We start from the raw sequence: 42,284 nt of genomic DNA on the forward strand, positions 1-42,284 counted from the left end.
CAACTCCAATGCTTCGCGCACCACCTTGGGCGGTATCAAGCGCGCGGCGGACATCATGAACTTCCTCGACAGTTCGATCGAAGGTCAATTGATGGACTCGATCCGCGAAGTCGACGAAGACCTGTCCGGTCAGATCGAAGACCTCATGTTCGTGTTCAACAACCTGGCCGATGTCGACGATCGTGGCATCCAGGCACTGTTGCGCGAAGTGTCCTCCGATGTCCTGGTCCTGGCCCTCAAGGGTTCGGACGAAGGCGTCAAGGAGAAAATCTTCAAGAACATGTCCAAACGGGCGGCCGAACTGTTGCGCGACGACCTCGAGGCCAAGGGCCCGGTGCGCGTCAGCGACGTGGAAACCGCACAGAAGGAAATCCTCACCATCGCCCGCCGTATGGCCGAAGCCGGAGAAATCGTGCTCGGTGGCAAGGGCGGCGAAGAGATGATCTAAGGTCGTTATGTCTGCCAAGAGTGATGATGCACCCAGCGACCTGATCCGCGCCCGGGACGTCGGAGGTTTCGACGTCTGGTCGCTGCCCAGTTTCGACCCCTTTGTGCCCGAGCCTGAGCCGGAACCGGTGGAAGAACTGCCGGAGATGGAGGAAGTGCCGCTGGAGGAAGTCCAGCCACTGACCCTGGAGGAAGTCGAAAGCATTCGCCAGGAGGCCTACAACGAAGGCTTCGCCATTGGCGAAAAAGAAGGCTTCCACAGCACCACGATCAAGGTCCGCCAAGAAGCCGACGTGGCGCTCACGGCGAAGCTGCGCGCATTGGAATCGCTGATGCTCAACCTGTTCGAGCCCATTGCCGAGCAGGACACCCAGATCGAGAAATCACTGGTCGGGCTGGTGCAGCACATCACCCGCCAGGTGATCCAGCGCGAGCTGGCCATTGATTCAAGCCAGATCGAACACGTCATGCGCGAAGCCCTCAAGCTCCTGCCGCTGGGCGTGGGCAACGTGCGGTTGTACATCAACCCGCAGGACTTCGAGCTGGTCAAGGCCTTGCGCGAGCGCCACGAGGAAACCTGGCGCATCGTCGAGGACGAATCCCTGCTGCCGGGCGGTTGCCGCGTAGAAACCGAGCACAGTCGCATCGACGCGACCATCGAGACACGCATCAGCCAGATCATGGCAAAACTTTTTGACCAACTGCATGAACAGGCCCTGCATCCGGCCCCGGCCGACCTGAGCCTGGATTTGCCGGACGAACCCAAGGCCGCCGCTATCGTCGATCCGGAGAGTGCCGAGCCGCTTATTCCTGTTACGGACGACCGCGATGCGCCTTGAACGAACCAGCTTCGGCAAGCGCCTGGGCAGTTACGCCGAGGCCACCGAACTGGCCGGCCAGCCGATCCTGGAAGGTCGCCTGTTGCGCATGGTCGGCCTGACCCTTGAAGCGGAAGGCTTGCGTGCCGCCATGGGTAGCCGTTGCCTGGTGATCAACGATGACAGCTATCACCCGGTGCAGGTCGAAGCCGAGGTCATGGGTTTCTCCGGCAGTAAAGTATTCCTGATGCCGGTGGGCAGTGTCGCCGGCATCGCCCCGGGTGCCCGAGTCGTGCCGCTGGCCGACACTGGCCGCCTGCCCATGGGCATGAGCATGCTTGGCCGCGTTCTGGACGGCGCCGGACGGGCCCTGGATGGCAAGGGCGGTATGAAGGCCGAGGATTGGGTGCCGATGGACGGCCCGACCATCAACCCGCTCAAGCGTGACCCCATCAGCGTACCGCTGGACGTGGGCATTCGTTGCATCAACGGTTTGTTGACGGTCGGGCGTGGCCAGCGCCTGGGCCTGTTTGCCGGTACCGGGGTGGGCAAGAGTGTGCTGCTGGGCATGATGACTCGCTTTACCGAAGCCGACATCATCGTGGTCGGGCTGATCGGCGAGCGGGGTCGCGAGGTGAAGGAGTTCATCGAGCACATCCTCGGCGAAGAAGGGCTCAAGCGTTCCGTCGTCGTGGCTTCGCCGGCGGATGACGCGCCATTGATGCGCCTGCGTGCCGCCATGTACTGCACGCGCATCGCTGAATATTTCCGCGACAAGGGCAAGAACGTCCTGTTGCTGATGGATTCGCTGACCCGTTTCGCCCAGGCCCAGCGGGAAATCGCCCTCGCCATTGGCGAGCCGCCGGCCACCAAGGGTTATCCACCTTCCGTCTTTGCCAAGCTGCCAAAGCTGGTGGAGCGTGCCGGTAACGCGGAGAAGGGCGGCGGTTCCATCACCGCGTTCTACACCGTGCTGTCCGAGGGGGACGACCAGCAAGACCCCATCGCCGACTCGGCCCGTGGCGTGCTCGACGGCCATATCGTTTTGTCCCGGCGCCTGGCGGAGGAGGGGCATTACCCGGCCATCGACATCGAAGCGTCGATCAGCCGGGTCATGCCATCGGTCATCAGTGCCGAGCACATGAAGCGTGCACAACAGTTCAAACAGTACTGGTCCCGTTACCAGCAAAGCCGCGACCTCATCAGCGTCGGTGCCTATGTGCCCGGTGGTGATCGTGAGACCGACACGGCCATCAGCCTCTATCCGTCCATGGCGGTGTATCTGCGCCAGGCGCTGAACGACAGCATTGGCATGGGCGCCAGCGAAGCGCACCTGCAAACCATTTTCGCCCCAGTCTCCGGCACGTAACCGATCATGGCCACGAGTCGTGCGGCGCGCCTGGCGCCAGTGGTGGACATGGCGGAAAAGGCCGAGAAGACCGCCGTCCAGCGGTTGGCGTATTTCCAGGGGCAAGTGGCGGTTGCCGAAAGCAAGTTGGCGGACCTTGAGAATTTCCGGCTCGAATACCAGGAGCAGTGGATCGCCCGTGGCAGCCACGGGGTTTCCGGCCAGTGGCTGTTGGGTTACCAAGGGTTCCTGGCGCAGTTGGGCACCGCCATCGACCAACAGCGTCAAAGCCTGGTCTGGCATCAGAACAATCTGGAAAAAGCTCGCCAGAGTTGGCAGGAAGCGTTCGCCCGCGTCGAAGGGTTGCGCAAGCTTGTACAGCGTTACATCGACGAGGCGCGGCAATTGGAGGATAAGCGCGAGCAGAAACTGCTGGATGAATTGTCCCAGCGCCTGCCGCGCCAGGATCCGTATTGATAGAGGCGGTAGAGTTTTGTCGGGTTGGCGATTTCAAACCTTGCTCAGACCTCTACCAGGTGCTAAACCTTGTACACGTATGTCCACGACAAGGAAGTGAATATGTCTGTCGTTACCGAAGTGTCTCCTGATGGGCAAAAACTGACGATCTCGATCAAGGGTCGCTTCGATTTTGGCCGTCACCAGGAGTTTCGTGAGTCTTATGAAAAGCTCAATATGAAACCCGAGTCGATCGTGGTGGATTTGAAAGAAGCCACGTACCTCGACAGCTCCGCCTTGGGCATGCTCCTGCTGTTGCGTGATCATGCCGGCGGCGATGAATCGGATATCCGCGTCGTCAACAGCAGCAGCGACGTCAAGAAGATCCTTGCGATTTCGAATTTCGACAAGCTGTTCGATATCAGTTGATCGCCATGCAATCGTCACCGGAGCCGCTGACGATCCTGATTGCCGAAGACAGTGCCGCTGACCGACTGCTGTTGTCGACCATTGTCCGTCGACAGGGGCACCAGGTGCTCACGGCGGCCAATGGCGCCGAGGCGGTCGAGGTCTATTCGCAACAACGTCCGCACCTCGTGCTGATGGACGCGATGATGCCCGTCATGGATGGCTTCGAAGCGGCCCAGAAGATCAAGCAATTGGCCGGGGACCAACTGGTCCCGATCATTTTTCTCACCTCGTTGACCGAAAGCGAAGGGCTGGCCCGTTGCCTGGAGGCCGGGGGCGATGATTTCCTGGCCAAACCCTATAACCAAGTCATCCTGGCTGCGAAAATCAAAGCGATGGACCGCTTGCGTCGGTTACAGGCGACGGTGGTCGAGCAGCGAGACCAGATCGCCCGGCACCACGACTACCTGCTCAACGAACAGCGCGTCGCCAAGGCCGTGTTCGACAAGATCGCCCACTCTGGTTGCCTGAGCGCGCCAAATATCCGTTACCTGCAGTCGCCCTATGCCTTGTTCAATGGCGACTTGCTGCTGGCTGCGTTCAACCCGGCCGGCGACATGCATATCCTGCTCGGCGATTTCACCGGGCACGGCTTGCCGGCGGCGGTCGGGGCGATGCCGCTGGCTGAGGTGTTCTACGGGATGACGGCCAAGGGCTACGGCCTGGCGCAAATCCTGCGGGAGATGAACGCCAAGCTCAAGCGCATCCTGCCGGTGGACATGTTCTGTTGTGCGACGCTGCTGAGCATGAGTTTCCAGCGCTGCACCGTGGAAGTCTGGAATGGCGGCATGCCCGACGGCTATCTGCACGACAGCCTAAGCGGTGTACGTACGCCGCTGCCGGCGCGGCATTTGCCGCTGGGTGTGCTGACGCCCCAGTTGTTCGACGATCGCACCGAAGTCCATCCGCTATCGGTGGGCGATCGGGTGTTCCTGCTGTCCGACGGAGTGATCGAGACCAGCGATCGCGACGACCAGCCGTTTGGCGTGGAGCGGTTGCAGCAGGTGTTCTCGGCCAACCGCGAACCTGACCGTCTCTTCGAGGATATTCAGCAGGCCCTGCGGGATTTTCGCGGTGAGGCGCGTGACGACTTCAGCATGGTCGAGGTGCGATTGGTCGCGCCGACGCAACTCAACCCGCCACCGCCGGTCTATTCCGATAGCGGCCAGTCCAGCCCACTGGATTGGTCGGTGAGCTTCGAGTTTCGCGCACAGACGCTCAAGCGCTTCAATCCGATGCCGTACCTGCTGCAATTATTGCTGGAGGTCCATGGGCTGAGGGCGCAAAGCGGTGCGTTGTACAATGTGTTGTCGGAGCTTTATTCCAACGCCCTGGAACACGGGGTGCTGGGGCTCGATTCAAGCCTGAAGCGTGATGCGACGGGTTTTGCTCGTTATTACCAAGAGCGCAATGCGCGCCTGGACGAGCTGGGTGACGGTCACGTTCGGGTGCATCTGCACGTCACGCCTCAGGGCGATGGTGGCCGGTTGGTCATCGAAGTCGAAGACAGCGGCAAAGGTTTTGATGTCGCCAAGGTGCTGGCACGGCCGCTGGACCGGGACCGATTGTCAGGGCGCGGCGTAAGTCTGGTGCGCCAACTCTGCCATCAGGCCTCCTGGTCAGACGATGGTCGCAATGCGCGCGTGGAGTTTTTCTGGGAGGCTCTGTCATAATCGGGGCCATTCTTGATCAGGGAGCGAACAAGTGAGCGAAATTCATCTGGATCTCGACGTGCTCAGTACGTTGAAGGAAGTCATGGAGGACGGATATCCGGAACTGCTGGATACCTTTCTCAAGGATTCCGAGGCGCGCCTTCGTGTATTGCACGAGGCGAGGGATGCCGAAATGCTGAGTGCCACTGCCCATAGCTTCAAAGGCAGCAGCAGCAATATGGGCGCCATCCGCCTCGCCGAGCTGTGCGGTGAGCTGGAGCAGCGTGCCAAGCAGCCGTCGTTGCGCGGTATCGAAAGCCTGGTCAACGAAATCGATAGTGAGTTCGCACACGTGCGCACCCTTTGCCGGGAGGAGCGCGAGGGCTTTCACTGCTGAAATCGTGCCGCCCGGCGCGTTGGCCCGTCCCTTGCATTGTCATGTCCGACTGCATCTATGATTCCAGTGCAGCGGAGACCATTTTATGCCCGTTACGCCAAATACACTGCTCCAGGCCACTGCCCAGGCCAAGCCGCAGGCCGCCGTCAATCCACTGGCAGCAGGCCCGGACGCCGGGAATAAAGCCTCCAGCTTCGCGCAGGTCTTCGCCAAGCAGGCACCTGTCAAATCACCGACGGTGCCTGAGCCCTCGGCAAAACCGGTGCGCGACAAGACGTCCGATAACACCGTCAAGAAGGACGCCGACAGTGATACGGCTGCCGCTCCGGAGCCGGCGGTTGCCGATAGCGGCAAACCCTTGCCCGCCGACAAACCGGCTACCGCTGATGGCAAGACGACGGATGACGCCAATGGCGAGACGCCTGAAACGCCTGTCGCGGACGCCGCGCCTGTGGATCCGACGCTCGACCCAGCGTTGTTACCAGGCGCTGTGGTTACTGATGTCATCGCTGAGGTACAGCCGGCCCCCGTGGCCATCGCGACCGAAGCTCAAGTCACCGCGGCGGTGGCGACTCCCGTTGTTCCGAGCGTGGTAGCCAATGCCTCGGCGCCCGTGACTGATCCGGAGTTCGACCCACAGGCCGATCCGCTCGATGCATTGCCGGCGTTGCGGTTGGCGATGGAGCAGAGTGGTCATGTGTCCGCTTCCAGCCAGGCACAGCCGAAGGCCGCTGCTCCCGCGTCTCTCGATGGCGAGCCAACGTCGGCCCAGACTTTTGCCGCCGGTATGGCGAACATGCTCACCGTGCAGGCCGACCAGGACAGCACCGGTGCTGGCAGCCAGGGTGGTGACAAGGCGTTCAGTGGCCTGATCAGCGAAGGCCTCAAGGATTTGACGGCCGCTTCCAGCGATACCCGCGTGGACGACTTTGCCAATCGCCTGGCGGCACTGACCCAGGCCGCCACGCCGAAAACCGCCAACGCGGTACCGGTCAACCAGCCCATCGCCATGAACCAGAGCGGCTGGACCGAGGAAGTGGTCAACCGGGTGATGTACTTGTCGAGCGCCAATCTAAAGGCGGCCGATATCCAGTTGCAACCGGCCGAACTCGGGCGCCTGGATATCCGGGTGAACATGATTCCGGACCAACAGACCCAGGTCACCTTCATGAGCGCCCACTCAGGCGTGCGCGAAGCCCTCGAAGGCCAGATGCATCGCCTGCGCGATAGCTTCGCCCAGCAGGGCATGGGGCAGGTCGATGTGAGCGTCTCGGATCAATCCCGTGGCTCGCAGAACCAGGACCAGCAAGCCCAGCAGCAGGCACAGGCTGGGCGCACCACGTCCTCCGGCGGGCGAGTGGATTCGGTGGATGAAGACGTGCCGGCCAGCGTTGCCGACGTGGCGGCCAGCACCACCAGCGTGATTGGCACCAGCGCGGTCGACTTCTACGCCTGATTCAACGCAACAAACCCTGTGGGAGCGGGCTTGCTCGCGAAGGCAGTGTGTCAGTTAACATTAATTTGACTGACACACCGCGTTCGCGAGCAGGCCCGCTCCCACACTGGTTTCTGCGGTCCTGAAGATTGCGTCACCTCGCTATTCCAGGCTCGGACACTTCTGGCATAACACTTGCTCCTGCCTAGCCATGCAACAGTGAACCCCCCGATTAGTGACGGATTATTGGCATGGCGAAGAGCGAAGCAGCAGCTGTAAAAGACCCCGCAACCAAAGGCAAACTCAAGATGATCATTCTGATCGTGGTGGGCTTGCTCCTGGCAGTGGGTGTGTCTGTGGGGGCGACCTGGTATTTCATGCACAGCGCCCAAAGCAAGCCGGCAGAAGTGGTGGAAGCGGCCCCGGTGGGTAAGCAGCCCGCGATTTTCGAACCCATGGCGCCTGCCTTCGTCGCCAACTACACCGTGAACGGTCGTCAACGCTACATGCAGGTCAGCATTACTTTGCAGGGCCGCAACCAAGCAGATCTGGAAGCGCTGCGCGTGCACATGCCGCTGATTCGCAATAATCTGGTCATGCTCTTTTCTGGACAGAATTTCGACACCCTGGCCACTCCGGTCGGCCAGGAAATGCTGCGTCAGAAAGCCACGGCCAGCGTGCAGGAAGTGGCCCAGAAAGAACTCGGCAAAGTGGTGATCGAACAGTTGCTCTTCACTAACTTCGTATTGCAGTAGGAACACGACATGGCCGTGCAGGACTTGTTGTCCCAGGACGAAATCGACGCGCTGTTGCATGGTGTCGACGACGGCCTGGTGCAGACCGAAAACGCTGCTGAACCGGGCAGCGTCAAAAGCTACGACCTGACCAGCCAGGATCGCATCGTTCGCGGACGCATGCCGACCCTGGAAATGATCAACGAGCGTTTTGCCCGATACACCCGTATCAGCATGTTCAACATGCTGCGCCGCTCGGCCGACGTGGCCGTCGGTGGCGTGCAGGTGATGAAGTTTGGTGAATACGTTCACTCTCTGTACGTGCCCACCAGTCTCAACCTGGTGAAGATCAAGCCGCTGCGCGGCACGGCGCTGTTCATCCTCGACGCCAAGCTGGTGTTCAAGTTGGTGGACAACTTCTTCGGCGGTGACGGTCGCCACGCCAAGATCGAGGGGCGCGAATTCACACCGACCGAACTGCGTGTGGTGCGCATGGTGCTGGAGCAGGCCTTCGTCGATTTGAAGGAAGCCTGGCAGGCGATCATGGAAGTGAACTTCGAGTACATCAACTCGGAGGTGAACCCGGCGATGGCCAACATCGTCGGCCCGAGCGAAGCCATTGTCGTCTCGACGTTCCATATCGAGCTGGACGGTGGCGGCGGCGACCTCCACGTGACCATGCCGTATTCGATGATCGAGCCGGTGCGCGAAATGCTCGACGCCGGTTTCCAGTCGGACCTCGACGATCAGGACGAACGCTGGATCAACGCCTTGCGCCAGGACGTGCTGGATGTCGACGTGCCAATCGGTGCGACGGTCGCCCGGCGCCAGCTGCGACTGCGGGACATCCTGCACATGCAGCCAGGGGACATCATCCCCGTCGAGATGCCGGAAGACATGATCATGCGCGCCAATGGCGTGCCGGCCTTCAAGGTCAAGATGGGCTCTCACAAAGGCAACCTGGCGTTGCAGGTGATCGAGCCGATCGAACGCCGCTGAGCGGTGTCAACTTCTTAAGTTTTGGTTTTTAACTGATTTTTGCCCGCCGAGGAAACATGATGGCTGACGATATGAATACCCAGGATGACCAGGCGCTGGCCGATGAATGGGCTGCGGCCCTGGAAGAAACCGGCGATGCCGGGCAGGCTGACATCGATGCATTGCTGGCGGCCGACACTGGTAATCACGCTTCCAACCGTCTGCAGATGGAAGAGTTCGGCAGCGTGCCGAAAAGCAACGAACAAGTGACCCTCGATGGTCCCAACCTTGACGTGATCCTCGACATCCCGGTGTCGATTTCCATGGAAGTTGGCAGCACCGATATCAACATCCGCAACCTGCTGCAGCTCAACCAGGGCTCGGTGATCGAGCTGGATCGCCTCGCCGGTGAGCCGCTGGATGTGCTGGTCAACGGCACCCTGATCGCCCATGGCGAAGTGGTGGTGGTCAACGAGAAGTTCGGCATTCGCCTGACGGACGTGATCAGCCCGAGCGAACGCATCAAGAAGCTGCGCTGAATGAAAGGCTTTATCGCCGCAGCCTTGATGCTGCCGTTCAGCGTGTTGGCTGCCGAGCCGGTGGCCACTGCGGCCGTTGCGCCGGCGAGTGGCAGCGGCGTGGCCGGGCAGTTGGCGCAACTGGTGCTGGGCCTGCTGGTCGTGCTCGGGTTGATTTTTTTCCTGGCGTGGATGCTGCGGCGGGTGCAGCAGGCGGGGCCTGCCGGTAAAGGGCAGGTCATCGACATCGTCGGTTCACGCGCGCTGGGCCCGCGTGATCGGCTGGTGCTGGTGCAGGTCGGCAACGAGCAGATCCTGCTTGGCCTGAGCCCTGGCAGCATCACTGCATTGCATGTCCTCAAGGAGCCGGTGCAGGTGCCCACCACCGAGCAGGCCACGCCCGAGTTTGCCCAACGGCTCATGGAACTGCTGGGAAAAGACCAAAAGGATAAAAAGTAATGCCGTTGCGCATTCTGTTGGCGTTGGCCCTGATGCTGGCCGCGCCGCTGGCGTTCTCCGCCGACCCGCTGTCGATCCCCGCGATTACCTTGGGCACCAACGCCGAAGGCGCACAGGAATACTCGGTCAGCTTGCAGATCCTGCTGATCATGACCGCGCTGAGCTTCATCCCGGCGTTCGTCATGCTGATGACCAGTTTCACTCGGATCATCATCGTCTTCTCGATCCTGCGCCAGGCCCTCGGCCTGCAACAGACGCCATCGAACCAGATCCTCACCGGCATGGCACTGTTCCTGACCCTGTTCATCATGGCGCCGGTGTTCGACCGGGTGAACCAGGATGCGCTGCAACCCTATCTGGCGGAAACCCTCAGCGCCCAGGATGCGGTAGCGAGGGCCCAGGTGCCGATCAAGGATTTCATGCTCGCCCAGACTCGCAGCAGCGACCTGGAGCTGTTCATGCGCCTGTCCAAGCGCACCGACATCGCCAGCCCCGACCAGGCGCCGTTGACTATCCTGGTACCGGCGTTCGTGACCTCTGAACTCAAGACCGCGTTCCAGATCGGTTTCATGATTTTCATCCCGTTCCTGATCATCGACCTGGTGGTCGCCAGTATCCTCATGGCCATGGGTATGATGATGCTGTCGCCGCTGATCATTTCCTTGCCGTTCAAGATCATGTTGTTCGTTTTGGTGGATGGCTGGGCGTTGATCATCGGCACCCTGGCGGGCAGTTTCGGCGGTGTTTAGACCACTTGCGCGGGTAGCACGATATGACGCCTGAAGTAGCGGTAGACCTGTTCCGCGAGGCCCTGTGGCTGACCACCGTGATGGTGGCCATCCTGGTGATCCCGAGCCTGCTGGTGGGCTTGCTGGTAGCGATGTTCCAGGCCGCCACGCAGATCAACGAACAGACCTTGAGTTTCCTGCCGCGCCTGCTGGTGATGCTGGTGACGCTGATTGTTGCCGGTCCCTGGCTGGTGCAAACCTTCATGGAATACATCCTGCAGTTGTACGGCAGTATTCCGCAGTTGATCGGTTGACCTGATGTCGATGCTGGCGCTGACGGACACCCAGATCAGTACTTGGGTGGCGTCGTTCATCCTGCCGTTGTTTCGTGTCACCGCGGTGCTGATGAGCATGCCGGTCTTCGGCACGACCCTGGTGCCGGGGCGCGTGCGTTTGTATCTGGCCCTGGCAATCACCGTGGTCATCGCTCCCGGGCTGCCGCCGATGCCGCCGGTCAACGCCCTTGACCTCAGCGCGCTGATGCTAGTGGCCGAGCAGATTCTCATCGGTGCCCTGATGGGGTTTTCGTTGCAGCTGTTCTTCCAGGCATTCGTGGTGGCCGGGCAGATCATTTCGATTCAGATGGGCATGGCCTTCGCCTCCATGATCGATCCTACCAACGGCGTCAACACTGCTGTCATCGGGCAATTCCTGACGATGTTGGTGACGTTGTTGTTCTTGGCCATGAATGGGCATTTGGTGGTGTTCGAGGTGCTGACCGAGAGCTTCACGACCATGCCGGTGGGCAGTGCGATGCTGATCAATCACTTCTGGGACATTGCCGGCAAGCTCGGCTGGGTCCTGGGGGCGGCGATGCTGCTGGTACTGCCAGCGATCACGGCCCTGTTGGTGGTCAACATTGCGTTTGGCGTGATGACTCGGGCGGCACCGCAACTGAACATCTTCTCCATCGGCTTCCCGCTGACCCTGGTGCTGGGCATGGTGATTTTCTGGATCACCATGGGGGATATTCTTAACCAGTACCAGCCGTTGGCCACCCAGGCCTTGCAGCTGTTGCGCGACATGGCACAGGCACGCTGAACCATGGCCGAGAGCGAGAGTGGTCAGGACAAGACAGAAGATCCCACGGAGAAACGCAAGAAGGAATCCCGGGACAAGGGGGAAATTGCGCGCTCCAAGGAGCTCAATACCCTTGCAATCATGCTGGCGGGCGCTGGCGGGCTGCTGATCTATGGCGGCGGGCTGGCGTTGGATCTGCTGGAAATCATGCGCCTGAATTTTTCGCTGCCGCGCGAAGTGCTGCTGAGTCCTGGCGCCATGGCTCAGTACCTGCTGCATTCCGGCAAGATCGCAATTATTTCAATGCAGCCGATACTGATATTTTTGCTGCTGGCTGCTTTCCTCGGGCCAATTTCCTTGGGGGGATGGTTGTTCTCCGGCAAGACCATGGCTCCGAAATTCAGTCGAATGAATCCTGCGGCTGGCCTCAAGCGGATGTTCTCCACCACTGCGGTGATGGAGCTGCTGAAGGCGCTGGGGAAGTTCCTGCTGGTGCTGTTCGTCGCGCTGACGGTGCTGCAAGCCGATATCGACGACCTGCTGCGCATCGCCCACGAGCCGCTTGAGCAAGCCATTGTCCACAGCGTGCAGCTGGTGGGCTGGAGTACCTTGTGGATGGCGTGCGGGCTGATTCTCATCGCCGCCATCGACGTGCCGATCCAGCTCTATCAGAGCAAGCAGAAGCTGATGATGACCAAACAGGAAGTGCGCGATGAGTACAAGGACTCGGAGGGCAAGCCGGAGGTCAAGCAGCGGATCCGCCAGTTGCAGCGCGAGGTCTCCCAGCGGCGGATGATGGCGGCGATTCCCGACGCCGACGTGGTCATCACCAACCCGACGCACTATGCCGTCGCGCTCAAGTACGATCCCGACAAAGGCAACGCACCGGTCCTGCTGGCCAAGGGCAGCGATTTCCTGGCGCTGAAGATTCGCGAGATCGCCGTCGCCAACGAAGTGATGCTGCTCGAATCCCCGGCCTTGGCGCGGTCGATCTACTACTCCACCGAACTGGACCAGGAAATCCCGGGTGGCCTGTACCTGGCCGTGGCCCAGGTGCTGGCCTACGTCTACCAGATCCGCCAGCACCGCGCGGGCAAGGGCAAGCGTCCGGAGCCGCTCAAGGATCTGCCGATCCCGCCGGATCTGCGCCGCGATTCCTGATTCCTGATTCCTGCTGGCACAAAGACCGAGGTGGGAGCGAGCGGGCTCGCCCCCACAGGATGGATGTGCGCCAAGGCGCTCTGTTCAAGTCTTCCGCAAAAGTTGGAAAGCTTCTTGCAATACCCCGTCTGCGCCCCTTCTGGGCGTCAAAAGTTTGCTTCACAGGAACGGGGAATATTGGTGGATCGCTCTCAGTTACTCAGCACCGCGCGCAGCAACGTAGCAGACCTCAGCCGGGGTAACGTGGGCGTGCCGCTGTTGCTGCTGGTCATGCTCGCCATGATGATGCTGCCGGTGCCGCCGTTCCTGCTGGACGTGTTCTTCACGTTCAACCTCGCCCTGTCGATCGTGGTGCTGCTGGTGTGCGTATATGCCTTGCGCCCACTGGATTTCGCCGTCTTCCCAACCATATTGCTGGTGGCGACGCTGTTGCGCCTGGCGCTGAACGTGGCATCCACCCGGGTGGTGATGATTCATGGCCACGAGGGCCACGCCGCCGCCGGTAAGGTGATCCAGGCCTTCGGTGAGGTGGTGATCGGCGGCAACTACGTGGTCGGTATCGTGGTCTTCGCGATTTTGATGATCATCAACTTCGTCGTGGTGACCAAGGGCGCCGGACGTATTTCCGAGGTGAGCGCGCGTTTCACTCTCGATGCGATGCCCGGTAAGCAGATGGCGATCGACGCCGACCTCAACGCTGGCCTGATCGACCAGGGCCAAGCCAAGCTGCGCCGTCTGGAAGTCGCCCAGGAAGCCGAGTTCTACGGGTCCATGGACGGTGCCAGTAAATTTGTCCGCGGCGACGCCATCGCCGGCCTGCTGATTCTCTTCATCAACCTGATTGGCGGCATGGCAGTCGGTATCTTCCAGCACGGCATGACCTTCGGCGACGCCGGCAAGGTCTACGCCTTGCTGACCATTGGTGACGGTTTGGTGGCGCAATTGCCATCACTGTTGTTATCCACAGCTGCGGCGATCATGGTCACCCGAGCTTCGGGCTCCGAAGACATGGGCAAGCAGATCAACCGTCAGATGTTCGCCTCGCCCAAAGCCCTTGCCGTGGCGGCTGGCCTGATGGCAGTGATGGGCCTGGTGCCGGGGATGCCGCACTTTTCTTTCCTGAGCATGGCGGCCTTGGCTGCAGGTGCCGCCTACCTGTTCTGGAAAAAGCAGAATGTGCAGAAGGTCCAGGCGCTGGAAGAGGTCAAGCGTCAACAGGAACTGCTGCCGTCGCCGGCCCGCGCCATGGAAACCAAGGAGCTGGGCTGGGATGACGTAACCCCGATCGACATGATCGGCCTGGAAGTCGGCTATCGCCTGATTCCCTTGGTCGACCGCAACCAGGGTGGTCAATTGCTGGCACGGATCAAGGGCGTGCGCAAGAAGCTGTCCCAGGACCTGGGCTTCCTGATGCCCACCGTTCATATTCGCGACAACCTCGACCTGGCACCGAGCGCCTATCGCTTGACGCTCATGGGCGTGATCCTGGCCGAAGCCGAGATCTACCCGGACCGCGAGCTGGCGATCAATCCCGGGCAGGTCTACGGTTCGCTCAATGGTATTACCGCCAAGGATCCGGCTTTCGGCCTGGAAGCGGTGTGGATCGAAATCAGCCAGCGGGCCCAGGCCCAGTCCCTCGGTTATACCGTGGTGGACGCCAGCACGGTCGTGGCGACCCACTTGAACCAGATTCTGTACAAGCATTCCAGCGAGCTGATTGGTCACGAAGAAGTCCAGCAACTGCTGCAAGTACTGGCCAAGGGCTCGCCGAAGCTCGCCGAAGAGCTGGTGCCAGGCGTGGTTTCGCTGTCGCAATTGCTCAAGGTATTGCAGGCGCTGCTGGCCGAACAGGTGCCGGTGCGCGATATCCGCAGCATTGCCGAAGCGATCGCCAACAACGCTTCGAAGAGTCAAGATACCGCCGCTCTGGTGGCTGCGGTGCGGGTCGGCGTATCCCGCGCAATCGTCCAAAGCATTGTAGGCACTGAGTCTGAGCTGCCTGTGATCACTCTGGAACCAAGGTTGGAACAGATATTGCTCAATAGTCTGCAGAAGGCAGGACAAGGCTCGGAAGAGGGTGTTCTGCTGGAGCCAAGCATGGCCGAGAAGCTGCAGCGTTCGCTGATCGACGCAGCCCAGCGGCAAGAAATGCAAGGCCAACCGGTGATCCTGCTGGTGGCCGGTCCGATTCGCGCGATGCTCTCGCGATTCGGGCGCCTCGCGGTCCCGGGGCTGCATGTGCTGGCTTACCAGGAAATACCGGACAACAAGCAAGTGACCATCGTTGCGACAGTAGGGCCCAACGGCTGAGGTAGTGGTTTATGCAAGTGAAGCGTTTTTTCGCCGCCGATATGCGTCAGGCCATGAAACTGGTTCGTGACGAGCTGGGCGCTGAAGCAGCCATCATCGGCAACCGTCGTATCGCCGGCGGTGTCGAGCTGACGGCGGCCCTGGATTACAAATTGTCGGCGCTGGCCCCACGCGTTCCGAACATGGAACTCGAGGACGAGCTGCGCAAGACCCAGTCGCGCATCGCCAGCGCCCAGGCCGAACTGAGCCTGCGCGCCAGCGAAGGCACCGGCAGCGCGGGCACCAATCGTCAATTGTTCGCCGGCCAGCCCTTGACCGCAGGCCTGCCGCTGACCGCTGCCGAACCGCTGATCGAGCCGACGCCGGCCGAGCCGCGTCGTCCGGCACCCGCGCCAGCCGCCCCGGCCTCAGGCGTTGATCCGCGTGCCCTGGACTCGATGCGCTTCGAACTCAACAGCCTGCGCGAGTTGATGGAAGTCCAGCTCGGTTCGCTGGCCTGGAACCAACTGCAAGGCAGCCGTCCGGCCCAGGCCAACCTGTGGCGTCGCCTGCAACGCATTGGCCTGTCCGGCCCGTTGGCGCGCGACCTGCTGGCCCTGATCAACGACATCGACGAGCCTCGCCAGGCCTGGCGCATGTTGCTGGCCCACCTGGCGCGGATGATCGCAACGCCGGAAGTCGAGCCACTGGAGGAGGGCGGAGTGATTGCCATGGTCGGCCCGGCCGGCATGGGCAAGACCACGACCCTGGCCAAGCTCGCGGCCCGTTATGTACTCAAGTATGGCGCCCAGAGCATCGCCCTGGTGAGCATGGACAGTTTCCGCATCGGCGCCCAGGAGCAACTCAAGACCCTGGGCCGGATCCTCAATGTGTCGGTGACCCATGTGGATCCGGGTCAATCCCTGGCCCAGGCGCTGGAGCCGCTGATGCGCAAGCGTGTCGTGCTGATCGACACCGCCGGCCTGCAAGCCAGCGATCCGGCCCTGCGCATGCAGCTGGAAAGCCTGGCCGGGCGTGGCATCAAGTCAAAAAATTATCTCGTGTTGGCAACCACCAGCCAGAAACAGGTTCTAACCGCCGCATACCACAGCTACAAACGCTGCGGGCTGGCCGGCTGCATCCTGACTAAGCTGGACGAAACGGCAAGCCTGGGCGAGGTGTTGAGCCTGGCGATCGGTCATGAACTACCGGTGGCCTACCTGACCGACGGGCCGCGGATCCCGGATGATTTGCATCTGCCGCGCCGTCATCAATTGGTCAGTCGTGCCGTGAGTGTGCAAATGCAGGAAGAACCCAGCGAAGAAGCCATGGCTGATATGTTCGCTGACATCTACCACAGCCCGACCAAGCAGGTTGGCTGAGGTAATCATGAATATTTTTTGTACCTACATCGATGGTCTGCCATGCATTGTTCCGAGTGAACGCGCAGCCAGTAATGTGGCCTCCGTCTAAGTAAGACAAGGTAAAGAACGAACATGGGCAGCATGCATCCCGTACAGGTGATCGCGGTGACCGGCGGCAAAGGTGGCGTCGGCAAGACTAACGTGTCAGTGAACTTGTCCCTGGCTCTGGCAGAGCTTGGCCGACGGGTCATGCTGCTGGACGCCGACCTGGGCCTGGCGAACGTCGACGTGCTGCTGGGGCTCACGCCCAAGCGCACGCTGGCGGACGTGATCGAAGGGCGCTGTGAATTGCGCGACGTGCTGTTGCAAGGCCCCGGCGGGATTCGCATCGTGCCGGCCGCCTCCGGCACCCAGAGCATGGTGCACCTGACGCCTGCGCAGCACGCCGGCCTGATCCAGGCGTTCAGCGACATCGGTGACAACCTCGATGTGCTGGTGATCGACACGGCTGCCGGTATCGGTGACTCGGTGGTCAGTTTCGTGCGCGCCGCCCAGGAAGTCTTGCTGGTGGTCTGCGACGAGCCGACGTCGATCACCGACGCCTACGCCCTGATCAAATTGCTTAACCGCGACTATGGCATGAACCGCTTCCGCGTCCTGGCCAACATGGCCCAGAGCCCACAGGAAGGACGCAACCTGTTCGCCAAGTTGACAAAGGTCACGGATCGCTTCCTGGACGTCGCCCTACAATACGTCGGCGCAGTGCCTTACGACGAAAGTGTACGCAAGGCAGTCCAGAAGCAACGTGCCGTTTATGAAGCTTTTCCACGTTCCAAATGCGCGCTGGCGTTCAAGGCGATCGCCCAGAAGGTCGATACCTGGCCCCTGCCGGCCAACCCACGCGGGCATCTGGAATTTTTCGTCGAGCGTCTCGTGCAACAAACAGCAGGGCCCGTGTTATGACAGCCAGCGGTTACAACCATCTCTACAAAAAATCGGCACGGGACGCCCAGTACGAATTGATCGAGCGTTACGCGCCCCTGGTCAAGCGCATCGCCTATCACTTGCTGGCGCGCTTGCCGGCCAGTGTGCAGGTCGAGGACTTGATCCAGGCGGGCATGATCGGCCTGCTCGAAGTGTCGAACAAATACGACGCGAGCAAGGGCGCCAGTTTCGAGACGTATGCCGGTATCCGCATCCGCGGGGCGATGCTCGATGAAGTCCGCAAGGGCGACTGGGCGCCGCGTTCGGTGCATCGCAATACGCGCATGGTCAGTGATGCGATTCGCGCGATTGAAGCGAAAACCGGACGAGACGCTAAAGATCACGAGGTTGCGGCCGAACTCCAGTTGAGTCTCGATGATTATTACGGGATTTTGAACGATACCTTGGGCAGTCGCCTGTTCAGTTTCGACGACCTGTTGCAGGACGGCGAACACGAAGGGCTGCACGAGGATGGCGCGAGTGCTCACATGGAGCCGTCGCGTGACCTGGAAGATGAACGCTTCCAGAGCGCGCTGGCGGATGCGATTGCCAATTTGCCGGAGCGTGAGCGACTGGTCTTGGCGCTGTACTACGACGAAGAGCTGAACCTCAAGGAAATCGGTGAGGTCCTGGGGGTCAGCGAATCGCGGGTCAGCCAGTTACACAGCCAGTGCGCGGCCCGCTTGCGGGGGCGTTTGGGGGAGTGGCGAGCGCGCTGACGAGCAGTGTGGGGGACACTGCGAGCGAGGTTGGCATGGCATGCGCCGGGCCAGTCTCCACCCGTTGTGCTCCAGACCGTTGTCGAGTGTTGTGCCGGATTGATTGAAATGGCGCGTCCAGGTGCTGGGCGCGTTTAAGACTGCTTGGAGGTCGAATTGGACAAGAACATGAAAATCCTCATCGTTGATGACTTCTCAACGATGCGGCGGATCATAAAAAACCTGTTGCGTGACCTCGGGTTCACCAACACGGTCGAGGCCGACGATGGCACTACCGCCATTCCGGTCCTCAATAGCGGGAGCATCGACTTTCTGGTGACCGACTGGAACATGCCTGGCATGACCGGTATCGACTTGCTGCGCCACGTGCGCGCCGATGAAAAACTCAAGCACCTGCCGGTGCTGATGGTGACTGCCGAAGCCAAGCGCGAGCAGATCATCGAAGCCGCCCAGGCCGGTGTGAACGGCTATGTGGTCAAACCCTTCACGGCCCAGGCGTTGAAAGAGAAGATCGAAAAAATCTTCGAACGCATCGGTTAACGGCGCCACGGGGGAGCTATGGACAACGAATCTTCAATGGGCGATTTCGAATCGACCCTGAAAAAACATGCCCGCGAACTGGTCGACAGCCTTGAAAAGGGCCGCTTCGGCGATGCGGTTCAAATGATTCATGAGCTCAACCAGACCCGTGATCGTGGTCTGTACCAGGAAGTCGGCAAGCTCACCCGTGAACTGCACAGCGCGATCGTCAATTTCCAGATCGATCCGAACATGCCGCAGGCCGAGGAAGTCTCGCAGATCACCGATGCGACCGAGCGCCTGGGTTATGTGGTCAAGCTGACCGAAGCCGCGGCCAACCGCACCATGGACCTGGTGGAAAGCGCAACGCCTCTGGTCAACGGCCTGAGCGAGGAAGCCCAGGCGTTGAGCACCGATTGGGGACGGTTCATGCGTCGCGAAGTCGGCGCCGAGGAATTTCGCGAACTGGCCCGTCGGGTCGACGGATTCCTGGCGCGCAGCAGCACCGAGAACCGCGCCGTGGCCGGCAACCTCAACGACATTTTGCTAGCCCAGGACTATCAAGACCTGACCGGCCAAGTGATCAAGCGTGTGACCCAGTTGGTCACCGAAGTTGAAAGCAATTTGCTCAAGCTGGTGTTGATGGCAAGCCAAGTGGATCGCTTTGCCGGCATCGAACACGACCGCGCGGCGATACTTGCTGAAAAAGATCCACAAAAACATCTCTCTCAGGGTGAAGGTCCGCAGATTCATGCCGATAAAAGAGAAGACGTTGTGTCCGGTCAGGACGATGTGGACGATTTGTTGTCCAGCCTTGGATTTTGAGTTTTAGCCCTATTTTAGGAGCAGCCATTAATGAGCTTCGGCGCCGATGAAGAGATCCTTCAGGATTTCCTGGTTGAGGCCGGCGAGATTCTAGAGCAACTGTCCGAACAGCTGGTCGAGCTGGAAAGCCGACCTGATGATGCGGATCTGCTCAATGCAATTTTTCGCGGTTTCCACACTGTAAAAGGAGGCGCCGGCTTCCTCCAGCTCAACGAGCTGGTGGAGTGCTGCCACATTGCCGAGAACGTGTTCGACATCCTGCGCAAGGGTGAGCGTCGCGTCGACTCGGAACTGATGGACGTGGTGCTCGAAGCCCTGGATGCGGTCAACAGCATGTTCAGCGAAGTGCGCGAGCGCTCGCCGATCACCCCAGCCACCCCCGAGCTGCTCGCCGCGCTGTCGCGCCTGGCCGAGCCGCAGTCGGCTGATGAAGCCGCGCCGGTTGCCGAGCCTGTGGTTGAAGAGCCGGTTGCCGAAGAATCGGGTGACATTACCGATCACGAATTCGAATCGCTGCTGGACTCGCTGAGCGCCGTCAAGGCCGAAGCCGAAGCGCCGGCCGCGCCTGCTGCGCCAGCCGCCAATGCCGCCGCCAGCGATGAAATTACCGACGACGAGTTCGAGTCGCTGCTCGACCAACTGCACGGCAAGGGCCAGTTCGCCCCCGATGCGGTCGCGGCCCCGGCTGCCCCGGCTGCGCCAAAGGCAGCGGGTGATGACTCCGACATTACCGATGACGAATTCGAAGCCTTGCTCGACCAGTTGCACGGCAAGGGCAATTTTGCCGTCGATGCGCTGGACTCGGCCATCGCTTCGGCGCCGACGCCGGCCAAGCCAGCGGCCGCGGCAGCCGGTAGCGATCTGATCAGCGACCACGAATTCGAATCGCTGCTCGACGAGCTGCACGGCAAGGGCAAGTTCAGCGAAGTGGGTACGGCTGCCGCTGCGCCTGCTGCCGCCACGGCTGCGCCCGCCGCCAAGGCCGCGCCGAAGCCGGCTGCCAAGGCAGCGGAACCGAAAGCCGAAACACCCAAGCCTGCCGCCGCAGCGGCGCCTGCCCCGGCTCGCGCTCCTGCCGCCGCGCCCGCCGAAAAACCGGTCAGCGAAGCCGAGACCACCGTTCGGGTCGACACCGCACGCCTGGACGAGATCATGAACATGGTCGGCGAACTGGTGCTGGTGCGAAACCGCCTGGTGCGCCTGGGCCTCAACAGCCAGGACGAAGCCATGTCCAAGGCCGTGTCGAACCTCGACGTGGTCACGGCCGATTTGCAGACCGCGGTCATGAAGACCCGGATGCAGCCGATCAAGAAAGTCTTTGGGCGCTTCCCGCGCCTGGTTCGTGACCTGGCTCGCCAGCTCAAGAAAGAAATCAACCTGGAACTGGTGGGTGAAGAGACCGACCTGGACAAGAACCTTGTCGAGGCCCTGGCCGACCCGCTGGTCCACTTGGTGCGCAACGCGGTCGACCACGGCATCGAGTCGCCGGAAGAGCGCGAAGCCTCGGGCAAGGTCCGCAGCGGCAAGGTGATCCTGGCCGCCGAGCAGGAAGGCGACCACATCCTGCTGTCGATCTCCGACGACGGCAAGGGCATGGACCCGAACGTCCTGCGTGCCATCGCCGTGAAGCGTGGCGTGATGGACAAGGATGCGGCCGATCGCCTGAGCGACACCGAGTGCTACAACCTGATCTTCGCTCCAGGCTTCTCGACCAAGACCGAGATCTCCGACGTGTCGGGTCGTGGCGTGGGCATGGACGTGGTGAAGACCAAGATTTCCCAGCTCAACGGTTCGATCAACATTTACTCGACCAAGGGGCAGGGCTCGAAGATCGTCATCAAGGTCCCATTGACCCTGGCGATCATGCCGACCCTGATGGTGATGCTGGGCAACCAGGCCTTCGCTTTCCCTCTGGTCAACGTCAACGAGATTTTCCACCTCGACCTGTCGCGTACCAACGTCGTCGACGGCCAGGAAGTGGTCATCGTGCGGGACAAGGCGCTGCCGCTGTTCTACCTCAAGCGCTGGCTGGTCAGCTCCGCCGCCCATGTGGAGCAGGGCGAAGGCCATGTGGTGATCCTATCGGTAGGCACCCAGCGGATCGGCTTTGTCGTCGACCAGTTGGTGGGCCAGGAAGAAGTGGTCATCAAGCCGTTGGGCAAGATGCTCCAAGGCACCCCGGGCATGTCCGGCGCCACCATCACCGGCGACGGCCGCATCGCGTTGATCCTCGATGTACCGAGCATGCTCAAGCGCTACGCCGCCCGGCGTATTTGATTCTGGAGGGGCGCGGCCCGACGCCGTGCCTCGTCTAACGGAGTGTTTATGGTAGTTAAAGTCCTGGTGGTGGACGATTCGGGGTTTTTCCGCCGCCGCGTCTCGGAAATTCTTTCGGCGGACACGAGCATCCAGGTCGTCGGTACGGCGACCAACGGCAAAGAGGCGATCGATCAAGCCCTGGCGCTCAAGCCGGACGTGATCACCATGGACTACGAGATGCCGATGATGGACGGCATCACGGCCGTGCGGCACATCATGCAGCGCTGCCCGACCCCGGTATTGATGTTTTCTTCACTGACCCACGAAGGCGCCCGAGTGACCCTCGATGCGCTGGACGCCGGGGCGGTGGACTTCCTGCCGAAAAACTTCGAAGACATCTCGCGCAACCCGGACAAGGTCCGCCAGTTGCTGTGCGAGAAGGTCCACAGCATTTCCCGCAGCAACCGCCGCGTCAGTGCCTACAGCGCACCGGCGCCAGCGTCGACGGCTGTGCCAACGCCACCGTTTGTGCCTTCCGCGTCGAGCAGTTTCAATCCGGCGCCTGCTCGCAGTGCTCCGGCGCCCGCTCGTCCGGCGCCCGCCAGCCCGTCGTCGCCAGCGCCCAAGCGCAAGGCCTACAAACTGGTCGCCATCGGCACTTCCACGGGCGGTCCTGTGGCACTGCAGCGGGTCCTGACCCAGCTGCCAGCGAATTTCCCGGCGCCGATCGTATTGATCCAGCACATGCCCGCCGCATTCACCAAGGCATTCGCCGAGCGCCTGGACAAACTTTGCCGCATCAGCGTCAAGGAAGCCGAGGATGGCGACATCCTGAGGCCAGGCCTGGCGCTGTTGGCGCCGGGTGGCAAGCAGATGATGATCGATGGTCGTGGCGCGGTGAAAATCCTGCCGGGCGACGAGCGCTTGAACTACAAGCCTTGCGTGGACATCACCTTCGGTTCCGCGGCGAAATCCTATGGCGACAAAGTTCTGGCGGTGGTGCTCACCGGCATGGGCGCCGATGGTCGCGAAGGCGCGCGCCTGCTCAAACAGGGCGGCAGCGCGATCTGGGCCCAGGACGAGGCCAGTTGCGTGATCTATGGCATGCCCATGGCGATCGTCAAGGCCGACCTGGCCGACGCGGTCTACAGCCTGGACGACATGGGTAAACATCTGGTCGAGGCGTGCCTGTAATGGATGTGCTCAGCCTGATCGGCATCATCATGGCATTCGTCGCCATCATCGGTGGCAACTATCTGGAGGGCGGGCACCTCGGCGCGCTGGCCAACGGCCCGGCCGCGTTGATCGTGCTCGGTGGCACCATCGGCGCTGCGCTGTTGCAGTCGCCCATGAGCGCCTTCAAGCGGGCCATGCAAGTCCTGGTGTGGATTCTGTTCCCGCCTCGCGTCGACCTGGCCGGCGGTATCGACCGCGTGGTGAACTGGAGCCTGACCGCTCGCAAGGAAGGCCTGCTGGGGCTCGAAGGGGTGGCCGATGCCGAACCCGACAGCTATTCGCGCAAGGGTCTTCAATTGCTGGTGGACGGCGCCGAACCCGAAGCGATCCGCAGCATCCTGGAAGTGGATTTCTACACCCAGGAAAGCCGTGACATCGAAGCGGCCAAAGTCTTTGAGAGCATGGGTGGCTACGCGCCTACCATCGGTATCATCGGTGCGGTCATGGGCCTGATCCATGTGATGGGCAACCTGGCCGACCCTTCGCAACTGGGCAGCGGCATTGCCGTGGCCTTCGTCGCGACCATCTACGGTGTGGCGAGCGCCAACCTGGTGTTGCTGCCGATCGCGGCCAAGCTCAAGTCCATCGCCTTGCGCCAGTCGCGCTATCGCGAAATGCTGCTGGAAGGGATCCTGTCGATCGCCGAAGGTGAAAACCCGCGTTCCATCGAGTTGAAGCTCCAGGGCTTCATGGACTGATGGAGGATATGGAATATGGCGCGTCGCAGACATCGTGAAGAACACGTCAACCATGAACGCTGGCTGGTTTCCTACGCCGACTTCATCACGCTGCTGTTCGCCTTTTTCGTGGTCATGTATTCGATCTCTTCGGTCAACGAAGGCAAGTACAAGGTCATTTCCGAAGCGTTGATTGGCGTCTTCACTGACTCGGACCGCGCCCTCAAGCCGATTCCCATTGGTGAAGAACGTCCGAAGACGACGACCCCGGCCAAGCCGCTGGTCAAGGACAGCGAGCAGGTCGACGCCGGCATTGCCGGTGGCAGCGATCCGTTGAAGAGCATAGCCGATGACATCAGCGCCGCGTTCGGCGACCTGATCAGTTCCAACCAGATGACCGTGCGTGGCAACGAGTTGTGGGTTGAGATCGAACTCAATTCCAGCCTGCTGTTCGGCAGTGGCGATGCCATGCCCAGCGATATGGCGTTCAACATCATCGATAAAGTGGCGGCGATCCTGAAATCGTTCGACAACCCGATCCACGTCGAAGGCTTCACCGATGACCAACCGATCCGTACCGCGCAATATCCCACCAACTGGGAGTTGTCTTCGGCTCGTTCGGCCAGCATCGTGCGCATGCTCGCCATGCAGGGCGTCAACCCTGGCCGTCTCGCGTCGGTGGGGTATGGCGAGTTCCAGCCGGTGGCCAATAACGCCACGGCCGAGGGACGCGCGCGCAACCGTCGGGTGGTGCTGGTGGTGTCGCGCAACCTCGATGTGCGTCGCAGCCTGACGGGTACCGGCACCGCCAATGCAAAACCGGATGCGGCATTGAAGCGGGCTGGCACACAAACTGCACCGACCCCGGTCAAGTCGCCGGATAGACAGAACGCCGTCAATTCTACGTCACCGGCTTTATAACCGAGCTATTTCTCGGTCGGGCCCGTCTCGACCGGGAGGAACGATCCGAATGAGAGTCTGGGCAGTCGCCAATCAAAAAGGTGGTGTGGGCAAAACCACATCCTCCATCGCTCTAGCCGGTTTGCTGGCCGAGGCGGGCAAGCGCGTGGTCATCGTCGACCTGGACCCCCATGGCTCGATGACCAGTTATTTCGGCTACGATCCCGACAGCCTGGAACACAGCAACTACGACTTGTTCTTGCACAAGGGCAGTGTGCCCGAAGGCTTGCCGGGACAGTTGCTGTTGTCCACCAGCGACGAGCGGATCTCCCTGCTGCCATCGAGCACGGCCCTGGCCACTCTGGAGCGCCAATCGCCTGGCCAAAGCGGCCTGGGCCTGGTGATCGCCAAGAGTCTGGCGCAGCTGTGGCAGGATTTCGATTACGCGATCATCGATAGCCCGCCGTTGTTGGGTCTGCTGATGGTCAATGCCTTGGCCGCCAGCCAGCAATTGGTGATTCCGGTGCAGACCGAACACCTGGCGGTGAAAGGTTTGGAACGCATGGTCAATACCCTGGCGATGGTCAACCGCTCGCGCAAGCAATCGCTGGCATTCAACATCGTGCCAACGCTGTTCGACCGTCGTACACAGGCGTCCCTCGGCACCCTGCGGGTGCTGCGCGACATGTACCCGGACGACATCTGGCAAGGCTACATCCCGGTGGATACCCGCCTGCGCGATGCCAGCCGTGCCGGGGTGACCCCTTCACAGTTCGATGGCAAAAGCCGTGGCGTACTGGCCTATCGCGCGCTTCTCAAGCATCTGCTGGCCCAGCAGCTCGTTCCGCAGCAGGTGGCTTGAGTTGATGAAGTTCTCCATAGACGTTGTGCTTGCTTGCGGGCGCTCAAGTCCTGCCGTATCCATGCCGATAACCTTTTCAAGTGGCGCACAGTTCCCATGAACCGCCCGATCAAGACAACTTCGCGCCCGCAAATGGCCTTGCAATCCTATCTGGATGGGCTGTTGCAGGAAGCGACCGATGAATTGCCAGCGCAGCCGAGCGCGGTCCAGGCGTTGCCCGAGCCTGTCGAAGCCGAACCTGCGCTGGACGAGTTCCAGGCCGCGGTGCTCGAAGAACAGGCCCGTGATGCACGGGCTTCAGTGAGTGCCGCAGCAGTGGAGGCGCCGACCGCCAAGGCGCAGTTGGCAGTAATGGAAGCGCCGGCACCGATCCTGTCGCCGGTCTCCACCGTTGCGCCGTTATTGCAGGGCCTGGTGACACCGGTGGTGGAAATCCACATGCCGCCGAGCAACACACCGCCGCCGGTGCAGGTCGATGACCGTCCGGCGTGGGCCGCCGAGCCGTTCGAGTGTTTGTTGTTCGACGTGGCCGGTTTGACGCTGGCGGTGCCGCTGGTTTGCCTGGGATCGATTTATTCCCTGGCCGGGCAGGAATTGACGCCGTTGTTCGGCCAGCCGGAATGGTTCCTCGGAATCCTGCCGAGCCAGGCGGGCAACCTGAAGGTGCTGGATACTGCGCGCTGGGTCATGCCGGACCGCTATCGCGATGATTTTCGCCAGGGCCTGCAATATGTGATTTCAGTGCAAGGCTACGAATGGGGATTGGCGGTGCACCAGGTCAGCCGTTCGCTGCGCCTGGACCCGAACGAGATCAAATGGCGCAGCCATCGAGGGCAACGGCCATGGCTGGCCGGTACGGTGATCGAACACATGTGCGCCTTGCTGGACGTTTCCGAACTGGCGGAGCTGATCGCCAGCGGCGGGGCAAAACACCTGGACGGCGCCAAGCCGGTCCGGAAACCGAAATAAGACAACCGGCGGCGCAGGGCGACGCCGGACAGAACACACACCGCCACAGGCGGTTTTTCGAGGGGTCAGGGTATGAATGATAAGGCGTCGTCTCTCAAGGGTTCCGAAGATCCGATCTTGCAATGGGTGACTTTCAAGCTCGATAACGAAACCTACGGCATCAACGTGATGCGCGTGCAGGAAGTGCTGCGCTACACCGAGATCGCCCCGGTTCCAGGTGCGCCAAGCTACGTGCTGGGCATCATCAACCTGCGCGGTAACGTCGTGACCGTCATCGATACTCGCCAGCGTTTTGGCTTGGACTCCTCCGACGTCAACGACAACACCCGCATCGTGATCATCGAGGCCGACAAGCAAGTGGTCGGTATCCTGGTCGACAGCGTTGCCGAAGTGGTTTACTTGCGTCAGTCGGAAATCGAAACCGCGCCTAACGTCGGTAACGAGGAGTCGGCGAAGTTTATCCAGGGCGTCTGCAACAAGAACAACGAGTTGCTGATCTTGGTCGAACTGGAAAAAATGATGAGCGAAGAAGAGTGGTCGGAACTGGAGAGTATCTGATTTGATTCTTGAGGTAGCAGTCATTGTCCTGTTCCTTTTCTGGGCAGGCACGCTGGCGATGTTTTTGTCCTACATACGTGGCCAGCGGGATATCGCCGCTCAGCAGGCCCAGGGTGATGCGCTGCGCGACCAGCGCATCAAGGACCTGGCCAAGCGTGTCGACGACTATCAGAACGGCACCGTGCGCATGGGCGAAGCGCTCCATGAGCTACGTGCCGTGGTCGCGCCGTTGCCGGACAAACTGGCGCAGTTGGAACAGCGCGACCCCTCCAGCCTGTCCTTCGCCCAGGCCGCCCGACTGGTCGGCATGGGCGCCAGCATCGACGAACTGACCCAGGCGTGCGGCCTGACCCAGGCCGAGGCGGAGTTGATGAGCAAGTTGCATAAGGGCGGCTGATATTTATCTACCGCCCAAGGCCCATGTGGGAGTGAGCTTGCTCCCACAGGTTTTTCTGGCGCTCAGCAATTCATCATTCCAGGCCAGTCCCGGTGGCGAGGGAGCAAGCTCCCTCGCCACCGGATAGCGCCTTCAACGATCAGTAATCATCCCCACGTTCCGTCACGTCTTTCTCGATAGTTTGCGCATGCGGGTCAAATCCCTGCGGAAACTTGCCCTTCAAATTCCAGGCAAACGCGATGATCTCGGCAATCGTGCGGTACAGCTCTTCCGGAATGCTGTCGCCCAACTCCAGCCGCGCCAGCAACTTCACCAATTCAGCATTTTCATAAATCGGGACTTCGCTTTCGCGGGCGATGCGCAGGATTTCCTCGGCCAGGGCTTCGTCGCCCTTGGCGGTAAGGGTCGGGGCGTGATGGCCGTCGTACTTGAGGGCGATGGCCTGGCGGGGTTCGGTGTGGGTTGTCATGCGGTTTCGTCCACCCAACGCTGTTCCAGCCGGGTCTTGGGGCCTTGGGGCGGAGTGCCGACGTGGCAATCCAGATCGCCGACGGTCAGCCCGCACGTCACCAGGCGCTCGCGCAGTGCGGTCAGGTTCCGTTCGATCAGGCTTGCGGTATAGGGCCGTTCTGCCCACAACTGGCTGGACAGGCTGCCGCTGAGCAACTGGGCCTGGATCTGCAGCGGCCCCAGCGGTTCCATGTCGAATGCCAGCTCGACCCGCCAGAGCTGCTGTTTCGGTTCGGGGTGTTCGCGGCGTTCGTCCGGTTGTTCCCGGGCGGCGGTTTCCTCGCGCTGGAACTTGACCTGCAACGGCACGATGTCCTGCAGGTTGCGCATCGGGATCTCCAATTGCCAGGTGCTCATCAACCGGCCGTCATCCGTCAGTCCCGTCTGCTCCAGGCTCGACAGTTGATGACTTTGCAGGCGCGAAACGGCGGCGGCTGCCAGGCGCAGCAGATGTTCCAGGTCGCCTTCTTCGTCCTGGCCTTTCAATAGTCGCGCAGGCAGCGGAAAGCTGGTGGGTTGTGGCTTGGCGCTGACCTGGCCGAGCATCCCCAGGGCGCTGCGGACAAAGCTGGGGAGCGCCTGGGCCAATGTATTGGCGGCGATCACCGCGGAGAGATTGGTGGAAGCGGGCAGGGCGGGGGTCAGCTGGGCGATCAGTTTCAGCAAGTCACTTTTCATGTCCGGGGCCAGGCTTGGCGGTTGGCCAGCCAGCAGTTTGCTTTCCAGGAAGACGCCGCTGGCGACCATGGCCTGGGCCAGGCCCTTGGGTGTGCTCAGTTGCTGTACGTCCGGCAAGCTGGCCAGCAGGCGCGTTACCGCGGCGCGCAGCTCGGGGCCGGTGTCGTCGCTGGCGGGAAGGTTCTGCAGGGCGCTGAGCAAGCTGTCCAGCGAGCCTTGGCGGCTCACTTGGGTCACCAATTGCTGGTTCACCGCCAATTGCTCCTGGCGATTGCTCAGGGGCACGAATTTCAATGTTTGTGCATCCTGCACCTGGGCGCTCAACAGCATGCCGATGCGCAGCGGTTGCGGACTGTCGATGTCCAGGGTGCTACCGGCCTGGGCGGTGTTGAGCAGGCTCACCAGCGAGCGATACACGGCGGGTTGGCCGGCCGGTTGCGGCAAGGCCTGGCTGGTCAGTACCTTGCCTTGCAACAAGGTGCCCACGGGCAACTGCGTGGTGTCGATCCGGGTCAGCGTCGCGACGCTGGACGCAAGGGCCTGTTGCACGGTAATCGCCAGGTTGCTGGCCGAAGGCTGGGTCACGGCCAGGCTGGTGCCCTGGGGCAATGGCTGGGTGCTGGTGGCTTGCACGGTGGCTTGCCGGCCGCTTTCCAGCGTGACCTTGAGCAGCAATTGGAAAGCCTGGTCCGCTTGCTTGAGCGACAACACCTCGGCCTTGGCGGTCTGGCCCGGGCCGATCAGCCCTTCGGCCGGTGCGAGCAGCTTGAGCAGCTCGCCCGTTACCGTCGGCATACGCGTCGTTGCCGTGGGCTGGGGCAGCGGCGGGATGTTCATGTCGCCTGTCATCTGCGGTTATTACCTTGGGGAGTAGAGCTTCACATGTATAATGCCGCCCGCCTTCCAGAGAGTGGCGAAAACCTTGCAATTGTTTGACGCAGCTCTGTGGAACGGTCCGTCAATGCATCTATGCTGCATCACTTTAACGGCTGCTGCACGGCCGACTTGAACCGTATAAGGCCCGTGATCCCTTGACCAGTCCTCTCTTGCAAACCGTCGGCCTCGCCTGTGAGCGAGATCTGCGGCTGCTTTTCGAAAATCTCGAATTGAGACTCTCACGTGGCGACATGGTGCAGATCAGTGGCCCCAACGGCAGCGGCAAGACCAGCCTGTTGCGCCTGCTGGCCGGGCTGATGCAGCCCACCGCCGGTGAAATCCTGCTCAACGGCCAGCCGCTGCACAGCCAGCGTAGCGAACTGGCGCGCAATCTGTTGTGGATTGGCCATGCCGCCGGCATCAAGGACCTGCTGACCCCCGAGGAGAACCTCAGTTGGCTCTGCGCGCTGCACCGCCCAGCAGGGCGCGAGGCGATCTGGCAGGCCTTGGCGGCGGTAGGACTGAAAGGCTTCGAGGATGTTCCGAGCCACACCCTGTCGGCCGGCCAGCAGCGCCGCGTGGCCTTGGCCCGGCTGTATCTGGAGAGCCCGCCGCTGTGGATCCTCGACGAGCCGTTCACTGCCCTGGACAAGCAGGGCGTGGCGCAACTGGAAGAGCACTTGGCCCGCCATTGCGAGAACGGCGGCATGGTGCTGCTGACCACCCACCACACCTTGGCCCGGATGCCCTCCGGTTATCGCAGCATTGACCTGGGGAACTGGGCGGTATGAGTGTCTTTGGCCTGTTGCTCGCCCGTGAAGCGCGCCTGTTGTTCCGTCGTCCGGCCGAACTGGCCAACCCGCTGGTATTCTTTGCAATCGTCATCGCCTTGTTCCCGCTGGCGGTCGGTCCCGAGACTCAATTGTTGCAAACCTTGTCGCCTGGGCTGGTCTGGGTGGCGGCGCTTTTATCGGTCCTGCTCTCGCTGGACGGGCTTTTCCGCAGTGATTTCGAGGACGGTTCCCTGGAACAGTGGGTCCTTTCGTCGCACCCCCTAGCCCTTCTGGTTTTGGCCAAGGTACTGGCACACTGGGTTTTTTCCGGCCTGGCGCTGGTGCTGCTTTCACCGTTGCTGGCGATGATGCTGGGCCTGCCTGCCGCTTGCATGCCGGTGCTGCTGTTGTCGCTGTTGTTGGGCACGCCGGTGCTGAGCTTGCTCGGCGCGGTGGGCGCGGCGCTGACGGTGGGGCTCAAGCGCGGAGGCTTGTTGCTGGCCCTGCTGATCCTGCCGCTTTACATACCGGTGTTGATTCTTGGCAGTGGCGCCTTGCAGGCGGCGTTGCAAGGTATGCCGGCAACCGGTTATCTGCTGTGGCTTGGGAGCCTGACCGCCCTGGCGATAACCCTGACACCCTTTGCAATAGCCGCTGGCCTGAAGATCAGCGTCGGCGAATAATAATGAGGTCTGGTCAAGAATTGACCACTTCCCAGGAAGTAAAGGCCGCCCCGGCGGTTCGTGAAAACGAACCGCAACCGTGATGGAAACTGCAATGAACTGGACCTGGTTTCACAAGCTCGGCTCACCCAAGTGGTTCTACGGCATCAGCGGCAGAATGTTGCCCTGGTTGAGCATTGCTGCCCTGTTGCTGATCGGTATCGGCCTGGCCTGGGGCCTGGCCTTCGCGCCACCGGACTACCAACAGGGCAACAGCTTCCGCATCATCTATATCCACGTCCCGACGGCGATGCTGGCCCAGTCGATCTACGTGATGCTGGCGGTTTGCGGCGTGGTCGGGCTGGTGTGGAAGATGAAACTGGCCGATGTCGCCCTGCAGTGCGCGGCCCCCATCGGCGCCTGGATGACCGCCGTGGCGCTGGTCACCGGGGCGATCTGGGGCAAGCCGACGTGGGGCTCATGGTGGGTATGGGATGCGCGACTGACGTCGATGCTGATCCTGCTGTTCCTGTACTTCGGTCTTATTGCGCTGGGCAACGCCATCAGCAATCGTGACAGCGCCGCCAAGGCTTGCGCGGTGCTGGCGATTGTCGGGGTGATCAACATTCCGATCATCAAATACTCGGTGGAATGGTGGAACACCCTGCACCAGGGCGCGACCTTCACCCTCACCGAAAAGCCGGCGATGCCCGTCGAGATGTGGCTGCCGCTGTTGCTGGCCGCGCTGGGTTTCTACTGCTTCTTTGGCGCGGTGCTGCTGCTGCGCATGCGCCTGGAAGTGCTCAAGCGCGAGTCCCGGGCCAGTTGGGTGAAGGCCGAAGTACAGAACAGCCTGGAGGCCGCTCGATGAGTTTCGCTTCATTCGGCGATTTCCTCGCCATGGGTCATCACGGCCTGTATGTCTGGTCAGCCTACGGCATCTGCCTGGCAGTGCTGGCTCTCAACGTGGCGGCGCCGATCCTGGCCCGCAAGCGGTATCTGCAACAAGAGGCGCGTCGTCTGCGCCGGGAGAACGGTCAGTGAATCCGCTGCGCAAAAAACGTCTTGTCATCATCCTGGCGATCCTGGTCGGCGTCGGCGCTGCGGTCGGCCTGGCCCTCAGTGCCCTGCAGCAGAACATCAACCTGTTCTATACCCCGACCCAGATCGCCAATGGCGAAGCGCCCAAGGACACCCGTATCCGTGCCGGCGGCATGGTGGAGCAGGGCTCGCTGGTGCGTTCCGGCGACTCGCTGGACGTGAAGTTCAACGTCACCGACTTCAACAAGACCGTGACCATCACCTATCGCGGCATCCTCCCGGACCTGTTTCGCGAAGGGCAGGGCATCGTCGCCTTGGGCAAGCTCAACGCCGACGGTGTAGTGGTGGCCGATGAAGTGCTGGCCAAGCACGACGAGAAATACATGCCGCCGGAAGTGACCAAGGCCTTGAAGGACAGCGGCCAGTCGGCGCCCGCTCCCGTGAAGGAGGGCTGATCGATGACCACCGGTATCTTCATTCCCGAGCTGGGCCATCTGGCGATGATCCTGGCCCTGTGTTTTTCCATCGTGCAGGCGGTGGTGCCATTGCTCGGCGCCTGGCGTGGCGACCGTTTGTGGATGAGTCTCGCCCAGCCAGCGGCCTGGGGACAGTTCGCGTTCATGCTCTTCGCTTTCGGCTGCTTGACCTATGCGTTCATGGTCGACGACTTTTCCGTGGAGTACGTTGCCAGCAACTCCAACAGCGCCTTGCCGTGGTACTACAAGTTCAGCGCGGTGTGGGGCGCCCACGAAGGTTCGTTACTGCTCTGGGCCTTGATCCTCGCGGGCTGGACTTTTGCGGTGTCGGTGTTTTCCCGGCAATTGCCACAGGTGATGCTCGCCCGCGTGCTGGCGGTGATGGGCATGATCAGCACCGGTTTCCTGCTGTTCCTGATCGTCACGTCCAACCCTTTCGAGCGCATCCTGCCCCAAGTACCGACCGACGGGCGCGACTTGAACCCATTGCTCCAGGACATCGGCCTGATCGTCCATCCGCCGATGCTCTACATGGGCTACGTCGGTTTTTCCGTGGCGTTCGCGTTCGCCATCGCTGCGTTGCTCGGTGGACGCCTGGATGCCGCTTGGGCGCGCTGGTCGCGTCCATGGACCATCGTTGCCTGGGCGTTCCTGGGCATCGGCATCACCCTTGGCTCATGGTGGGCCTATTACGAACTCGGCTGGGGCGGCTGGTGGTTCTGGGACCCGGTGGAAAACGCTTCCTTCATGCCATGGCTCGTCGGCACGGCGCTGATCCACTCGCTGGCCGTCACGGAAAAACGCGGCGTGTTCAAGAGCTGGACCGTACTGCTGGCCATCGCCGCGTTTTCCTTGAGTCTGCTGGGGACATTCCTGGTGCGTTCCGGCGTGCTGACCTCGGTGCATGCCTTCGCCTCGGACCCCGAGCGTGGCGTGTTCATCCTGATGTTCCTGATGTTCGTGGTCGGTGGTTCGCTGACGCTGTTCGCCCTGCGGGCACCCGTGGTGAAGAGCCAGGTCGGCTTCAACCTCTGGTCACGGGAAACCCTGCTGCTGGGCAACAACCTGGTGCTGGTGGTAGCCGCGTCGATGATCCTGCTTGGCACGTTGTACCCGCTGGTGCTCGACGCGTTGTCCGGCGCCAAGCTGTCGGTCGGCCCGCCGTATTTCAACGCGCTGTTCATTCCGCTGATGGCGATCCTGATGGTGGTGATGGCGGTCGGTGTGCTGGTGCGCTGGAAAGACACCCCGGTCAAATGGCTGCTGGGCATGCTGACGCCGGTGCTGTTGGGCACGGCGGCCCTGGCCATCGTCGCCGGTATCGCCTATGGCGATTTCAACTGGGCGGTACTGGCCACCTTCGTGCTGGCGGCCTGGGTGCTGCTGGCCGGTGTCCGGGACATCTTCGACAAGACGCGCCATAAGGGTTTGATCAAAGGCTTGCCGACACTGACGCGCAGCTATTGGGGCATGCAGCTTGCCCACCTTGGCATCGCTGTCTGCGCCCTTGGCGTGGTCCTGTCCAGCCAGAACAGCGCCGAGCGTGACCTCCGCTTGTCGCCCGGTGAGTCGATGGACCTGGGCGGTTACCAGTTCGTCTTCGAGGGCGCCAAGCACTTCGAGGGCCCCAACTTCACGTCTGACAAGGGCACTGTGCGGGTCCTTCGCAACGGCAAGGAAATTACCGTGCTGCACCCGGAAAAACGCCTCTACACCGTGCAGAACTCAGTCATGACCGAAGCCGGGATCGATGCCGGTTTCACCCGCGATCTCTATGTGGCGCTAGGCGAATCCCTGGGCGATGGCGCCTGGGCGGTGCGTGTCCACGTCAAGCCGTTCGTGCGCTGGATCTGGTTTGGTGGCTTGCTCACCGGCCTGGGCGGTGTACTGGCGGCGCTGGATCGGCGTTATCGCGTCAAAGTAAAGACCCGGGTGCGTGAAGCCCTGGGTGTGACAGGAGCCCCTGCATGAAACGTTGGTTGATGGTATTGCCGCTGGCGCTGTTCCTGATCGTTGCGGTTTTCCTCTATCGGGGGCTGTTCCTGAACCCGTCGGAATTGCCCTCGGCAATGATCGGCAAGCCGTTCCCGGAGTTTTCCCTGCCCTCGGTGCAGGGTGACAGGACGCTGACCCGAGCCGACCTGCTGGGCAAGCCTGCACTGGTCAACGTGTGGGGCACCTGGTGCATCTCTTGCCGGGTCGAGCATCCGGTGTTGAACAAGCTGGCCCAGAACGGCGTGGTGATCTACGGCGTCAACTACAAGGACGTCAATGCCGACGCCTTGAAGTGGCTGGCTGAGTTCCACAACCCGTACCAACTGGATATCCGCGACGAAGAAGGCACCCTCGGCCTCAACCTCGGTGTCTACGGTGCGCCGGAAACCTTCTTCATCGACGCCAAGGGCATCATCCGCGACAAGTTCGTCGGTGTGATCGACGAACAGGTCTGGCGCGAGAAACTGGCGGCCAAGTACCAGGCGCTGGTGGACGAGGCCAAGCCATGAAGCGCTGGTTAGCCGCTGCCGTCCTCGGCTTGAGCCTGGCGGGCGTGGCCCATGCCGCCATCGATACCTATGAATTCGCCAACGACGCCGAGCGCGAGCGGTTTCGCGAACTGACCAAGGAACTGCGCTGCCCCAAGTGCCAGAACCAGGACATCGCCGATTCCAACGCGCCGATTGCCGCCGACCTGCGCAAGGAAATCTTCCGCATGCTCGGCGAGGGCAAGGACAACCAGCAGATCATCGATTTCATGGTGGATCGCTACGGTGAGTTCGTTCGGTACAACCCGGCCCTGACGTCCAAGACCGCGCTGCTCTGGTTCGGCCCCGCCGGGCTGTTGCTCGGTGGTTTCGTCGTTATTGCGGTGATCGTGCGTCGCCGCCGGGTCCAGCGCAGCGCTGCCCCGGATACGCTTTCTGTCGAAGAGCGCCAGCGCCTCGACCAACTGTTGGATAAAACCAAGCATGATTGATTTCTGGCTCGCCGCAGGTCTGCTTCTCCTGGTTGCCCTGAGTTTCCTGTTGATCCCCGTGTTGCGTGGCCGTCGCGCCCAGTTGGAGGAAGACCGCACCGCGCTGAACGTGGCGCTGTACCAGGAGCGGGTCGCCGAACTGCAGGCCGAGCGGGAGGAGGGCGTACTTAACGCGGCCCAACTGGACACCGGTCGCGCCGAGGCCGCCCGTGAGTTGCTGGCCGATACCGAGGGCGCCGATGCGCCGCGTGAGTCCCGGCTGGGCAAGCTTTTGCCCTTGCTTGCCGCCGTGCTGGTGCCGGTGTTGGGCCTGGCGTTGTACCTGCATTTCGGCGCCAGCGACAAAGTCGAGCTGACTCGCGAATTCGCCCAGGCGCCGCAGTCGATGGAAGAAATGACCTTGCGCCTGGAGCGCGCTGTGGCCGCGCAACCGGATTCCGCCGAGGGTTTGTATTTCCTTGGCCGGACCTACATGGCCCAGGATCGGCCCGCGGACGCGGCGAGGATTTTCGAGCGCACCGTGGCGGTCGCGGGTCGCCAGCCGGAGCTGTTGGGCCAATGGGCCCAGGCGCAGTACTTTGCCGACGGCAAGAAATGGTCGGATAAGGTCCAGGCCTTGACCGACGAAGCGCTGAAGCTCGATCCCAAGGAAGTGACCAGCCTTGGCCTGCTGGGCATCGCCGCGTTTGAAGGCGAGCGTTATCAGGAGGCGATCGATTATTGGGGACGCTTGCTGGCGCAGTTGCCCGAAGGCGATCGATCCCGTGAAGCGTTGCAGGGCGGGATTACCCGTGCCACCGAGAAACTCCAGGCCGGTGGTGGCAAGGTCGCCCAGGCGCCGCCGGCCAAGGCCGTGGCCTTGCTCAAGGTTCGCGTCGACCTGGCTCCGGCCCTGAAAGCCAAGGTGCAGCCGGGCGACAGCGTGTTCATTTTCGCCCGCGCCGTTTCCGGTCCGCCGGCACCGCTGGCGGCCAAGCGCCTGACTGTCGCCGACCTGCCGGCCAGCGTCGAGCTGGGGGACGCTGACGCAATGATGCCGCAGCTGAAACTGTCGAACTTCCCCGAAGTCCAACTGGTGGCGCGCATATCCCGAGCCGGTCAACCGACCGCCGGCGAGTGGATCGGTCGCAGCCAACCCTTGGCGAGCAGCACCACCGCGCCGCAGCAATTGACCATCGACAGTCCGGACCAATGACAGGAACTCGCACCATGACCGCCATCGCTCGTCTCACCCTGCTCACGCTCGTCCTGGGGCTGAGCGCTTGTGCGGTCCAGCGCCCGCCCGAGCCTTCGGCGCCGCTGCCACCCATACAGCCCTCGACGCCGACCAACAAACCGGCTCCGTCGACCGCGCCCGGCAAACCAGTGACGCCGAACAAACCGGCCAAGCCGCTGCCGCGCACCTCCGCCAGTTTTGCCCCGCCACCGGGTGGCAATAGCCACTGGGATGCCAAGCTCGGGGTCTATGTGCTCGATAAACAGCCCAATACGTTTTACCGCCAGCGTACGTATTACCGTTGGAACAACGGCTGGAGTCGCTCCGTGAGCCCGAACGGGCCGTGGGAAGAGACCACCATCGAAGGCGTGCCGGCTGGGCTCGGGCAGAAGTTTCACTGACGCCGAACTGCGGATTGTTTGTGGCTAGGGGGCAGGCTCCCTCGCCACAGAGGCTGCGTTGTGGCGTCAGTGTGTTGAAGGTTCGACCTGTCATCCCCAGCGTCGTAGAATGCGCGCCTTTGCGAGCCTCATTAGGCAACCGCCTATTTATCGGAGCACCTGACCATGACGACCACCCCGACCGGCGATTACCTGGAAACCCTCTACGAAGGCTACGGCCAACGTTTTCGCATGGACAAGTTGCTGCACGAAGTGCGCACCGAGCACCAGCACCTAGTGATCTTCGAAAACCCGCGGATGGGTCGGGTCATGGCCCTGGACGGCGTGATCCAGACCACCGAAGCCGACGAATACATCTACCACGAGATGCTGACCCACGTGCCGATCCTGGCCCATGGTGCGGTCAAGCGCGTGCTGATCATCGGTGGGGGCGACGGCGGCATGCTGCGCGAAGTGACCAAGCATGTGGGCATCGAGCACATCACCATGGTGGAGATCGACGGCACGGTGGTGGACATGTGCAAGGAATTCCTGCCCAACCACTCCAAGGGCGCCTATGACGATCCGCGCTTGAACCTGGTGATCGACGATGGCATGCGTTTCGTGGCCACGACCCAGGAAAAATTCGACGTCATCATCTCCGATTCCACCGACCCGATCGGGCCGGGCGAAGTACTTTTCTCGGAGAACTTCTACCAGGCTTGCCACCGCTGCCTGAACGAAGGCGGGATCCTGGTAACCCAGAACGGTACGCCGTTCATGCAACTGAGCGAAGTCCAGACCACCGCCGGGCGCTTGCATGGCCTGTTCGCCGATTGGCATTTCTACCAGGCTGCCGTGCCGACCTACATCGGCGGCGCCATGACCTTTGCCTGGGGGGCGACAGATGCCTCATACCGCAAGCTTTCCCGTGAAACCCTGCGCGAGCGCTTTATCGGCAGCGGTATCGTGACGCGCTACTACAACCCCGAGATTCATATCGGTGCGTTCGCCATGCCGCAATATGTGCTGCAGGCGATCAATAAGCCGAGCAACGACTGAAATCCTGGAAGTTATCGCGAGATGCTGTTGTGGCGAGGGGATTTGTCCCCTCGCCACAACAGGCGCTCGACTCGGGTGAGTGGGCGCTTTTGTATTGCCAAATACTCTTTGAACGAAATTTTCACCGGACCTTGCGGACAATCCCACGCGCTTCGAGTTCGGCGGTTAGTTAATGGCTACGCCATGGCCGCTCGTTCAAGTTTCGCGCCTTTGCGAAAGCCCCGGCGCCACATTGGCCTGAAGTAGGGCGCGCCGTTGTTCTTTTGTTCTTCTAATTCCAATAGGTCCCCAAACGACATGGCAATCCAGGACGCCCTGAGCCAGCAGCGCACCACACATCGCCTGCTGCAACCGACCGTCAAATCGCACCTCGCCTATACGTTGCTCTGTGCCTTGGTCATGATGGCCATGCTAAGCCTGCTGCGTGTTGCGTTGCTGGTCTACAACCGCGAGATGATCCTCGATACGCCGGCTTCCACCTTCGTCGAAGCCTTCGCCAATGGCTTGCGCTTCGACCTGCGCCTGGTCGTTTATCTGTGCATTCCGCTGCTGCTGGCGTTGTTCAACGCGCGGGCCATGGCCGCACGCGGATTCTTTCGTTTCTGGTTGACCGTTACCTCCAGCATCGCCCTGTTCCTGGGCTTGATGGAGATGGACTTCTATCGCGAGTTCCACCAGCGCCTCAATGGCCTGGTCTTCCAGTATGTGAAGGAAGACCCGAAAACCGTAATGAGCATGCTCTGGTACGGGTTTCCCGTGGTGCGCTATCTGCTGGCCTGGGCCGGCGGCACTATCATCCTGAGCTTGGCCTTCAAGGGTGCCGACCGCGCCACGCGTCCGCGTGGACCTTTCAGCGGTGGCAGCATCGGCACACGGCAGATCGCGCCGTGGTACGGCCGTGTCGTGGTATTCATGGTCTGCTTGCTGGTAGCCGTGGCCGCAGCTCGCGGTACCCTGCGCCAAGGCCCTCCACTGCGTTGGGGCGATGTCTATACCACCGACTCGAATTTCGCCAACCAGTTGGGCCTCAATGGAACGTTGTCCCTGGTGGCGGCGGCCAAGAGCCGAATGTCCGAAGACCGAGACAATATCTGGAAAGCTACCCTCGAGCAGCCATTGGCCCAGCAGACCGTGCGGAACATGCTGTTGCTGCCGGACGATAAACTCGTCGACACCGAGACGGCCGCTGTGCGCCGCGACTACACCCCGCCGGCCGACAAGACGCTGCCGATCAAGAACGTCGTCGTGATTCTCATGGAGAGCATGGCCGGTCACTCTGTCGGCGCCCTGGGCGCGCCGGGCAACATCACGCCTTACCTGGACACACTGTCCAAGGAAGGCTTGCTGTTCGACCGTTTCTTCTCCAACGGCACCCACACCCATCAAGGCATGTTCGCTACCATGGCCTGCTTCCCGAACCTGCCAGGCTTCGAATACCTGATGCAGACGCCGGAAGGCAGCCACAAACTGTCGGGTCTGCCACAGTTGCTCAGCGCCCGCCAATACGACGATGTGTATGTCTATAACGGCGATTTTGCCTGGGATAACCAGTCCGGTTTCTTCAGCAGCCAAGGCATGACCACGTTCATCGGGCGTAACGATTTCGTGAATCCGGTGTTCTCGGACCCGACCTGGGGGGTGTCCGACCAGGACATGTTCGACCGTGGCCTGATCGAACTCAAGGCCCGGGAAAACGGCAAGCCGTTCTACGCGTTGCTGCAGACGCTGTCCAACCACACGCCGTACGCATTGCCAACGCCGCTGCCGGTCGAGCCGGTCACAGACCGTGGCCGCCTGAACGAACACCTCACTGCCATGCGTTACTCCGATTGGGCGCTGGGCCAGTTCTTCGAGAAGGCGCGCAAGGAGCCGTATTTCAAGGAAACCCTGTTCGTCGTGGTCGGCGACCATGGCTTCGGCAACGAACGCCAGATCAGCGAAATGGACCTGGGCCGCTTCAACGTGCCGATGCTGCTGATCGGGCCGGGCGTCCAGGAGAAGTTCGGCCAGCTCAATCACACCGTAGGCACCCAGGTCGATATCGTTCCGACCATCATGGGCCGGCTCGGCGGGGAAGTGCGCAACCAGTGCTGGGGCCGCGACTTGTTGAACCTGCCGCCGGGCGATACCGGCTTTGGCGTAATCAAACCGTCGGGTAGCGACCAGACCACTGCCCTGATCCACGACGATAAGGTCCTGATGTTGCCGGAGGAAAAGTCGATGGCACCGAAGCTGTTCCGCTACCAACTGGGTGCCAACCCGCATGCAGAGATCATCCAGGATGCACCTGAAACCGCTGAGATGAAGCTCAAGCTCGAGTCGTTCCTGCAAACCGCGACCAAGAGTCTGCTGGATAACACGGCCGGGGTTATTGACGGCCAGCCGGACTGAGAACGGCGGACAATAAAAAAGAGGCCACGAGGGCCTCTTTTTTTTTGCACTTGGTATTTATATCTTGCCGAGTAACAGCAAGATCAACAGCACCACCAAGACTACGCCGATGATACCGGACGGCCCGTAACCCCAACTTCTGGAGTGCGGGAAGACCGGCAGGCCACCGATCAGCAGGAGGATCAGGATGATGATAAGAATAGTGCCCATTGTTGATTTCCTTATTGGTCAGTTCGTCAGTGATGTAACTTTCAACTGCCAGCGCGCATGCGTTAAATCCGGGCGGCTTATCAAATCCGACCGTAACGTCCTGTAAAAAATTCAAAGTTTTTTGTTATTGCCGTAAAGCGTCGCTCAAAGTCCGTCACTTATGCACACGCGACACAAACCCTCCTGCGGTTTGCCCCCGCCATTCAGCACTCTGATGGAACGTGGGTCGGACCGGGTCCTTCGCTACACTCGGCCTATCTCTCCCGGAACAACAAGGCTGTTTCCCTATGCAAAATCGCATGATGATCACCGGCGCCGGCTCTGGCCTGGGACGCGAAATCGCCCTGCGCTGGGCGCGCGAAGGCTGGCGCCTGGCCTTATCCGATGTCAGTGAGCCAGGCCTTCTGGAAACCCTCCGGCTGGTTCGCGAAGCGGGCGGCGACGGCTTTGTCCAACGCTGCGATGTGCGCGACTACAGCCAGCTCACCGCGTTTGCCCAAGCCTGCGAGGAAAAGTTCGGCGGCATTGACATCATCGTCAATAACGCCGGAGTGGCTTCCGGTGGATTCTTCAGCGAACTGTCGCTTGAAGATTGGGACTGGCAGATAGCGATCAACTTGATGGGCGTGGTCAAGGGCTGCAAGGCGTTCCTGCCGCTGCTGGAAAAAAGTCGCGGAAAAATTATCAACATCGCCTCCATGGCCGCCCTGATGCAAGGCCCTGCCATGAGCAACTACAACGTGGCCAAGGCCGGTGTGGTGGCGTTGTCGGAAAGCCTGTTGATCGAACTGGCGCAGCAGGAAATCGGTGTGCACGTGGTCTGCCCATCATTTTTCCAGACCAATTTGCTGGACTCGTTCCGTGGGCCGACTCCGGCCATGAAGGCCCAGGTGGGCAAATTGCTGGAAAGCTCGCCCATCACTGCCGCGGACATTGCCGATTACATCTACCAGCACGTTGCCGAAGGTCAGTTCATGATCCTGCCCCACGAACAGGGGCGTGCGGCCTGGGCCATGAAGCAGAAGAATCCACAGCTGCTCTACGATGAAATGACCTCCATGGCTGACAAAATGCGCGCCAAGGCTCGACAAACCCTGAGTTGACCTGCCTTCCCGGCATCTATCAGGATGGTGCCTTCGTGCCTTCCTGATGGACCGCTTAATGCTCAACTATCTGTGGTTTTTTCTCGCCGCGCTCTTCGAGATCGCCGGTTGCTATGCCTTCTGGATGTGGTTGCGCCAAGGCAAGAGCGCTTGGTGGATTGCACCGGCGCTGCTTAGCCTCACACTGTTCGCCCTTTTGTTGACCCGCATCGAAGCCACGTACGCTGGCCGCGCCTATGCGGCCTATGGGGGTATTTATATCGTCGCGTCCATCGGCTGGCTGGCCGTCATCGAGCGCGCGCGGCCGCTTGCTTCCGACTGGATCGGCGTGGCGCTCTGTGTGTTGGGGGCAGGGGTGATTCTGTTTGGCCCACGATTTTCCGGGCCGTGATTTGGGGGCGATAAACGGTTTTTTGCAGGACATTTCCTTCAGCTACCGGGTTCCCTGGGTGTAGGGGATTACTGAATTAGCGCCAGTGTCTTGTGCCCGGAAAACTGGCCGGGCATGGTCGAGGTCCAGACATTCTTAAGGACAAGAACCATGCTCGTACTAAGCCGCGCTGTAGGTGAGTTGATATCCATTGGTGATGACATTACCGTCCGCGTGCTGTCGGTCAGCGGCAGCACCGTGCGTTTCGGCGTGGAAGCACCACGACACGTCGATGTGCATCGTTCCGAAATCTACGACAAGATCC

General features: G+C 61.3%; 48 protein-coding genes (1 of these 48 cut by a window edge). 45 read left to right on the forward strand and 3 right to left on the reverse strand.

Annotated elements, in window-relative coordinates; all coding sequences use genetic code 11:
- From fliG to JZ00_RS20935, 30 genes are all read left to right on the forward strand, one after another.
- A protein-coding gene (gene fliG / locus JZ00_RS20790; RefSeq protein ID WP_007958288.1) for a flagellar motor switch protein FliG crosses the window boundary here: on the forward strand, positions 1-448 show its end. The gene continues 572 nt to the left of window position 1, outside the view; 448 of the gene's 1,020 nt are visible here — the last part of the coding sequence; its start codon lies beyond the left edge, outside the window; its stop codon occupies positions 446-448.
- A gap of 7 nt (positions 449-455) precedes the next feature.
- Positions 456-1,286: a flagellar assembly protein FliH gene (gene fliH, locus JZ00_RS20795; RefSeq protein WP_039593089.1), complete on the forward strand. Its 831-nt coding sequence runs from the start codon at positions 456-458 to the stop codon at positions 1,284-1,286.
- Positions 1,276-2,634 (forward strand): flagellar protein export ATPase FliI, encoded by a 1,359-nt coding sequence (gene fliI, locus JZ00_RS20800; protein WP_039593088.1) that lies wholly within the window; start codon positions 1,276-1,278, stop codon positions 2,632-2,634. Before fliH ends, fliI begins: the two co-directional genes overlap by 11 nt.
- 6 nt (positions 2,635-2,640) lie before the next feature.
- Positions 2,641-3,090, forward strand: a complete 450-nt coding sequence (gene fliJ / locus JZ00_RS20805) for a flagellar export protein FliJ (RefSeq protein WP_003184033.1) — start codon at positions 2,641-2,643, stop codon at positions 3,088-3,090.
- Positions 3,091-3,192: 102 nt separating this feature from the next.
- Positions 3,193-3,498, forward strand: coding sequence for an STAS domain-containing protein (locus JZ00_RS20810; RefSeq protein ID WP_039593087.1), 306 nt, complete (start codon positions 3,193-3,195; stop codon positions 3,496-3,498).
- A 5-nt stretch (positions 3,499-3,503) separates the two neighbouring features.
- Complete coding sequence (locus JZ00_RS20815; RefSeq protein WP_039593160.1) at positions 3,504-5,210, forward strand: ATP-binding SpoIIE family protein phosphatase; 1,707 nt, start codon at positions 3,504-3,506, stop codon at positions 5,208-5,210.
- 31 nt (positions 5,211-5,241) lie between these two features.
- Positions 5,242-5,586, forward strand: a complete 345-nt coding sequence (locus JZ00_RS20820) for an Hpt domain-containing protein (protein ID WP_039593086.1) — start codon at positions 5,242-5,244, stop codon at positions 5,584-5,586.
- A gap of 85 nt (positions 5,587-5,671) precedes the next feature.
- Positions 5,672-7,042, forward strand: a complete 1,371-nt coding sequence (locus tag JZ00_RS20825; protein WP_039593085.1) for a flagellar hook-length control protein FliK — start codon at positions 5,672-5,674, stop codon at positions 7,040-7,042.
- 230 nt (positions 7,043-7,272) lie between these two features.
- Positions 7,273-7,776, forward strand: coding sequence for a flagellar basal body-associated protein FliL (gene fliL, locus JZ00_RS20830; protein ID WP_039593084.1), 504 nt, complete (start codon positions 7,273-7,275; stop codon positions 7,774-7,776).
- A gap of 9 nt (positions 7,777-7,785) precedes the next feature.
- Positions 7,786-8,754, forward strand: coding sequence for a flagellar motor switch protein FliM (gene fliM, locus JZ00_RS20835; RefSeq protein WP_003184019.1), 969 nt, complete (start codon positions 7,786-7,788; stop codon positions 8,752-8,754).
- A gap of 59 nt (positions 8,755-8,813) precedes the next feature.
- Complete coding sequence (fliN, locus tag JZ00_RS20840; RefSeq protein WP_039593083.1) at positions 8,814-9,272, forward strand: flagellar motor switch protein FliN; 459 nt, start codon at positions 8,814-8,816, stop codon at positions 9,270-9,272.
- A complete protein-coding gene (gene fliO / locus JZ00_RS20845) occupies positions 9,273-9,710 on the forward strand; it encodes a flagellar biosynthetic protein FliO (protein WP_039593082.1) in 438 nt (145 codons plus the stop codon). It begins immediately after the preceding gene.
- The gene (fliP, locus tag JZ00_RS20850) at positions 9,710-10,459 is read left to right on the forward strand and encodes a flagellar type III secretion system pore protein FliP (RefSeq protein ID WP_039593081.1); all 750 of its coding nucleotides are present in this window, start codon (positions 9,710-9,712) and stop codon (positions 10,457-10,459) included. The genes fliO and fliP overlap by 1 nt, the downstream gene beginning before the upstream one ends.
- 23 nt (positions 10,460-10,482) lie before the next feature.
- Positions 10,483-10,752: a flagellar biosynthesis protein FliQ gene (gene fliQ, locus JZ00_RS20855; RefSeq protein ID WP_024618176.1), complete on the forward strand. Its 270-nt coding sequence runs from the start codon at positions 10,483-10,485 to the stop codon at positions 10,750-10,752.
- 10 nt (positions 10,753-10,762) lie between these two features.
- Positions 10,763-11,539, forward strand: a complete 777-nt coding sequence (gene fliR / locus JZ00_RS20860) for a flagellar biosynthetic protein FliR (protein WP_196304758.1) — start codon at positions 10,763-10,765, stop codon at positions 11,537-11,539.
- Positions 11,540-11,542: 3 nt separating this feature from the next.
- On the forward strand, positions 11,543-12,679 hold the full coding sequence (gene flhB, locus JZ00_RS20865; protein ID WP_039593079.1) for a flagellar biosynthesis protein FlhB: 1,137 nt from the start codon (positions 11,543-11,545) through the stop codon (positions 12,677-12,679).
- Between the two features lie 180 nt (positions 12,680-12,859).
- Positions 12,860-14,989 carry a flagellar biosynthesis protein FlhA gene (flhA, locus tag JZ00_RS20870; protein WP_039593159.1) on the forward strand — a complete coding sequence of 710 codons (2,130 nt, stop codon included), beginning with the start codon at positions 12,860-12,862 and terminating at the stop codon, positions 14,987-14,989.
- Positions 14,990-15,000: 11 nt separating this feature from the next.
- The gene (gene flhF, locus JZ00_RS20875; RefSeq protein ID WP_039593078.1) at positions 15,001-16,350 is read left to right on the forward strand and encodes a flagellar biosynthesis protein FlhF; all 1,350 of its coding nucleotides are present in this window, start codon (positions 15,001-15,003) and stop codon (positions 16,348-16,350) included.
- A gap of 114 nt (positions 16,351-16,464) precedes the next feature.
- The gene (gene fleN, locus JZ00_RS20880) at positions 16,465-17,295 is read left to right on the forward strand and encodes a flagellar synthesis regulator FleN (protein WP_003184001.1); all 831 of its coding nucleotides are present in this window, start codon (positions 16,465-16,467) and stop codon (positions 17,293-17,295) included.
- Entirely contained in the window at positions 17,292-18,035 is a 744-nt protein-coding gene (gene fliA, locus JZ00_RS20885; protein WP_003184000.1) for an RNA polymerase sigma factor FliA, read from the forward strand. The genes fleN and fliA overlap by 4 nt, the downstream gene beginning before the upstream one ends.
- Positions 18,036-18,203: 168 nt before the next feature.
- Complete coding sequence (locus tag JZ00_RS20890) at positions 18,204-18,575, forward strand: chemotaxis response regulator CheY (protein ID WP_003183998.1); 372 nt, start codon at positions 18,204-18,206, stop codon at positions 18,573-18,575.
- Between the two features lie 18 nt (positions 18,576-18,593).
- Positions 18,594-19,379 carry a protein phosphatase CheZ gene (locus tag JZ00_RS20895; protein ID WP_039593077.1) on the forward strand — a complete coding sequence of 262 codons (786 nt, stop codon included), beginning with the start codon at positions 18,594-18,596 and terminating at the stop codon, positions 19,377-19,379.
- Positions 19,380-19,409: 30 nt separating this feature from the next.
- Positions 19,410-21,656 (forward strand): chemotaxis protein CheA, encoded by a 2,247-nt coding sequence (locus JZ00_RS20900; protein ID WP_039593076.1) that lies wholly within the window; start codon positions 19,410-19,412, stop codon positions 21,654-21,656.
- Positions 21,657-21,704: 48 nt separating this feature from the next.
- A complete protein-coding gene (locus tag JZ00_RS20905) occupies positions 21,705-22,832 on the forward strand; it encodes a protein-glutamate methylesterase/protein-glutamine glutaminase (protein ID WP_039593075.1) in 1,128 nt (375 codons plus the stop codon).
- Positions 22,832-23,572, forward strand: a complete 741-nt coding sequence (locus tag JZ00_RS20910) for a flagellar motor protein (RefSeq protein ID WP_039593074.1) — start codon at positions 22,832-22,834, stop codon at positions 23,570-23,572. The genes JZ00_RS20905 and JZ00_RS20910 overlap by 1 nt, the downstream gene beginning before the upstream one ends.
- Before the next feature lie 15 nt (positions 23,573-23,587).
- A complete protein-coding gene (gene motD / locus JZ00_RS20915; protein WP_039593073.1) occupies positions 23,588-24,472 on the forward strand; it encodes a flagellar motor protein MotD in 885 nt (294 codons plus the stop codon).
- Positions 24,473-24,521: 49 nt separating this feature from the next.
- A complete protein-coding gene (locus JZ00_RS20920) occupies positions 24,522-25,313 on the forward strand; it encodes a ParA family protein (protein ID WP_039593072.1) in 792 nt (263 codons plus the stop codon).
- A 96-nt stretch (positions 25,314-25,409) separates the two neighbouring features.
- Complete coding sequence (locus JZ00_RS20925; RefSeq protein WP_039593071.1) at positions 25,410-26,282, forward strand: CheW domain-containing protein; 873 nt, start codon at positions 25,410-25,412, stop codon at positions 26,280-26,282.
- 72 nt (positions 26,283-26,354) lie between these two features.
- Positions 26,355-26,840: a chemotaxis protein CheW gene (locus JZ00_RS20930; protein ID WP_039593070.1), complete on the forward strand. Its 486-nt coding sequence runs from the start codon at positions 26,355-26,357 to the stop codon at positions 26,838-26,840.
- Between the two features lies 1 nt (position 26,841).
- On the forward strand, positions 26,842-27,237 hold the full coding sequence (locus JZ00_RS20935; RefSeq protein ID WP_030141059.1) for a DUF2802 domain-containing protein: 396 nt from the start codon (positions 26,842-26,844) through the stop codon (positions 27,235-27,237).
- Between the two features lie 139 nt (positions 27,238-27,376).
- On the opposite strand, the gene JZ00_RS20940 is transcribed toward JZ00_RS20935, so the two are convergent.
- Together JZ00_RS20940 and fliK are read right to left on the reverse strand one after the other, a co-directional pair.
- Complete coding sequence (locus JZ00_RS20940; RefSeq protein WP_039593069.1) at positions 27,377-27,706, reverse strand: EscU/YscU/HrcU family type III secretion system export apparatus switch protein; 330 nt, start codon at positions 27,704-27,706, stop codon at positions 27,377-27,379.
- On the reverse strand, positions 27,703-29,274 hold the full coding sequence (gene fliK / locus JZ00_RS20945) for a flagellar hook-length control protein FliK (protein WP_039593068.1): 1,572 nt from the start codon (positions 29,272-29,274) through the stop codon (positions 27,703-27,705). The genes JZ00_RS20940 and fliK overlap by 4 nt, the downstream gene beginning before the upstream one ends.
- A gap of 182 nt (positions 29,275-29,456) precedes the next feature.
- Here fliK and ccmA point away from each other — a divergent pair, with 182 nt between their 5' ends.
- From ccmA to JZ00_RS21005, 12 genes are all read left to right on the forward strand, one after another.
- On the forward strand, positions 29,457-30,092 hold the full coding sequence (ccmA, locus tag JZ00_RS20950; protein WP_039593067.1) for a cytochrome c biogenesis heme-transporting ATPase CcmA: 636 nt from the start codon (positions 29,457-29,459) through the stop codon (positions 30,090-30,092).
- Positions 30,089-30,757, forward strand: a complete 669-nt coding sequence (gene ccmB / locus JZ00_RS20955; RefSeq protein ID WP_039593066.1) for a heme exporter protein CcmB — start codon at positions 30,089-30,091, stop codon at positions 30,755-30,757. Before ccmA ends, ccmB begins: the two co-directional genes overlap by 4 nt.
- Positions 30,758-30,851: 94 nt before the next feature.
- Entirely contained in the window at positions 30,852-31,607 is a 756-nt protein-coding gene (locus JZ00_RS20960) for a heme ABC transporter permease (protein WP_039593065.1), read from the forward strand.
- Positions 31,604-31,780: a heme exporter protein CcmD gene (gene ccmD / locus JZ00_RS20965; protein ID WP_007939192.1), complete on the forward strand. Its 177-nt coding sequence runs from the start codon at positions 31,604-31,606 to the stop codon at positions 31,778-31,780. Before JZ00_RS20960 ends, ccmD begins: the two co-directional genes overlap by 4 nt.
- Positions 31,777-32,232, forward strand: coding sequence for a cytochrome c maturation protein CcmE (gene ccmE / locus JZ00_RS20970; RefSeq protein ID WP_039593064.1), 456 nt, complete (start codon positions 31,777-31,779; stop codon positions 32,230-32,232). The genes ccmD and ccmE overlap by 4 nt, the downstream gene beginning before the upstream one ends.
- 3 nt (positions 32,233-32,235) lie before the next feature.
- Complete coding sequence (locus tag JZ00_RS20975; protein ID WP_039593063.1) at positions 32,236-34,224, forward strand: heme lyase CcmF/NrfE family subunit; 1,989 nt, start codon at positions 32,236-32,238, stop codon at positions 34,222-34,224.
- Entirely contained in the window at positions 34,221-34,757 is a 537-nt protein-coding gene (locus tag JZ00_RS20980; protein ID WP_039593062.1) for a DsbE family thiol:disulfide interchange protein, read from the forward strand. The genes JZ00_RS20975 and JZ00_RS20980 overlap by 4 nt, the downstream gene beginning before the upstream one ends.
- Positions 34,754-35,227, forward strand: a complete 474-nt coding sequence (locus tag JZ00_RS20985) for a cytochrome c-type biogenesis protein (RefSeq protein WP_039593061.1) — start codon at positions 34,754-34,756, stop codon at positions 35,225-35,227. The genes JZ00_RS20980 and JZ00_RS20985 overlap by 4 nt, the downstream gene beginning before the upstream one ends.
- The gene (gene ccmI, locus JZ00_RS20990; RefSeq protein ID WP_039593060.1) at positions 35,220-36,422 is read left to right on the forward strand and encodes a c-type cytochrome biogenesis protein CcmI; all 1,203 of its coding nucleotides are present in this window, start codon (positions 35,220-35,222) and stop codon (positions 36,420-36,422) included. The genes JZ00_RS20985 and ccmI overlap by 8 nt, the downstream gene beginning before the upstream one ends.
- A 14-nt stretch (positions 36,423-36,436) precedes the next feature.
- A complete protein-coding gene (locus tag JZ00_RS20995) occupies positions 36,437-36,844 on the forward strand; it encodes a hypothetical protein (RefSeq protein ID WP_039593059.1) in 408 nt (135 codons plus the stop codon).
- 165 nt (positions 36,845-37,009) lie between these two features.
- On the forward strand, positions 37,010-37,885 hold the full coding sequence (gene speE / locus JZ00_RS21000) for a polyamine aminopropyltransferase (protein ID WP_039593058.1): 876 nt from the start codon (positions 37,010-37,012) through the stop codon (positions 37,883-37,885).
- A 297-nt stretch (positions 37,886-38,182) separates the two neighbouring features.
- Positions 38,183-40,276 (forward strand): LTA synthase family protein, encoded by a 2,094-nt coding sequence (locus tag JZ00_RS21005; RefSeq protein WP_039593057.1) that lies wholly within the window; start codon positions 38,183-38,185, stop codon positions 40,274-40,276.
- 57 nt (positions 40,277-40,333) lie between these two features.
- On the opposite strand, the gene JZ00_RS30395 is transcribed toward JZ00_RS21005, so the two are convergent.
- On the reverse strand, positions 40,334-40,486 hold the full coding sequence (locus JZ00_RS30395) for a DUF3309 family protein (protein WP_018606531.1): 153 nt from the start codon (positions 40,484-40,486) through the stop codon (positions 40,334-40,336).
- Between the two features lie 287 nt (positions 40,487-40,773).
- On the opposite strand from JZ00_RS30395, the gene JZ00_RS21015 reads away from it, so the two are divergent.
- The 3 genes from JZ00_RS21015 to csrA all read left to right on the forward strand — a co-directional run.
- Positions 40,774-41,589: an SDR family oxidoreductase gene (locus tag JZ00_RS21015; protein ID WP_039593056.1), complete on the forward strand. Its 816-nt coding sequence runs from the start codon at positions 40,774-40,776 to the stop codon at positions 41,587-41,589.
- 58 nt (positions 41,590-41,647) lie between these two features.
- Positions 41,648-41,980, forward strand: coding sequence for a YnfA family protein (locus tag JZ00_RS21020; protein WP_039593055.1), 333 nt, complete (start codon positions 41,648-41,650; stop codon positions 41,978-41,980).
- 150 nt (positions 41,981-42,130) lie between these two features.
- A partial coding sequence (csrA, locus tag JZ00_RS21025) for a carbon storage regulator CsrA (RefSeq protein WP_039593054.1) occupies positions 42,131-42,284 on the forward strand: 154 nt, incomplete at its 3' end.

It is taken from the genome of Pseudomonas frederiksbergensis, assembly GCF_000802155.2.
GTDB lineage: Bacteria > Pseudomonadota > Gammaproteobacteria > Pseudomonadales > Pseudomonadaceae > Aquipseudomonas > Aquipseudomonas frederiksbergensis_A.

Excerpts from the sequence above, each read along its gene's own strand:
- JZ00_RS20895 (WP_039593077.1), top strand. The coding sequence starts at position 18,594 with ATGGACAACGAATCTTCAATGGGCGATTTCGAATCGACCCTGAAAAAA.
- JZ00_RS20900 (WP_039593076.1), top strand. The coding sequence starts at position 19,410 with ATGAGCTTCGGCGCCGATGAAGAGATCCTTCAGGATTTCCTGGTTGAG.
- fliM (WP_003184019.1), top strand. The coding sequence starts at position 7,786 with ATGGCCGTGCAGGACTTGTTGTCCCAGGACGAAATCGACGCGCTGTTG.
- JZ00_RS20930 (WP_039593070.1), top strand. The coding sequence starts at position 26,355 with ATGAATGATAAGGCGTCGTCTCTCAAGGGTTCCGAAGATCCGATCTTG.
- JZ00_RS20925 (WP_039593071.1), top strand. The coding sequence starts at position 25,410 with ATGAACCGCCCGATCAAGACAACTTCGCGCCCGCAAATGGCCTTGCAA.
- JZ00_RS21005 (WP_039593057.1), top strand. The coding sequence starts at position 38,183 with ATGGCAATCCAGGACGCCCTGAGCCAGCAGCGCACCACACATCGCCTG.
- JZ00_RS20975 (WP_039593063.1), top strand. The coding sequence starts at position 32,236 with ATGACCACCGGTATCTTCATTCCCGAGCTGGGCCATCTGGCGATGATC.
- fliH (WP_039593089.1), top strand. The coding sequence starts at position 456 with ATGTCTGCCAAGAGTGATGATGCACCCAGCGACCTGATCCGCGCCCGG.
- JZ00_RS30395 (WP_018606531.1), bottom strand. The coding sequence starts at position 40,486 with ATGGGCACTATTCTTATCATCATCCTGATCCTCCTGCTGATCGGTGGC.
- JZ00_RS20815 (WP_039593160.1), top strand. The coding sequence starts at position 3,504 with ATGCAATCGTCACCGGAGCCGCTGACGATCCTGATTGCCGAAGACAGT.
- speE (WP_039593058.1), top strand. The coding sequence starts at position 37,010 with ATGACGACCACCCCGACCGGCGATTACCTGGAAACCCTCTACGAAGGC.
- JZ00_RS20980 (WP_039593062.1), top strand. The coding sequence starts at position 34,221 with ATGAAACGTTGGTTGATGGTATTGCCGCTGGCGCTGTTCCTGATCGTT.
- fliJ (WP_003184033.1), top strand. The coding sequence starts at position 2,641 with ATGGCCACGAGTCGTGCGGCGCGCCTGGCGCCAGTGGTGGACATGGCG.
- flhB (WP_039593079.1), top strand. The coding sequence starts at position 11,543 with ATGGCCGAGAGCGAGAGTGGTCAGGACAAGACAGAAGATCCCACGGAG.
- fliA (WP_003184000.1), top strand. The coding sequence starts at position 17,292 with ATGACAGCCAGCGGTTACAACCATCTCTACAAAAAATCGGCACGGGAC.
- JZ00_RS20995 (WP_039593059.1), top strand. The coding sequence starts at position 36,437 with ATGACCGCCATCGCTCGTCTCACCCTGCTCACGCTCGTCCTGGGGCTG.
- fleN (WP_003184001.1), top strand. The coding sequence starts at position 16,465 with ATGGGCAGCATGCATCCCGTACAGGTGATCGCGGTGACCGGCGGCAAA.
- ccmI (WP_039593060.1), top strand. The coding sequence starts at position 35,220 with ATGATTGATTTCTGGCTCGCCGCAGGTCTGCTTCTCCTGGTTGCCCTG.
- JZ00_RS21020 (WP_039593055.1), top strand. The coding sequence starts at position 41,648 with ATGCTCAACTATCTGTGGTTTTTTCTCGCCGCGCTCTTCGAGATCGCC.
- JZ00_RS20890 (WP_003183998.1), top strand. The coding sequence starts at position 18,204 with ATGAAAATCCTCATCGTTGATGACTTCTCAACGATGCGGCGGATCATA.
- fliO (WP_039593082.1), top strand. The coding sequence starts at position 9,273 with ATGAAAGGCTTTATCGCCGCAGCCTTGATGCTGCCGTTCAGCGTGTTG.
- fliL (WP_039593084.1), top strand. The coding sequence starts at position 7,273 with ATGGCGAAGAGCGAAGCAGCAGCTGTAAAAGACCCCGCAACCAAAGGC.
- fliR (WP_196304758.1), top strand. The coding sequence starts at position 10,763 with ATGCTGGCGCTGACGGACACCCAGATCAGTACTTGGGTGGCGTCGTTC.
- flhF (WP_039593078.1), top strand. The coding sequence starts at position 15,001 with ATGCAAGTGAAGCGTTTTTTCGCCGCCGATATGCGTCAGGCCATGAAA.
- fliQ (WP_024618176.1), top strand. The coding sequence starts at position 10,483 with ATGACGCCTGAAGTAGCGGTAGACCTGTTCCGCGAGGCCCTGTGGCTG.
- JZ00_RS20810 (WP_039593087.1), top strand. The coding sequence starts at position 3,193 with ATGTCTGTCGTTACCGAAGTGTCTCCTGATGGGCAAAAACTGACGATC.
- fliI (WP_039593088.1), top strand. The coding sequence starts at position 1,276 with ATGCGCCTTGAACGAACCAGCTTCGGCAAGCGCCTGGGCAGTTACGCC.
- motD (WP_039593073.1), top strand. The coding sequence starts at position 23,588 with ATGGCGCGTCGCAGACATCGTGAAGAACACGTCAACCATGAACGCTGG.
- JZ00_RS20905 (WP_039593075.1), top strand. The coding sequence starts at position 21,705 with ATGGTAGTTAAAGTCCTGGTGGTGGACGATTCGGGGTTTTTCCGCCGC.
- JZ00_RS20960 (WP_039593065.1), top strand. The coding sequence starts at position 30,852 with ATGAACTGGACCTGGTTTCACAAGCTCGGCTCACCCAAGTGGTTCTAC.
- ccmD (WP_007939192.1), top strand. The coding sequence starts at position 31,604 with ATGAGTTTCGCTTCATTCGGCGATTTCCTCGCCATGGGTCATCACGGC.
- JZ00_RS21015 (WP_039593056.1), top strand. The coding sequence starts at position 40,774 with ATGCAAAATCGCATGATGATCACCGGCGCCGGCTCTGGCCTGGGACGC.
- fliK (WP_039593068.1), bottom strand. The coding sequence starts at position 29,274 with ATGACAGGCGACATGAACATCCCGCCGCTGCCCCAGCCCACGGCAACG.
- JZ00_RS20940 (WP_039593069.1), bottom strand. The coding sequence starts at position 27,706 with ATGACAACCCACACCGAACCCCGCCAGGCCATCGCCCTCAAGTACGAC.
- ccmB (WP_039593066.1), top strand. The coding sequence starts at position 30,089 with ATGAGTGTCTTTGGCCTGTTGCTCGCCCGTGAAGCGCGCCTGTTGTTC.
- JZ00_RS20985 (WP_039593061.1), top strand. The coding sequence starts at position 34,754 with ATGAAGCGCTGGTTAGCCGCTGCCGTCCTCGGCTTGAGCCTGGCGGGC.
- JZ00_RS20920 (WP_039593072.1), top strand. The coding sequence starts at position 24,522 with ATGAGAGTCTGGGCAGTCGCCAATCAAAAAGGTGGTGTGGGCAAAACC.
- JZ00_RS20910 (WP_039593074.1), top strand. The coding sequence starts at position 22,832 with ATGGATGTGCTCAGCCTGATCGGCATCATCATGGCATTCGTCGCCATC.
- JZ00_RS20825 (WP_039593085.1), top strand. The coding sequence starts at position 5,672 with ATGCCCGTTACGCCAAATACACTGCTCCAGGCCACTGCCCAGGCCAAG.
- fliN (WP_039593083.1), top strand. The coding sequence starts at position 8,814 with ATGGCTGACGATATGAATACCCAGGATGACCAGGCGCTGGCCGATGAA.
- fliP (WP_039593081.1), top strand. The coding sequence starts at position 9,710 with ATGCCGTTGCGCATTCTGTTGGCGTTGGCCCTGATGCTGGCCGCGCCG.